The sequence below is a fragment of the Dryocola baronae genome, assembly GCF_051297175.1.
GTDB lineage: Bacteria > Pseudomonadota > Gammaproteobacteria > Enterobacterales > Enterobacteriaceae > Dryocola.
Map to the genome: position 1 here is coordinate 4,738,689 of NZ_JBINNY010000001.1, position 57,362 is coordinate 4,796,050.

A 57,362-nucleotide genomic window follows, 5' to 3' on the forward strand; every position below is an offset into this window, starting at 1 on the left:
ACGCTGATCGCCATACGCCAGGTTGCTCGCCTGGCGGTTTGCCTGCTCCAGCAGTCCGATACGGGCAAGCCAGGTGGCGGCGCGGTCAAGCGCTTCGCTTTGCGCACGGCGGAAGCCAGGCGTTTTCAGCAGGCCGGAAAACACGCCGGTTTTCAGCTGCATATGCTGCGCCACCAGCAGGTTTTCGATCACCGTCATTTCACGGAACAAACGCACGTGCTGGAAGGTACGCACCACGCCCATGCGGGCGATTTGCTGGCCCGGCAGGCCTTCAAGATGCTGGTCGCGCAGCATGATGGTGCCGCCGGTTGGCTTGTAGAAGCCGGTCAGGCAGTTGAACACCGTGGTTTTACCGGCGCCGTTCGGGCCGATTAACGAGACGATTTCCTGTGGATGCAGCTCGAGCGCAACGTTGTTAACGGCGAGCAGGCCGCCGAAACGCATCATCAGGCCGTTTACAGATAACAGTGGCTGACTCATGCCTGCTCTCCTTTCACTTGTTCAACCTGCTCTTTCTTCAGCTTAAGCTGCGGGCGGGTCATCGGCAGCAGGCCCTGCGGACGCCAGATCATCATCAGCACCATCAGACCGCCCAGCACCAGCATGCTGTATTCGTTCAGGTCACGCATCAGCTCGCGGGAAACCACCAGCAGGATGGCGGCGAGGATAACGGCGAACTGCGAGCCCATACCCCCCAGCACGACAATCGCCAGCACGAACGCCGATTCGGCGAAGGTGAAGGATTCCGGGCTGACGAAGCCCTGGCGCGCGGCAAACAGCGTGCCGGCAAAGCCCGCGAACGCGGCGCTGATGGTGAACGCCGTCAGCTTGATGCGCGTCGGATTCAGGCCCAGCGAGCGGCAGGCGATTTCATCTTCGCGCAGCGCTTCCCACGCCCGGCCCAGCGGCATGCGCAGCAGGCGGTTAATCACGAACAGCGACAGCACGACCAGCAGCAGCGCCACCAGGTAAAGGAAGATAATCCTGTCGCCGGGGTTGTAGGCGACGTTGAAGAAGTTGCTAAAGGTGTCCCAGCCCCCTTCACGCGCGGTGCGGCTGAACTCCAGGCCAAACAGCGTCGGTTTTGGGATCTGGCTGATGCCGTTCGGGCCGCCGGTGATTTCGGTGTTGTTCAGCAGCAGAATACGAACGATTTCCCCGAAGCCGAGCGTCACAATCGCCAGGTAGTCCCCGCGCAGGCGCAGCACCGGGAAGCCCAGCAGGAAACCCGCGGCGGCGGATACCAGGCCCGCCAGCGGCAGACACGTCCAGAAGCCCAGTCCGTAATAGTGATTAAGCAGCGCGAAGGTGTACGCGCCGATGGCGTAGAAGCCACCGTAGCCCAGCACCAGCAGGCCGGACAGCCCGACGACCACGTTCAGGCCGAGGCCTAAAATAATGTAGATCATGGTCAGCGTGGCGATATCCACCGTGCCACGTGACACCATAAACGGCCAGGCGACGGCGAGGATCAGCAGCGCGAACAGGAAGATTTTTTGCTTTGGCGTGGAGCCGTCAAGCGCGGGCAGCACGAACTTCGGCCCGGTGACTCTCTTCATGCCCTTCTGGAACAGGGGGCGCAGAAGCTGGAACACAAACACCACGGCGGTGCCGATCCAGACCCATTCCCAGCGCACGGTTTCGGCGCTGTTGACCACCAGTTTGGTGCCGTCCAGGCTCAGCTGAACGCCCATAAAGACGCCCGCCAGCACGAAGAACATAACGGCGGAAAGCGCGGAAAAGACGATGTGCATCGGTTTCATACTTTTTCGACCTCCGGACGGCCCAGGATACCGGTAGGCATCACCAGCAGCACCACGATCAGCAGGGCGAAGGAGACAACATCTTTATATTCGGTGCTCAGATAGGCCGAGGTCAGCGCTTCCGCCACGCCCAGAATCAGGCCGCCGATCATCGCCCCTGGAATGCTGCCGATGCCGCCGAGAACCGCTGCGGTAAAGGCCTTCATGCCCGCCATAAAGCCGATGTACGGGTTGATTACGCCGTAGAATTGGCCGAGCAGTACGCCCGCAACCGCCGCCATCGCCGCGCCGATCACGAACGTCAGCGAGATCACGCGGTCGGTGTTAATACCGAGCAGGCTCGCCATTTTCAGGTCTTCGGCACAGGCGCGGCACGCGCGGCCCATGCGGGAATAGCGGATGAAGAGCGTCAGCGCCAGCATCGCGAGGAACGTCACGACCCAGATAACGAGCTGCATGGTGGTGATGGTGGCGGTGAAGTTTTCGCTCGTGCCCAGCACCCACTGGCCGTTGAACAGGCTTGGCAGCGCGATGTCGCGCGAGCCTTCGGTGAGGCTGACGTAGTTTTGCAGGAAGATGGACATCCCGATGGCGGAGATCAGCGCAATCAGGCGCTTGGAGTTACGCACCGGCTTGTAGGCCACGCGTTCGATGCTCCAGCCGTAGGCGCTGGCGATAATAATCGCACCGATGAAACCCGCCCCGACCAGCATCCAGCCCGCATCAATGCCCATCATCATCAGTGCTGCGATGATCATAAACGAGACGTAGCTGCCAATCATATACACCTCGCCGTGGGCGAAGTTGATCATGCCGATAATGCCGTAGACCATGGTATAGCCGATGGCGATCAGCGCATAGGTGCTGCCCAGCGTGACGCCGTTAAACATCTGCTGAAGGAAATAGAGAAACTGCTCGGACATAACTTAACCTTTCAAATGCCTTCCGGGTTTTGCGCCCGGAAGGTGGGATGACCCATGGTGACTGGTCAATACCCAATGGATTTCAAGTTGCAGGAAGGCGGCTTGTGAACGAATCCCGATGAGCTTAGTAAACTAAGTGATTCGGGTAAGTGAACGCAGCCAACGCGTCTGCAACCTGAAAGACGACGGGTGTTTATTTCGCCACGGAGGACGAACCGTCGGCATGCCATTGGAAGACACCAAATTCGAATCCCTTCAGATCGCCTTTCTCATCCCAGTTCAGCGGCCCAATCACGGTTTTAGCCCCGTTTGCTTTCAGATCTTTTACTAAATCAGCAGGTTCTGCGCTGCCGGTGCGCTCAAGCGCGGTCGCCAGAGACTGGACCGCCGCGTAGGTGATCCAAACGTACGGGCCGCTTGGGTCTTTTTTCTCGGCCTTCAGCGCGTCTACGATAGCTTTGTTTGCCGGGTCCTGGTCATAGCGTTTTGGCATAGTCACCAGCATGCCTTCACCGGCCGGGCCAGCGATATTAGACAGCGACGCGTTGCCCACGCCTTCCGGCCCCATGAACTGGGTTTTCAGGCCAACGGCGCGGGCCTGGCGCAGAATCTGGCCCATTTCCGGGTAGTAGCCGCCGTAGTAAACGAAGTCGATATTTTCTTTTTGCAGACGGGCAACCAGGGTGGAGAAGTCTTTGTCGCCTGCGGTGATGCCGTCAAAGAAGACGATATTCGCACCGGCTTTCTTCAGGCCGTCCTGAACGGAACGCGCCAGACCTTCGCCGTACTGCTGTTTGTCATGAATGATGGCGATGCGCGCGGGCTTCACGTGCTCAAGAATATATTTAGATGCGGTTGGCCCCTGGGAGGAGTCCAGGCCTGCGGTACGCATGATCATCTGGTAGCCACGGCTGGTCAGCTCTGGGTTGGTCGCGCCAGGGGTGATCATCAGGATGCCTTCGTCTTCGTAGATATCAGACGCGGGCTGGGTCGAGGATGAGCAAAGGTGGCCGATAACGTACTTCACGCCGTCGTTAACGATTTTGTTGGCAACGGCAACGGCCTGTTTTGGATCGCAGGCGTCGTCATATTCAACCGCGACGAGTTTGTCCCCTTTGATGCCGCCTTTCGCGTTGATGTCTTTGATCGCCTGGCGTGCACCGTTGAACTCCATGTCACCCCATTGCGCGACCGGGCCGGACATCGCCCCGACAACAGCAACTTTAATATCTGCAGCGGCTGCCGCGTGAGACACCGCCAAAGCAACGATCCCGGCGAGTAATGTCTTCGCGTTCATTTTCATCCGTTCAATCCCCGTTTGTTTCGTGATTTTGTGGTTTTTTGCTGGCTAAAAAGCACGCTGTACTTTTTGTAATCAAAAACGATTTTTACCAGTGCCTTTAATGGCTTAGCGCTAAAATTTACAATTTTTTCGACTAAAAGCTCTATTTTTCAGTCGATTAAGCAGAGATATTATTCTGTATTTGAGCAGAGTGAAACAAAAAAAAGCACCATTTTCAGCATAAAATAGCGGTACAAAGAGCGGAATAATTCACTGGCTTTCAGGGTTTTATACTGAACACTTTTCAATCTGACGCGTTTCGAACTGCCTGAGGTTTGTCACATAATGTATTCGGCTGCCGAGAGGCGAAAAAAAGATAAAGCGTCTGAGGCAAATAAATTGGTTACACTCGGGGTTTTCCCGCTTTTTGGTTAGCTCCCTTATGAAACTCACCATCATTCGTCTGTTTGAGTGTAGTGCGCAGGATGAGATCGATCTCGCTAAGATCTGGCCGGAATATTCCAGCGCTTCGCTTACGCTCAGCGATACCCATCGCATTTATGCTGCAAAATTTAATGACCGCCTGCTGGGCGCGGTTCGCGTTACGCTGACCGGGACGCAGGGCGCGCTGGATTCGCTGCGGGTGCGCGAAGTCACGCGTCGGCGCGGCGTGGGGCAATATCTGCTCGAAGAAGTGTTACGCGATAATCCGCAGGTAAATCAGTGGTGGATGGCGGATGCGGGCGTTGAAGACCGCAACGTGATGGCGGCGTTTATGCAGACGTTAGGATTTAGGGCGCAGACGGGCGGTTGGGAAAAGGTGTAGACGTGAACGTCGGATGGCGCTGCGCTTATCCGACCTACGATCGCGTGAACAAAAGTAGGTCGGGTAAGCGCAGCGCCACCCGACAGGTTTTACTTAGCGTCGGTCGCCGTACCGTTCGCATGCCAGGTGAACACGCCGAACTCAAAGCCCTTCAGATCGCCCTTCTCATCCCAGGACAGCGGCCCCATCACGGTCTCAACCTTCGCGCCTTTCAGGTATTTTGCGATTTCAGCCGGATCTTCCGACTGGTTCAGGCCTGCCGCCAGCGATTGCAGCGCGGCGTAGGTTGTCCAGACGAACGCGCCGCTTGGATCCTGTTTCTTCGCTTTAATCGCGTCTACAACCGGTTTGTTCGCCGGAACCTGATCGTAGTTCTTAGGCTTGGTGACTAACATGCCTTCGGCAGAATCACCGGCGATGTTAGACAGCGACACGTTCGCCACGCCTTCCGGGCCCATGAACTGGGTTTTCAGACCGGCGGCACGGGACTGGCGCAGGATCTGGCCCATTTCCGGGTGATAGCCGCCGTAATAAACGAAATCGATATTTTCTTTCTTCAGACGCGCCACAAGGGTGGAGAAGTCTTTCTCGCCCGCGGTGATACCGTCAAAGAACACCACGTTTGCGCCGCCTTTTTTCAGGTTATCCTGCACGGAGCGCGCAAGGCCTTCACCGTACTGCTGCTTATCGTGAATCACGGCGATGTTCTTCGGCTTCACGTGCTCAAGAATGTATTTCGCCGCCGTCGGGCCCTGGTCAGAATCCAGGCCGGTGGTGCGCAGAATCAGCTTATAGCCGCGCGACGTCAGCTCCGGAGCGGTTGCCGCCGGGGTGATCATCAGTACGCCTTCGTCTTCATAGATATCGGACGCGGGCTGCGTGGAGGAAGAACACAGGTGACCGATGACGTATTTGATACCGTCGTTAATCACTTTGTTGGCTACCGCTACCGCCTGTTTTGGGTCGCAGGCATCGTCATATTTGGTGATAACCAGCTTGTCGCCTTTAATGCCGCCTTTGGCGTTGATATCAGCAACCGCCTGCTCTGCGCCGGTAAATTCCTGGTCGCCGTACTGCGCAACCGGGCCAGACATGGCGCCGACTACCGCAACTTTAATGTCCTTTGCAAATGCCGCATTGCTCATCGCCAGCGCAATACAGCCAGCCAGTAACGCTTTGCCCTTCATTTTCATCCTGAGGATCCCCATTCTTGTTGTGATTGGTGTTTGTTGTGTTGTTTTGGCATGTTTTATTGTTTAGGAAGGGCCGCGTATGCCCTGGCAGCACTCCGTGCTAAAAACATACCCGATTTTGCGGCTTTTGGAATAACAATTTTGTCACATGGGAAAAGGCTGAATAGCGGGCATAAAAAAACCGCCCCGAGAGGCGGTTTTTATCTGACCGGTGAGACTTAGGCTTCGATAGCCATACGCAATTTTTTCATCGCGTTCTTTTCAAGCTGGCGAACGCGCTCTGCGGATACGCCGTAGCGGTCTGCAAGCTCTTGCAGCGTGCTCTTGTTGTCTTCGTCGAGCCAGCGCGCGCGGATGATATCCTGGCTGCGCTCGTCGAGGCCAAGCATGGCGTCGCTGAGTTTATCGGCGGCGTGTGATTCCCAGTTGTCGTCTTCGATGCCGTCGGCAAAGTTAGACGATTTATCCTGCAGGAACAGCACGGGTGCCATTGGCGCGCTTTCAGAGTCGTCGTCATTACCCATATCAAAGGTCATGTCCTGCGCCGCCATGCGGGATTCCATCTCTCGCACGTCTTTGCTGGTGACGCCAAGCTCCTGAGCGACCATTTCCACTTCGTCCTGGTTGAACCAACCCAGACGCTGTTTAGTTTTGCGCAGGTTAAAGAACAGCTTACGCTGTGCTTTGGTGGTTGCCACCTTCACGATACGCCAGTTACGCAGCACGTATTCGTGAATTTCAGCCTTGATCCAGTGCACGGCAAAGGAAACCAGGCGGACACCCACTTCCGGGTTGAAGCGGCGCACCGCTTTCATCAGGCCGATATTACCTTCCTGAATCAGGTCAGCCTGCGGCAGACCATAGCCCGAATAATTACGAGCGATGTGAACAACAAAGCGCAGGTGAGACAGGATCAGCCTTTTCGCTGCTTCCAGATCGCCCTGGTAATGCAGCTTTTCAGCCAGCTCCTTCTCTTCCTCTGCCGTCAACATCGGCCAGGAATTTGCGGCCCGGATATAAGATTCCAGGTTACCGACAGGGGCTAAAGCTAAATTTTGCATTTCTTTGGTCATTCAAACCCTCTCTTAGAGACTAACGTACAGGTTGCCACAACGATTCTTCACAGGGCACAGGCACCGACTTCACGTCAGGGCGCCAAACCGTACCATCCACACTACTCTCAGACAGTGATCTTATCCACAAGTTCAATGTATGGCTGTGTATAGATTACACACAAAATGTGACAGCGCAATGAAGCAGGCAGGAGAAACGGAGCCAAAAGGTGGGACTGTATCCCCTGCTGACGGAAACATCGTAGCAGGGGACAAGTATATCAAAAATTTTTTACTCTGGGGTAAAGCGACGTAAATGTTGCACGGTGGCAATCCAGGCTGCCGCCCAGCCGATCATTCCTGAAACCAGCAGCAGGAGCAGACATTCGTCGAACCCTAAGCCCGAAATATCAAACCTGGTACCGAATACCTGCGCAACATCCGTGACCGCAGACGAAAGCCGCAGCACCAGAATCTCTGACAGGATGAGCGATAAAAACGCCCCGCTAAAGCCAAGCAGCGCGCCGCCGTACAGGAACGGACGCAGGATAAAGCCATCCGTCGCCCCGATCAGCTTCTGTACGTTGATGGTATCGCGGCGGGCGAAAATGCTCAGCCTGACGCTGTTGCCAATCACCAGGAACACGGCGGCAACCATCAGAATGCCGATCATCGCCGCAACGCGCCCCACCAGCCCGGTTAACGCGGCCAGACGAGCGAACCAGCTGTCGTCCATGCGCACTTCGTCCACGCCCTGAATCTTCGCGACGCGATCGCGCAGGGTGTTTAGGTGGTCGGTGCTCTGGAAGTCGAGCTTCGGATTTACCACGGCAACCGCAGGCAGCGGGTTCTCTTCAAGCATATCCAGCGCGCCGCCAAAGCCTGACCAGTTACGGAACTCGCCAAGCGCTTCGTCGCGGGAAAGATAGTTAACTTTATCTACGCCTTCTTCGGCCTGAATCGCGCCGACCACCTGCTGCGCGGCGTTATCGTCCAGCGCCTTGTCCAGGTAAACGGTAATTTGCGGCGAAGGATAATACTGCGTCGCGGCCTGGTTAACGTTTTTGTACACCATGTAGCAGACGCTCGGCAGCGTAAGCGAAATGGCGATAACCATAACCGTCAGGAACGTTGCGAGCGGCTTGCTCTTAAGGTCCTGCAGCGCGCCTTCCCAGGCGTAGCGGAACTGCTCGTTCACGCCGCCCTTTAACGAACGGCTTTTGGACTGCGGCCCTTTGCCGCGTTTTTTCACCGAGCGGCCTAAATCCCCGAGCTTATTCAGCTTGTTGATTTTATCCAGCCTGTTGCTGAAGCGCTTGATGTGATTGATCGCAGTGCGTTTATTCACCTGCCAGGCCTCCATGCAAATGGCCATCGCTTAACGTCAGCATACGGTAGTTGCGACGGGAGATAAGCCCCATATCGTGAGTCGCCATCAGAACCGTTACGCCCACGCGGTTAAACTCTTCGAACAGGCGCAAAATGCCTTCCGAAAGCGCGTCGTCCAGGTTACCGGTTGGTTCATCCGCCAGCAGCACGGCGGGCTTGTTGACCACCGCACGGGCAATGCCCACGCGCTGCTGTTCACCGCCTGAAAGCTGAATGGGGAAGTTCTTCGCTTTGTCCAGCAGCCCGACCTTATCAAGTGCTGCGCTCACGCGGCGGCGAATGTCTTCCCCGCTGGCACCGGCGATAATCAGCGGGATCGCCACGTTGTCATAGACCGTGCGGTCCATCAGCAGGTGGTGATCCTGGAAAATCATGCCGATCTGGCGCCGCAGAAACGGCACCTCACGGCTTTTTAAGCGGCTAATATCGTGGCCGCTAAAAGAGATCTTCCCGGCGCTGGGCCGTTCGATACCGCAGATAAGCTTGAGCAGGGTACTTTTCCCCGCGCCAGAGTGGCCGGTCAGGAAGGCCATCTCGCCGGGCTGCATATGGAATGTCACTCCCTGCAGCGCTTGTCTTCCACCGAGATAGGCTTTACTGACGTGTTCAAAGCGAATCATTGTTAATCCTCTCGGGCAAAAAGTGCCTCTATAAAATCGTCCGCCTTAAACGGACGCAAATCTTCAATTCGTTCGCCAACGCCGATGTAGCGAATTGGAATGCCAAACTGATCGGCAACGGAGAAAATCACGCCGCCTTTGGCAGTGCCGTCCAGTTTAGTCAGCGTAATGCCCGTTAGCCCAACGGCTTCATGGAACAGTTTCGCCTGGCTGACCGCATTCTGACCGGTGCTGGCATCGATGGTGAGCATAACCTCATGCGGGGCATCAACGTCCAGCTTTTTCATCACGCGGACGATTTTCTTCAGCTCTTCCATCAGGTGCGCTTTATTCTGCAAACGCCCTGCGGTATCGGCCAGCAGCACGTCAACGCCGCGCGCCTTCGCCGCCTGAATCGCATCGAAAATCACCGAGGCGGAATCCGCGCCGGTATGCTGAGCGACAACAGGAATATTGTTGCGCTGGCCCCAAACCTGGAGCTGCTCTACGGCTGCGGCACGGAAGGTATCGCCCGCCGCCAGCATCACCGATTTGCCTTCCTGCTGGAACTGACGCGCCAGCTTGCCGATAGTGGTGGTTTTACCTACGCCGTTAACGCCAACCATCAGGATAACGAACGGCGTCTTGCCTTCAACGTTCAGCGGCTCATCGACCTTTGCCAGAATCTCGCCCATTTCGTCTTTCAGCAGGCCGTACAGCGCTTCGGCATCGCGTAAATCTTTACGGCTCGCGCCTTCGGTCAGATTGCTGATGATTTTGCGGGTCGTTTCCACGCCCACGTCGGCAATCAGCAGCTGCTCTTCCAGCTCTTCAAAAAGATCGTCGTCGATTTTCTTGCCGCGGAACAGACTGATAAATCCGGAACCGAGATTCTGCTTGGTTTTCAGCAGGCTGCGCTTCAGGCGGGCGAAGAAACCTTCTTTGGTTGGCTTCTCTTGCTCCTGCTGCGCGTCGTCCTGAGGCGCTTCTTCTTCGACGTCAGCTACGGCTTCTGGCTCTTCAACCGGCGACTCCTGCGCAGGCGCGTAATCCACGTGCGCGGCAATCACTTCTTCGATTTCAGCGACGGTTTCGTCGACGATATGCTCTTGCTCTGCCTGCCACTCTTCGGCTTCAGGCTCGCTGTCGATCACCTCTTCCGGCAGCGGCAGCTCTTCGTGCTCGATAACGGCCTGCGGTTCAGGTTCAGGTTCAACGGCCTGCACCGGTTCAGTAACGATTTCTTCCGCTTCGATAACCGGTTCCGGTTCGATAACAGGTTCCGGTTCGATAATAGGTTCCGGTTCGCTGACCGCAACGGGCGCTTCGCTTTCCGCAAGCTTTTCGCTGACTTCAACGATCTCTTCGGCGAAGGCTTCGGTTTCCTGTTCGGTATGGGCAGCGGACGGCTCAACAACCGTTTCCGGCGGGGTGATTTCCTCTACCGTACGCGCCTGTTCTGGCTCGGTGATTTGCTCAGCGGACTGCTCAATAACATCATCAGCAACCGGTTGTTCCTGCTCTACTTTTTGTTCTGATTCTTGTTCCGGTTCCTGCTCTTTCTGACCAAAGCCCAACCAGGAAAAAAAGCCACGTTTTTTCTCTTTCGCCATTTGCGAATGTACTCCTCGCTGTTGATTCATGGCACAGACCCGACGGTACTGGCTGCGGGCGCTGAAAATAATTATCGATTGAATATGTTAGTCTATCACTTTCCCACAGCCAGCGGCACTCTGGCGGAATAAGGTTTCCCCGCCTCCCGCGCGCCGCTAGAATAGCCGAAAAAAATCGCATCGCAGTGAGTCTCATGAAGAAACCCCAATCCTCAGGCGCGGGCCAGATCCGCATCATCGGCGGCCAATGGCGCGGCCGTAAACTTCCCGTTCCCGACAGCCCGGGCCTGCGCCCAACGACCGATCGCGTCCGCGAAACCTTGTTCAACTGGCTGGCTCCGTCAATGGTCGACGCCACGGTGCTGGACTGCTTCGCGGGCAGCGGCGCGCTAGGATTGGAAGCGCTGTCCCGTTACGCGGCAAACGCCACGCTTCTGGAAATGGATCGCGCCGTATCGCAGCAGCTGCAAAAGAATCTGGTGACGCTGAAAGCCGCAAACGGCCAGGTGGTTAACACCAACACGCTGAATTATCTGGCGCAGCCGGGCAAACCGCATACCATCGTGTTCGTCGACCCACCGTTCCGCAAGGGGCTGTTGGAAGAAACGCTCACCCTGTTGGAAGGAAACGGCTGGCTGGCGGACGATGCGCTGATCTACGTTGAAAGCGAAGTGGAAAACGGCATGCCGCCGGTACCGGCAGGCTGGACGCTGCACCGTGAAAAAGTGGCCGGCCAGGTCGCCTATCGCCTTTATCACCGCGAAACACCCTAAGCACACTGAAGCAACATAAGGAAAAATATCATGCTGATTAATCTGGGAAGGCTGTTAATGCTCTGCGTGTGGGCCTTTTTGCTACTGAATATTTTCCACCCGTTTCCGCGACCGCTGAATATCTTCGTCAACGTGGCGCTGATTTTTATGGCCATCATGCACGCCATGCAGCTGGCGCTGCTGAAATCGACGCAGCCGAAGGACGGCCCGCCGCTCAGCCACGTTCAGCAGCTTAAAATCTTTGTCTTCGGCGTGTTCGAACTGCTTGCCTGGCAGAAAACGCTGCGTAAAGGTAAGTGACCCCGCCGGTCTGCCACTTTTCGCAGTAGCTCCCACGTCAGGGCGTTGTCATCTGGCAGCGTTGACCACTAGACTGAGTTAAGGTGGAGAAACGCTATCCGCCGCATAATGACTTTCTGGCGGGTGGCGCTAACGCTTACCCGCCCTACGTAAACAGGGACTCCGCCATGCTTTGGTCTTTTATCGCCGTATTCTTTTCCGGGTGGCTTTACGTTGATGCATCCTATCGCGGTCCCACCTGGCAGCGCTGGGTGTTTAAGCCGGTCACGCTGCTCTTGCTCCTGCTGCTTGCCTGGCAGGCTCCCATGTTTGAAGCCACCGGCTACCTGATTCTGGCCGGGCTGGTCGCAACGCTTATTGGCGATGCCCTTACCCTGCTGCCGACGCAGCGCATGCTGTACGCCATCGGCGCATTCTTCCTGTCGCATTTACTCTATGCGCTCTATTTCGCAAGCCAGATGACGCTGTCGTTCTTCTGGCCGCTGCCGCTCGTCCTGCTGGTGATTGGCGCGCTGCTGGTCGCCGTTATCTGGACGCGGCTGGAAACCTTCCGCTGGCCGATCATGACGTTTATCGGCATGACGCTGGTGATGGTGTGGCTGGCGGGCGAGCTGTACTTCTTCCGCCCGACCAGCACCAGCTTCTCCGGCTTTGTTGGCGCGACGCTCCTGCTCCTGGGCAACATCGTCTGGCTGGGTAGCCACTATCGCCGCCGCTTCACCGCCGACAGCGCTATCGCCGCCGCCTGCTATTTTGCCGGGCACTTTATGATTGTCCGCGCGCTGTATATTTAATGTTCCGCTGTCGGGTGGCGCTGCGCTTACCCGACCTACCTTTCCTTAGGCTAGATAAGCAAAGCGCCCCAAGCCATCTCTCTTTTCCCGTAGGGTGGATAAGCGCTAGCGCCATCCACCGTGCCATCCACCATAAAACCCTAAAAGCATTTACCTCTTGACTCTGGAGTAAGCTCCAGAGTGTAACATCGGTAATGAGAACTTTATCATTACCCAGGAGGGCACATGCTCAACTCTAAAAAACCCCCGCAGTTTGCGAAGGCGAAACTCAGCCCGCTGCCGGCCGAAGCCCCCTCCTGCTGCACCGATGAGCAGTGTTCGAGCGCGCCCGCAGCAGAAATAATTCCGGATAACGGCGAGCGTTACACCTGGCTGGTCGCGGGCATGGACTGCGCCGCCTGCGCGCGCAAAGTCGAAAACGCGGCGAAGCAGGTTCCCGGCGTCGAGCACGTCCAGGTTCTTTTCGCGACGGAAAAGCTCCTCGTCACCGCGCCGCGCGACGTCCGCATGGAAGTCGAAAAAGCCGTTAAGGCCGCCGGATATACCCTGCGCGACAGCGCCGCCCCGGCCGCCGCCGCGCCTTCAGGCTGGCGCGAAAACCTGCCGCTCATCACCCTGATCGTCATGATGGCGATAAGCTGGGGGCTTGAGCAGGCGAACCATCCGTTTGGCAATATGGCGTTTATCGTCACCACGCTCGTTGGCCTGTGGCCTATCGCGCGCCAGGCCGTGCGCCTGATCCGCAGCGGCAACTGGTTTGCTATCGAAACGCTGATGAGCGTCGCCGCCATCGGCGCGCTGTTTATCGGCGCTACCGCCGAAGCGGCCATGGTGCTGCTGCTGTTCCTGGTTGGCGAACGTCTGGAATCCTACGCCGCCAGCCGCGCGCGGCGCGGGGTTAGCGCACTGATGGCCCTGAAACCGGAAGTGGCAACCCGAATCCGCAACGGCGAACGCGAAAGCGTAGCGCTCGGCGATCTCCGTCCCGGCGACGTGATAGAAGTCTCCGCCGGCGGGCGTCTGCCTGCGGATGGCCGCCTGCTGAGCGAAACCGCCAGCTTCGACGAAAGCGCCTTAACCGGCGAGTCGGTGCCGGTAGAGCGCGAACGCAACGAGAAAGTCCCGGCGGGCAGCACCAGCGTTGACAGGCTAGTGCAGCTCGAGGTGATTTCTGAACCGGGCGACAGCGCCATTGACCGCATCCTGCGCCTCATCGAAGAGGCCGACGAACGCCGCGCGCCCATTGAACGCTTTATTGACCGCTTCAGCCGCATCTACACGCCGATTATTATGGCGATAGCGCTGCTGGCCGCCGTCGTTCCGCCGCTGCTGTTTGGGCAAAGCTGGAGCGAATGGATTTACAAAGGGCTGGCGCTGCTGCTGATTGGCTGCCCGTGTGCGCTGGTGATATCGACTCCGGCCGCCATCACATCCGGCCTTGCCGCCGCCGCCCGTCGTGGTGCGCTGATTAAAGGCGGGGCGGCGCTGGAACGCCTCGGCCAGATCCAGCAAATCGCCTTCGATAAAACCGGCACGCTGACGGCGGGCAAGCCGCAGGTAACGGCCGTTGAAGCACTGGCTGCGGTCGGCGAAAACGAACTGCTGACGCTGGCGGCTGCCGTAGAACAAGGCTCCACCCACCCGCTGGCGCAGGCCATCGTTCGAGAAGCCGAAAGGCGTACGCTCGCCCTGCCGGTAACTCAATCGCACCGCGCCCTGGCGGGGATCGGCGTTGAGGCCGTCATCAACGGCGAAACGCTGCTGCTAAGCTCCCCGACAAAACTTGCCGCGGGCGTGCTGGATGAAGCCTGGCAGCAGCGCATCACCCAGCTTGAAGCCGAAGGCCAGACGGTGATTGCCGCGGTGCGCCAAAACCAGCTTCTGGGGATAATTGCCCTGCGCGACACGCTGCGTAGCGACGCCAAAGAAGCCGTTGCCGCCCTGAAAAACATCGGCGTACACGGCGTAATGCTGACGGGCGACAACCCGCGCGCCGCCGCCGCTATCGCAAACGAGCTGGGCATGGACTACCGCGCCAGCCTGCTACCGGCGGACAAAGTGAGCGCCGTGAACGAGCTTAACGCCCGGCAAAAGCTGGCCATGGTCGGCGACGGCATCAACGATGCCCCGGCGATGAAGGCCGCCACCCTCGGCATTGCAATGGGCAGCGGGACGGACGTCGCCCTGGAAACCGCCGACGCGGCGCTCACGCACAACCGCCTGACTGAGCTTGCGAACATGATTAGCCTGGCCCGCGCCACGCATAACAACATTCGCCAGAACATCAGCATCGCGCTGGGCCTAAAAGCGATATTCCTCGTCACCACGCTGCTGGGCCTCACCGGCCTGTGGCTGGCGGTGCTCGCGGATTCAGGCGCGACCGCGCTGGTGACGGCTAACGCGTTAAGGCTGCTGCGGAAGAAATGAAGAAATAAAGTCGGATGGCGCTGGCGCTCATCCGGCCTATCTTGCCAGTGTTTTCGTAGGGTGGGTAAGCGCACGCGCCATCCACCGGGCGACCCTGAACTGAAGCTCAATTCATTCCCAGGGCGTGCGGCAGCCACAGCGAAACCGCCGGGATGTAGGTGACCATCGCCAGCACCACCAGCAGCATGGCGTAGAACGGCAGCATCGCTTTCACCACCACCTCTATCTTCTGCTTGCTCACCGCGCTTGCCACAAACAGCACCGATCCCACCGGCGGGGTGATCAGGCCAATCCCCAGGTTGACCATCATGATCATCCCGAAGTGCACCGGATCGATGCCCAGCGAGTTGGTCACCGGCAGCAGAACCGGGGTAAGGATCAGGATGATCGGCGCCATGTCCATCAGGGTGCCGATTAGCAGCAGCATGATGTTCAGGTACATCAGGATCACGTACTTGTTATCTGACAGCGAAGTGAAGAACTCGGTAATGCGCGAGGGCAACTGCATGTAAGTCATCACCGCGCCAAACGCCGCCGCAAAGCCAATCAAAATCATCACGATAGAGACGGTTTTGACCGTGCGGAACATTAGCTTCGGCAGCTCGCTCCACTTATAGTCGCGGTAGATAAACATCGTCACAAAGAACGCCCAGACGCAGGCCACCGCCGCCGACTCCGTTGCGGTAAACACGCCGGTGAGAATGCCGCCGAGGATGATAACCACCGTCATCAGTCCCCAGAGCGCGTCGAAGAAGATTTTCAGCGCCTGCCGGAAGGGGATGCGTTCGCCCTTCGGGTAGCCGCGTTTATGGGCGAAGCCAAGGCAGAGGATCATCAGGCAAAATCCCAGCAGCAGCCCCGGCAGGACGCCCGCGATAAACAGCGTGGCGATGGACACCGTGCCGCCCGCCGCCAGCGAATAAATCACCGAGTTGTGGCTCGGCGGGATCAGAATCGCCTGCACCGAACCGCTCGCCGTCACCGCCGCCGCGTATTCGCGCGGGTAGCCCTTCTTCTCCATTTCCGGGATCATCACGCTGCCGATCGAAGCGGTATCTGCCACCGACGACCCTGAAATCGCGCCGAAAAACGTCGAGGCGACGATGTTGACCAGCGACAGACCGCCGCGAATGAAGCCAACGAAGATATAGGCAAAATTCACCAGCCGCCGGGCGATGCCGCCTTCCGCCATGATAGCTCCCGCGAGGATAAAGAACGGGATCGCCAGCAGCGTGAATTTATTCACCCCGCTGGTGATTTGAATCATGATTGCCTCAAGCGGCAGGTCGATCCACAGCGCCCCGGCGATGGCGCTAAGCCCCACCGCAAAGGCCACCGGCATGCCTACCGCCAGCAGCACGCCGAGCGTGGCTAACAAAATAAATGCGTCCATAGTCGTTTCCCCCGCCTCTAACCGTGATTACCAAGCAGCACCACCGGACGGTTCTCCTGGGAACCAAACAGCAATCGCTCGACGACGAACAGAATCAGCAACACCGCGCCGACCGGCAGCGGCAGGTAGGTCTGGCCGGAGGTTAACACCGGGAACTCCGCGACCGGCTGCTCCCATAAATCCGCGCACAGAAAATAGCTGTAGTAAAACATCACCACGGAAATCAGCAGCATCAGCAGGTCCACCAGGCGTGCGCAGAGCGATTGCAGCCCCTGCGGCAGCCGGTCGGTGAGCATATTGACCGCGATGTGGGAACCGGCGCGGTAGCTCACCGCCGCGCCGATAAAGGTAAAAGTCACCATGCAGATGATCGCCACCGGCTCAGGCCAGGACTCCCCGCGGTTGAGCACATAGCGCGAGAAAATGCCGATCGGAATAATCACGGTCATGATAAGCAGCGACAGCCCGGCGACGACCATCGCCGCCAGGTAGGCTTTATCCATCCAGTTCGAATAGTTCTGGGACATACGTCCTCCGGGAAAGCGTGAGCAGCTGGGGTTACTGGACGTCGGCGATGGCCTGCATCAGCTCCTGATGCCTGTCGCCATACTGCTTACGCACCGGCTCGGTCGCCTTCACGAACCACGCCCTGTCGATATCGTGGAACTGCACGCCGCCCGCCTTCATTTTTTCCAGCGCCTGGGCGTTGTAGGCGTTCCACAGCTCGCGCTGCTCCATCTGCGCTTCACGGGCGAGCTTAAGGATTTTCTGCTGATCTTCCGGGCTGAGCTTGTCCCATTTCACCTTCGAGTAGAGCAGCATTTCCGGGGTGATAAAGTGGCCGCTCAGCGTGTAGTTTTTGGCGACCGGCATATAGTTGTGGGCGATAAACGTCGGCGGATTGTTTTCCGCGCCGTCGATAACCCCGGTCTGCATCCCGCTGTACACCTCGCTCACGCCCATCGCCACCGAGTTTGCGCCCATATCTTTGAGCGTAGCGAGCGCGACGGGGCTGCCCTGCACGCGAATTTTCATGCCGTGCAGGTCATCAGGCTTCACCACCGGGCTCTTGGTAATCAGGTTACGCGTGCCGGAATCCATCCAGCCGAGGAACACCAGGCGGGATTTCGAGTTGTCGGTGAGCTTGTCGCCGATCTGCCTGCCGATGTCACCGTCGATCACCTTGTGCATATGATCTTCATCGCGGAACACGTACGGCAGGGTAAAGACTTCAACATCCGGCAGAATCGCCGCCACCGGCGCCATCGACACGCGGATCATGTCGATAGCCCCCATCTGCGCCTGCTCAATCATCTGCTTCTCATCCCCCAGCACGCCGCTGGGGAACACCTTAATCTCCAGCTCCCCGTTAGTTTGTTGCTTGAGCTTTTCCCCCATGTTCTGAACCGCCACCACGTTCGGGTAGCCCTCAGGATGGACGTCGGCGGCTTTGATCACCTGCGCATAGGCGCTTTGCGCAAACAGCAGTGACGCGGCGGACAGGCACAGGCCCGCGAAAGCAGGCATTAAGGTCTTCTTCATCGAGTCGCTCCAGCAGATATTGAGTAAGGTAGGTAAGAAATAAAACAACGTTTTAATTGTCGATTAAAGCTAGTAGACGGGAGAAAAAGCGGAGGTGAAGCAGTTCACAAAAGCAACAATTTATGAAATGGGGGTTCAGGAAGGATGCAAAGAGGGTTCAAAGCCCTGCGCGGGAGCACAGGGCCGAAGGGTTACTGACCTTTACGCAGCAGGTAGCGGTAAGGCAGCGACTCAACTTCTTGAGCGATAAGCTCGTGTTCCATGAAACGGCAAAAACCGGGAATATCACGGGTGGTGGCCGGATCGTCGGCTATCACCAGCAGCGTTTCGCCGGGCTGCATATTGCGCACGGTTTTGCGCACCATCATCACCGGCTCGGGGCAACGCAGGCCTAGAGCATCAAGGGTTTGGTCCGGGTTTGCGAATAGATCGGTCATGGCAGTCTCGAATTTAAAAAAACCGCGCTAGTTTACGCCCGGTAAATTCTTGCGCAAGCGACGTGAACGATTGCGTTAAAATTAACCATTGCAAAGCGAGGCTAAAGCAGTATCATCGCCGTCCTCTCGGGCTTGCTAAGCCGGGAATTACTTACTGGGTTCCCTCACCCCATTCATTAAAAAGGCTAAAAAATGACGCAGTTCAATTCTCATCAGCGCATGAAAGCGCTGTTCTGGCTATCGCTATTCCATTTGCTGGTGATCACCTCCAGTAACTATCTGGTGCAGCTTCCGGTTTCCGTTTTCGGGTTCCACACTACGTGGGGCGCGTTCAGCTTCCCGTTTATCTTCCTGGCAACCGATCTGACGGTACGCATTTTTGGTGCCCCGCTTGCGCGCCGCATTATCTTCGCGGTGATGCTCCCGGCGCTGGTGATTTCCTACGGCATTTCGGCACTGTTTTATATGGGTAGCTGGCAGGGTTTCGAGGCGCTGGCGCACTTCAACCTGTTCGTCGCACGCATCGCCGCCGCAAGCTTTATGGCCTACGCGCTGGGGCAGATTCTTGATGTCCACGTCTTTAACCGCCTGCGCCAAAGCAAGCGCTGGTGGCTCGCGCCGACCGCCTCTACGCTGTTTGGCAACGTCAGCGATACGCTCTCCTTCTTCTTCATCGCCTTCTGGCGCAGTCCGGACGCCTTCATGGCGCAGCATTGGGTAGAGATCGCCATCGTCGATTACTGCTTTAAAGTGTTAATCAGCATCGTCTTCTTCCTGCCGATGTACGGCGTGCTGCTCAATATGCTGATGAAGCGTCTGGCAGACAAATCTGAAATGTCGAGGTTACAGCCCGGTTGACCGTCCTTGAATTATCTTGTGCTAAGATGCTGTGATCGGCCTGAAAGGCTTGTTAACCCAAAGGATGAAGTCATGCGTAACCTGGTTAAATATGTCGGTATCGGCCTGCTGGTGCTTGGTCTTGCCGCCTGCGACAACAACGACACCAAAACCCCAGCCGAAGGGGCCGCAGCGGAAAGCAACGCCAGCGGTCAGCCGGTGAGCCTGCTTGATGGCAAGGTGAGTTTCGCTCTTCCAGCGGATATGACGGACCAGAGCGGCAAGCTCGGCACGCAGGCGAATAACATGCACGTCTATTCCGATGCGACCGGCCAGAAAGCGGTAATTGTGATTGTCGGCGACAACACCACCGAAGACCTGTCCGCGCTGGCTAAGCGCCTGGAAGATCAGCAGCGCGCGCGCGACCCGCAGCTGCAGGTCGTCACCAACAAAACTATCGAGATCAAAGGCCACAGCCTCCAGCAGCTCGACACCATCATCTCCGCTAAGGGCCAAACCGCGTACTCCTCGGTTATCCTGAGCAAAGTCGATGACAAGCTGCTGACCATGCAGATTACTCTGCCTGCGGACAACCAGCAGCAGGCGCAGACCGCCGCTGAGAACATCATCAATACGCTGACGATCAAATAAAAGCGCTTTAACAACACGGCCTCCGGTTGCACAACCGGGGGCTTTTTTTTGCGTTATTGCTTTTCAGACTCGCCTTGCGGGTAACCGGCAAACGAAGCGCTACACTATGAAGATTGCTTATAAAAGGAATTCCCCCATGCGCGCGCTCCCCCCTGAAACCGACAAAGCCGGGCTTCACATCCTGCTGAAACTCTCAGCCCTGGTGATCATTCTTGCCGGTATCCACGCGGCGGGGGACATCATTGTGCAACTGCTGATGGCGCTGTTTTTCGCCATCGTGCTTAACCCGCTCGTCACCTGGTTTATCCGCCGCGGCGTAAGCCGCCCATTGGCGATCAGCATCGTCGTGTTTGCGATGCTGATTATGCTGACGCTGCTGGTTGGCGTGCTTGCGGCGTCGATGAATGACTTCCTGGCGCTGCTGCCGAAGTACAACAAAATGCTGACGCAAAAAGTGCTGGAAATAGAGCGGATGATTCCGTTTATGCACCTGCGCCTCTCGCCGGAACGCATGCTCCAGCGGCTGGATTCCGAGAAGGTGATGTCCTTTGCCACCACGTTAATGACCGGGCTTTCCGGCGCGATGGCGAGCGTCCTGCTGCTGGTGATGACCGTGGTGTTTATGCTGTTTGAAGTGCGCCACGTGCCGTACAAACTGCGTTTCGCCCTCTCCAACCCGCAGATTCATATCGCCGGGATGCACCGCGCGCTCAAGGGCGTGACGCACTACCTGGCGCTGAAAACGCTGATAAGCCTGTGGACCGGGGTGATTATCTGGGCAGGCCTTGCGCTGATGGGGGTGCAGTTCGCGCTGATGTGGGGCGTGCTGGGCTTCCTGCTGAACTACATTCCGAACATCGGCTCGGTGATTTCCGCCATTCCGCCGATGATTCAGGCCTTCCTGTTCAACGGCACCTACGAAATGTTTATGGTCGGCGCGCTGTTCCTCGCCGTACACATGGTGCTGGGTAACATCGTCGAACCGCGCATGATGGGCCGAGGCCTTGGCATGTCGACGTTTGTCGTGTTCCTCTCGTTGCTCTTTTGGGGATGGCTGCTCGGCCCGGTCGGCATGCTGCTCTCCGTGCCGCTGACCAGCGTGTGCAAAATCCTGATGGAAACCACCAAGGGCGGCGCGAAGCTGGCAATCCTACTCGGGCCTGGGCGGCCAAAATCAAGATTGCCAGGCTAAACGCAACGGGGCGGGAGCTAGCGCTTGCGCTCCGGCAGGCACACCAGCAGCAGGCCGATAAAAATCACGCTGACCCCCGCCAGCTTCCCGGCGCTAAAGCGTTCGTTCAGCCACGGCAGCCAAATTGCCGCCGCCCACACCAGCACGTAGCTCAGGCTTAACAGCGGGTAGGCTTTGCTTAAGGCTATATGCCGTAGCGCCAGGAACCAGCAAACCATCGAAAGCGCGTAGGCCAGGATGCCCGCGCACAGCGCCAGCGCGCCGTTGCTCAGGCCCAGCAGCGCGTTGAGCATTTCCTGCGGGTGGCTAACCGGCGGCAGCGTCACCATCGCCCATTTCATGACGAGCTGCGCGCCGCTCACCAGCAGCACGCTCATCAGCCCCCAAACGTAGCCCATCAGACGCTGACTCCCAGAGTGATAATGCCCGCAATAATCAGCGCAACGCCCAGCCAGTGGCGGGGCGAAACCCGCTCATGCCAGATAAAACGCGCCGCAAGCGTAATGAAGATGAAGTTCAGGCTTAGCATCGGATAGGCCACGCTCACCGGCACGTCCTGCAGCACCAGCAGCCAGACCAGCAGGCCGCAGCCGAGCAGGAACACGCCCAGCGCGAGCCAGAACAACACCAGCCGGGCACGAGCGCTCTGCGCCGCCTGTTTCTGGCAAAGCTGGCCGCCGCAGCTCAGCAGGCTGGCAAGCAGGATAGGCAGATAGCTCATCGCCAGGGGCCTGCCGGGAAGTGTCGGGTGGCGGCATCCGCCTTACCCGACCTACAAACCGTAGGGTGGATAAGCGCAAGCGCCATCCACCACAGCTGTCGGGTGGCGGCATTCGCCTTACCCGACCTACAAACCCTAGGGTGGATAAGCGCAAGCGTCATCCACCACAGCTGTCGGGTGGCGGCATTCGCCTTACCCGACCTACAAACCGTAGGGTGGATAAGCGTTAGCGCCATCCACCGCAGCTGTCGGGTGGCGGCATTCGCCATACCCGACCTACAAACCCTAGGGTGGATAAGCGTTAGCGCCACCCACCGCAGCTGTCGGGTGGCGGCATTCGTCATACCCGACCTACAAATCGTAGGGTGGATAAGCGCAAGCGTCATCCACCACAGCTGTCGGGTGGCGGCATTCGCCTTACCCGACCTACAAACCGTAGGGTGGATAAGCGTTAGCGCCATCCACCGCAGCTGGCGGGTCGCGGTACCCGCCATACCCGACCTACAAACCGTAGGATGGATAAGCGCAAGCGCCATCCACCACAGCTGTCGGGTGGCGGCATCCGCCTTACCCGACCTACAAACCGTAGGGTGGATAAGCGTTAGCGCCATCCACCACAGCTGTCGGATGGCGGCATCCGCCATACCCGACCTACAAACCGTAGGGTGGATAAGCGTTAGCGCCATCCACCGGAGCTGTCGGGTCGCGGCATTCGCCATACCCGACCGACAAACCGTAGGGTGGATAAGCGTTAGCGCCATCCACCGCCTGGTGGCGAGATTATCCATCATGGCGATTTTTCATACATAAACATAACGAAGCGCCCCTTGCGGTACACGTAGTCCGCCACCGGCAGGTCTTTGTCCTCCGGCAGGGCATCTTTGGCAAGCAGCAGCACCAGCGACACCGCGCCCTCTTTGCGATGCTCCGCAAGCCAGCCGGGGAAATCCTCGCGGGAGACAAAGTTATCCTTCGCGTCCGCATAGTTCGTCAGGCCGTAGCTCAGCTCGCCGTGGCGCTGGTACATCATGATATCGCTGCGCTTAAGCTCCCAGGCGATGCCCGCGCCGACGCCAACGCTGTCCGCCAGAACGTAGCGGCTGGCGGCCAGATCCGGCTGCACCTCGCGGATAAACGGCTGCGGCAGTTTGGAATAAATCACCTTGTCCGGCAGCACGCTCCCAACCAACAGCGCCAGCCCGAGCGGGCAAAGCGCCGCCCACTGCCAGCGCCGCGCGCTATGGCGAGAGGTATACAGCCCGACCAGCGCCCACGCCAGAAACGCGAGGCCCGCCAGCAGCACCTTCACCACCTCGTGCTTCGCGTAAAGCGGATGTTTTACCAGCCCCCACGGCGCCAGCACCAGCAGCACCGCAAGCAGGCACAGCCCGCCGAACAGGACGTTTATCCAGCCGTTAATTTTCAGCGTGCGCGAGGAAACCAGCTGCGTTGCACGGCGCGCCAGCAGAATCGCCAGCGGCGCAAAACACGGCAGAATATAGGTCGGCAGCTTGCCCTTGGCGATGCTGAAAAACAGCAGCGGCATCACCACCCAGCCCAGCAGGTAGAGCGATCCGCTTTGCGTTTTGCGCTCCTGCCAGCCGCCTTTTAACGCGCCCGGCAGCAGCGCCAGCCACGGCAGACTCCCGGCTATCAGGAACGGAATGTAGTACCAGAACGGAGCCTTGTGCTGCGCGTCGTCCTCAGCGAAGCGCTGAATATGCTCGACCCAGAAGAAGTAGTGCCAGAAATCCGGCTCCGCTTTGGCTATCGCCAGCGCCCAGGGCAGCGTAATCGCGATGGCGCTGACGATCGCCAGCGGGCCGAACAGCAGCACCTCTTTCCAGCGCTTCTGGGCGATAACCCACGGCAGCACGCCAAGCACCGGCACCGCCAGGGCAAGAAAACCTTTGGTCATCACGCCCATGCCGCAGGCGAGGCCAAGAAGAAGATAGCCCCCCGCTTTGCCGGCCGTGGTTTGCGCGTTCGCCCCCAGCCAGAAGCTGCACATGGCGGCAACCAGCCACAGGGTGATCATCGGGTCGAGCACCGCATAGCTGCCCACGCCGTAGACCAGCAGACAGGTCAGGAAAATCACCCCGGACATCACCGCCGTGGTTTTATCGCGCCACAGGCGCAAGGCCAGCCAGCCGACCAGCAGCGCGGTAACGGTAACGGAAAACACCGAGCCGAAGCGCACGGCAAAGTTGTTATGCCCGAAAACGAGCTGGCTAAGATTGTTGATCCAGTAGCCCGCGACGGGCTTTTCGAAATAGCGCACGTCGAGGAAGTGCGGCACTATCCAGTTGCCCGCCGCCAGCATCTCGCGGCTAATTTCCGCGTAACGGGTTTCATCCGGCTGCCACAGCGCGCGGAACTCAATCGGCAGCAGGTAAAGCAGGGCAAACCCCGCGATAAGAAGCAGCGTGTTGGTGGTTAATTTCATCCGTTTATGGCTCGATATATTGTTGGCAACCCAGCCAGCCTTCCCGGCCAGGGATCGTGCCGCGCACCACTTTCCCCAGCGGCAACGTGGTTAAATCTTCCGGCAGCAGCTCGCTTAACGGGCAAAAGGCGATACCCTCGGCGGCGGCCATGGTCAGCAGTTCGCTGAAGTCTTCGCGCATGGCAATCCCTTCGACCTCAGCGTGAATGGTGTACACCGGCGTGCCGGAGTCCTGCCTGATGCGGTCGAGAATAAAGCGGTTGTACCCTTCACGGCTGACGCCATCCCCGATGACTTCATCCCAGGTCGGCAGCGTCACGGGGATTTGCACGGTGCCCGTTGACCCATCCGCCAGCTGCGGGCGGAACGGGCCGCTTCCGCGACAGTCGCTGTTATAGTGAAAACCAAAGGATTCTTTCGCGCGCACTACCCGCTGGTCGGCCCGCCAGCCCGCAACGGCCGAGCAGGTCACCGGCCGCTTGATGATGGCCGCCAGCGCGTCGTGCCCCAGGCGAATTTGCTTTTGCAGCGTCGCCTTATCCCAGACGCCCGCCCAGGTTTGCCACGCGAAGTGATCCCACGCGTGCAGGCCGACCTCGTGACGATCCGCCGTGGCGGCCACGATCTCCGCGTTGCCCGCGCCGATCCTGCGCCCCGGCCACGCCGTTCCCGCCAGCAAAATATCCCAGCCGTACAGCGACGCCGCGTTGGAGCGCAGCATTTTCCACAGGAACTTCGGCTTTATAAGCCGCCACAGGTGACGGCCCATATTGTCCGGGCCGACGCTAAAGAAGAAGCTTGCCTGGATACCGTGCAGGCGCAGGGTTTCAAGCAGCTGCGGCACGCCTTTGCGGGTGCCGCGCCAGGTATCTACGTCAATGCGTAGACCCACTTTTCTCATGATTTCGCATCCGTCAGCTCAACGGTTTTCAGGAAGAAATCCAGCGTTTCGTCGATGGTCTTTTCCATCTCGACCGTTGGCGTCCAGCCCAGAAGACGCTGGGCGTTGCGGATGCTCGGCTTACGGTGCTCCACGTCCTGATAACCTTTGCCGTAGTAGGTGCTGCTTTCCACTTCGCGGAAGCCGGCGAACGGCGGGAAGTGGCCGCGCAGCGGGTGTTTTTCAAAGCTCGCCAGCAGCATCTCGGCCAGTTCTTTAATGCTCGCCTCGTTGTCCGGGTTGCCAATGTTGACGATCTGCCCGTCGCAGTTGTCGTTTTTGTTCTCGATGATGCGGAACAGCGCTTCGATACCGTCGCTGATATCAGTAAAGCAGCGTTTCTGTTTCCCGCCATCAATCAGCTTAATTGGCGAACCTTCTACTAGGTTAAGGATGAGCTGGGTAATGGCGCGCGAGCTGCCGATGCGCGCGGCGTTCAGGTTATCGAGGCGCGGCCCCATCCAGTTGAACGGGCGGAACAGCGTAAAGCGCAGCCCCTCTTTTTCGCCGTAGGCCCAGATAACGCGGTCAAGAAGCTGCTTGGAGACGGAGTAAATCCAGCGCTGCTTGTTGATCGGCCCGACGATCAGGTTCGAGCTGTCCTCGTCGAACACTTTGTCGGTACACATGCCGTACACTTCTGACGTCGACGGGAAGATGATGCGCTTCTGGTACTTCACGCAGTCGCGGATAATCTTGAGGTTTTCCTCGAAATCCAGCTCAAACACGCGCAGCGGGTTGCGGGTGTATTCAATCGGCGTGGCGATCGCCACCAGCGGCAGCACCACGTCGCACTTCTTGATATGGTATTCAATCCACTCGGAGTGAATGCTGATATCGCCTTCCACAAAGTGGAAGCGCGCGTTGCCGAGGAAGCGGCTGATGGCGTCGGAGCCGATGTCCAGCCCGTAAACCTCGAAATTATCGTCCTGTAACAGGCGTTCGGTGAGATGGTTGCCGATGAAGCCGTTTACGCCGAGGATGAGCACACGTTTGCGGCGTTTCACCGCAGATACCGGCTGGCTGCTCAACAGCGCGCCTTCCACCAGACCCAGGGTTTGCACCAGCTGGGAACCCTGCATATACACGCCGTTTTCCGTCTGCCCGGCGAGGATTTCCAGCGCGTCTTCACCGGCGGCCACGATAAGCGGGCTGACCGACAGCACGGTGCCCGCTTTGGCACCCGCGGCGTTCGCCACCACACGCCCTTTCCAGACGATGAATTTGGTGCCGCCCACATAGCTAAACGCGCCCGGCCACGGATCGGTTACCGCGCGAATCAGGTTGTTGATTTCGGTAGCGGAATTTGACCAGTCGATGCGCCCGTCCTGCGGGGTACGGCGGCCAAAATAGCTGCCCTGGCTGATGTCCTGTTCGTGCTGCGGGAAGTCCCCGGTTTTGATGATGGGAAGGATGTCACGCAGCAGCGTGGTCGCCGCCTCGCGCTGTTTGTGATGCAGCGTAAGCGCCGTTTCTTCCGGGGTGATTTCCACGCGCTGCTGGGCGACGATGGCCCCGGCATCCGCGCGGGCAACCATGCGGTGCAGCGTAACGCCGGTTTCCGTTTCGCCGTTCACCAGCACCCAGTTAAGCGGGGCGCGGCCGCGGTATTTCGGCAGCAGCGAGCCGTGCAGGTTAAACGCCCCCACCGTCGCGCTCGACAGAATTTCATCGCACAGCAGATTGCGGTAGTAGAACGAGAAAATCACCTCGGGCGCGCTGGATTTGATGCGGTCAACCCACAGCGGATGGTTGACGTCTTCCGGCGCGTAAACGGGAATGCCGTGTTCCGCCGCCGTGCGCGCGACCGAGCCGAAGAAATGGTTCTCCGACGGCGCGTCCGGATGCGTGTAGATAGCGGTAATTTCATATCCGGCTTCTACCAGCGCGTTAACGCCCGCGCACCCAATATCGTGATAGGCAAAAACAACGGCTTTCATTGACGATTTTCCTCTGAAGTTGAAACTGACTCGCGGCTAACCACGCGCTGAATAAAGTAACGAGGGCGCGCGCGCACATCGTTGTAAATACGGCCTATGTACTCGCCGAGCAGGCCCATGCCGACAAACTGCGCGCCGATAAACATAAACAGCACCGCAAACAGCATGAACACCCCTTCTGCCGCCCACTGCGGGCCAAAAGCGAGGCGCAGCACGACCAGCAGCACCGACAGCGCAAACCCGAGCAGCGCGATCACGCTGCCAAACACGCTGAGCATGCGCAGCGGCGTGGTGGTCAGGCAGGTCACCAGGTCGTACATCAGGTTAATCAGCCGCATAAAGCTGTATTTGGAATCGCCAAACTCGCGCTCGGCGTGGTGCACCGGGATTTCGATGGCCTTACGGGCGAAGGTGTTGGCAAGGATCGGGATAAAGGTGCTGCGTTCGTGGCAGTGCAGCATGGCGTCGACGATATGGCGGCGATAGGCGCGCAGCATGCAGCCGTAATCGCCCATCGCTTTGCCGGTGGTGCTTTGGATCATGCGGTTAATCAGGCGCGAGGCGCGCTTGCGGAACCAGCTGTCCTGGCGGTTCTGACGCACGGTGCCCACCACGTCGTAGCCTTCATCGGCCTTGGCGACCAGGCGCGGGATCTCCTCCGGCGGGTTTTGCAGATCCGCGTCGAGAGTGACGACCAGATCCCCGGTGACGTGGTTAAAGCCCGCCATAATCGCCGAGTGCTGGCCGTAGTTTCTGTTGAGCAGCACCGCGACGATGTGGCTGCCTGGCGCTTCGGCGGCGTCGACCAGCATGGCGGCAGATTCATCGCTGCTGCCGTCGTCCACCAGCAGGATTTCATAGTCGCGGCCCAGCTTTTCGCAGGCGTCGGTGGTGCGGCGAATCAGCTCGGGCAGGCTGTCCTGCTCGTTATAAACCGGAATGACCACCGAAACTTTATTAATGGGTTCTACCTTGGTCATCTTATTTTCCTGCAATTTCACGCAGCGCGTGGATAACGCGCGCGGCATCGTCGTCGCTCATGGTCGGGAATAACGGCAGCGAGCAAATCCGCTCGCTGTTCCATTCGCTGTTGGGTAAAGAAAGGCCCGGGAAACGCTCGCGGTAATATTTCTGCGTATGCGCCGCGCGGAAATGCAGGCCGGTGCCAATCCCCCGGCTTTTTAATGCCTCCATCAGGCCGTTGCGCGATATCCCGCAGCGCGCTTCGTCGACGCGAATAATAAACAGATGCCAGGCGTGTTTATGCGGCCACGCGGGCTGCGCGAGGGGCAAAAATGGTGTGTCGGCTAATTCGGTTAAATAACGCTGCGCGATTTCGGCGCGGCGGGCATTCAGCTGATTGAGCTTGCCCAGCTGCACGAGGGCAATCGCGGCGTTGATATCCGCCAGGTTGTATTTGTACCCCGGCGTAATCACTTCCGCCTGCGGCGCGCGTCCGTGGGTTTGTCTGTCAAAAGCGTCGACGCCGAGGCCGTGAAACTTCAGGCTGCGCATGCGGTTAGCCAGCTTTTCGTCGTCGGTGACGATAAGCCCGCCTTCGGCGCAGGTCATATTTTTGATGGCGTGGAAGGAGAAAATCGCGGTGCCCCGCGCGCCGACGTGCTGGCCTTTGTAATGGGTTCCGGCGGCGTGGGCCGCATCTTCAATCACCGGTATGCCGTGGCGTTCAGCGACGGCGCGGAGAGCGTCGATATCGGCGGGCGCTCCGGCATAGTGCACGGGAACAATGGCGCGGGTGCGCGGCGTAATCGCCGCTTCAACAGCTTGCGGCGTCACCATCAGCGTGTCGCGGTCAACGTCGATCATCACCGGCCGCGCGCCGAGCAGCACAATCATGTTTAGCGTGGAAACCCAGGTCAGCGAAGGCGTGATCACCTCATCCCCCGGCTGTAAATCCAGCGCCATCAACGCCACGTGCATGCCCGCCGTGGCGGAGCTAACCGCAATGGCGTGCCGGTTGCCGGTCAGTTCGGTAAAGGCCTGTTCTAGCGCCTGGTTTTTTGGCCCGGTCGTTATCCAGCCGGACTGTAAAACGTCGTTCACGGCGGCCAGCTCTTCAGCACCAAGCGCCGGACGGGAAAAGGGTAAAAACTCGCTCATTGAAGATTTCCCTAAGTTAAAAAAGCCCGCTGAAGCGATAAACCATGGTTTTCCTTCCCCGGGTGAAGCAAAGCAAATTTAATAGTGCAGCGAACAATTTAAATAAAATGACAACGTCATTAACTCAGCGCGGCGTTATCTAAACGAAGGCTAAATTAAAGACAAGCTAGCAGATGTTTCTTAGAGAAATATTAAGAAAAAATTCTCGCAGGGAAAAAGAATGCGTCTGGAAGGACGGGGAGGCAATGACACCTAATCTTCAAAAAAGGATCACAGCAGGTTCATCTATATTTCGTTAGTAATTAACTTCTGGCTCATCAAGGATATATTAAGGTTAATTTAATATTGCCGATATTCGTCGCAAAAAAAAGAACAGCATACGCTGTTCTTTCAAGTAGATGGATATATTCGTCGCGGCGGTTAGCGCAGATTGTTTGGGAAATCCGCCGGTAATTCGCTGGCCGCACAGGCAATCACGCTTTCGTTGTTTTCGCCGCAGTCACGAATAAAGGTGATGGTGGCAAACTCATCGATGACTTCCGTTGGATAAGCCGGGCCAGCCTCGCGCAGCGCTTCCATTTTGGCGATATGGTCGTTCTGGAAGCAGACGGTTTTTTCCGGATTGTTCATCACCCAGCGCGGGAAGAATATCGTGCCGTGGAACAGTTTGTCGCCCAGGTTCACAATCAGGCTGACGTCCGTCCCGGTCGGCTCGGTCCAGGAAATTTTGTAGATGCTTTCCCCGACGCGGACGATATGGGCGAACTGGTCTTTCACCCAACGGTTGGCGACGAGACCGCTGTGAATACGGTAATCCAGCGTCGTGCCGTTTTTCACGTAAATTTCGTAGTTCCAGCCGTTATCGTAGGTGTAGACCACATGTTTACCGATGAAACCGCTCAAATCATTTTTATCAAAGGTGCTCATTTTTTCTCTCCTTCGTTGCAATGGAGATAGCTTACTCCTTCACTTTTTGCATGAATAACGCTAATTTTACATCAAACTCATTCAAAAATTAGATGATTGATGCACAAAACCACCCTCGAACAATGGGCGCTACTGGAGCAGGTAGTGGAGATGGGCAGCTTTGCCAGGGCGGCGGAGGCGACCCACCGCAGCCAGTCTTCGGTGAGCTACAACCTGGCGCTGCTCCAGGAAAGGCTGGGCGTGGCGCTGCTGCATCCCGAAGGCCGCAAAGCGGTGCTCACTCCCGCAGGCGAACTGCTGCTCGCCCAGGTCAGGCCGCTTCTTAAAGCCTTTCACTACGTCGAGGCGCGGGCGACTTCGCTGCAAAACGGCGTGCGCACGCGGCTGGATCTGGTCGTCGATAGCATCTTCCCGCGCGGCAGGCTGTTCGCCATTTTGCGCAGGTTTCAGCAGCTGCACCCGCTCACCCAGGTGCATTTGACCGAAGTTCTGGAAAACGACGAGCCGGCAATTGCCGATGCGGACGTGATGGTGCTGACCCGCCGCCAGGATATGACCGGGCGCGGCGAGTGGCTGATGAACATTGATTTTGTCGCCGTCGCCCACCGCGATCACCCGCTGCATGAGGCTACGGCTCCGATCGGCGACGACGAGCTGGCGCGCTATCCGCTTATCCGCATCGCCGACCGGGATACGCAGCCGCTGCAGGACGCTCCGGCGGAGTCATGGACGTTTTCCACCATCGAGGCCGCCGTTGAGGCGGTGATGTATCAGGTTGGCTACGGCTGGCTGCCCGAAGAGCGCATCGCCCGCCCGCTGGCCGAAGGGGCGCTGATCGCGCTGCCGCTTAGCCACGGGGCAAGGCGCGCAACGCCGCTGCACCTGATCGTCAAAAAGGATCTGACCCCGCTCGACGAGCAGGTGGAAACGCTGCTGCGGCTGTTTAAGGAAAGGGAGTAAAGGGGATTATTTGCGGAGGCTGTTCATCGCCTCGCCCATCGCCTTGCCCATCGCCACGTCGCCCTGCTTCATCAGCCCGCTTGCCGCGCCGGTAATGTCCTCGCGGCTTTTGTTCTGGCCGAGCTTCATGATGCCGGCAAGCTCCGTCACGACGATTTCAACGCCGACAATCGCCTTCACCATCGCATCGATATAGTCCTGCGGCGCATCGCTCATCTTCCAGGGCTTTTCCTGCCCCGCTTCGTGAATGTGCGTAAGCTTCTCAAGGCCTGCGCGCAGATAGCGCTCGTCGTCGTGAACCACCAGCCGCCCGCGCGCGCGCACCGCCTGATAGTTCCACGTCGGCACCTGGCGATGGTGCTCCTGCTTGCTGGGATACCAGCCCGGCGAAATATAACCGTCCGCGCCCGTGAATATCACCATTACCGTATCGTGCGCGCTCACGCTGCGCCAGACGGGGTTGGCGCGGGCGACATGGGTATGCAAATTCCCCGACTCGTCGAACATAAAGGGCAAATGGTACGCATCCGGGCCGTGGAGGCCGCACAGGGTAAGAACGCCGAGCGGGTGCGCCGCGATAAAAGCGCTTAGCGCCTGCGGATCGGTTTCCTGAAAGGGACGAGGTGGGTACATGGCTTGCTCCGGCACGCTTGTGAGAATGCTTACTTTATCCGCAAAGTGGTTTACCCTATAGAACCAGTATCTTTATTTATCAGCAGGCCAGAATAGATGTCGAGAAAAGCAAAAGTTACGGATATCCCGGCAATCGGCGAACTGGATCGCCAGGCTGGCCTGTTGAGCCTCCAGCTGGCTAAAGCGCTGCGCGGTGCCATTCACAAAGGCGAGCTTAAAACCGGCGACCTTCTTCCCTCCACGCGCAGCCTCGCCGCCGCGCTGGGCCTGTCACGCGGCACGGTGCTGGAAGCCTTCGAACAGCTGGTTGCCGAAGGGTTTTTGGAGTCGAAGCACGGCTCGGGCACGCGCGTCGCGTTCGCCCCGGAAATCCCCGCCAGCAGGAAGATGAAGCCTGCCAGCGAAATTGCCCTCACCGAAAGCGCCCAGGCCTTCGCCCGCGTTACCAATCGCATAAAAACGCTCTCGCCGAGGCCGTTCGCCGTGTCGGTGCCGATAGGCGATACCGCGCCGGACGACATCTGGCGCAAGCTCGGCAACCGCATTCGCGCGCGCGGGCCCGGTGCGCCTTCCGGCTACGGCGACCCGCAGGGAGCCAAACCCCTGCGCGAAGCTATCTGCGAATACGTGCGCAAGTCGCGCTCCGTCCACTGCACGCCCGAACAAATCATCATCACCTCCGGCACCCAGCAGGGGCTGTACCTCGCCGCGCAGGTGCTGCTGGACAGTGGCGACACCGCCTGGGTTGAAGACCCCGGCTATCCTGGCACCACGGACATTTTCGAAACCGCCCTGCGCGACAGGAAAATGGCCCGCGTGCCGGTCGATGCCGAAGGGCTGGACGTCGAGGCCGGGAAGCTCATCGCACCGCAGGCGAAAGCCGCTTTTGTGACGCCGTCGCACCAGTATCCGCTCGGCATGCCGCTCAGCATGTCGCGCCGGGCCGCGCTGCTGGAGTGGGCAAAGGCGAATCGCGCGTGGATCGTCGAGGACGACTACGACAGCGAAATGCGCTACTCCGGGCATCCGTTCCCGTCGCTCCAGGGGCTGGGGCCGGATAACGTGATTTACCTCGGCACCTTCAGCAAGATTCTCTTCCCCTCGCTGCGGCTGGGCTACGTTATTGCGCCCGAACCGCTGGTCAGCGCGTTTTGCGGCGCGCGGATCCTGATGGACAGACACCCGCCCGGTGCCGATCAGTACGTGCTGGCAAGCTTTATGGCGGAAGGCCACCTCGACCGGCATTTGCGCAAAATTCGCGGCGTTTATGCCGAGAAGCGCCGCGTCCTGATGGAAGCGGTAACGACCTGGATCGACCCGCGCCTCGCCACGCTCCAGCCGTGCGACCAGGGCATGCACATGGTGCTGTGGCTCAACGAGGGGCTAGACGACGCGCTGGTGGTGCGTAAAGGCGTCGAGGCGGGGATTTCCCTGCGCTCGGTGTCGCACATGTACAGCGCGGGCAGCGGCCGGTCGGGCGTGCTGCTCGGGCTGGGCGGATTTACCGAAGAGGAAATTTGCGCCGCGGTGCGCAGGCTCAACCTCGTTATTCTGGCGTCCGTGCCGCAGGCTAAGCGAAGCGCTTAGCGCCGAAAACGCAGGCCAGCACGCCGCACATCACCGCTATCATCGACGGCTCGACGGTTTCGTGCAGCGCAAAGGCGGCGAGCAGCAGCCCAAAAAACGGCTGCAAAAGCTGGAGCTGGCCCACGGCGGCAATCCCGCCCTGCGCCAGCCCGCGATACCAGAAGATAAAGCCAACCCACATGCTGAACAGCGAGACATAGCCCAGCGAAAACCACGCGCCGAAGCTGACTATTGGGAAGCTTTTCGGCGCGGTGAAAAAAGCCGCCGCCGCGGTTAACGGCAGGGCCAGCGCCAGCGCCCACGAGATAACCTGCCAGCCGCCCAGCCGACGCGTCAGCACCGCCCCTTCCGCATAGCCAAGCCCGCAGAGCAGCACCGCCGCCACCATCAGCATGTCGCCGCGCCATGCGCCGCCCGAGCCGTGGCTCAGGGCAAACGCCGCGACCAGCGCGCTGCCGCTTACGGAAAATATCCAGAAGGCGGGCCGGGGCCGCTCGCCGCCCCTGATGACCCCGAAGCAGGCGGTCGCCAGCGGCAGCAGGCCGATATATACCAGCGAATGGGCGGAGGTAGTGTGCTGAAGGGCCAACGCCGTCAGCAGCGGGAAACCGATAACCACCCCGACGGCGACGAAAAGCAGCGGCAGGATATCCGCTCCGGCAGGCAGTTTTTGACGCGTGAGGCGCAAAACGAGAATGGCGAGCAGGGCCGCAATCACGCCCCGAATAGCGGTGAGAAAAATGGGATCGAATTCGAGCACGGCCACCCGCGTGGCGGGCAGCGATCCGCTGAAAATCAGCATCCCCAGAAAGCCGTTCAGCCAGCCCTGGGCGGTCTCGCTTAGCCCCGCCTTCTCATTAATATGTTCCATCGTTTCCACTTTGCCCGGCGTTAAGGTTAAACCGCCATTCTGCGCATTAAGTGGTTTGGACGTAGATCCACATATTATGAGTTTTGCCAGGCCACCTGGTTCCTCTACCTAAGCTTGCGCTACTGCTCGGCCAGCGCCTGCGCACAGGCCCAGGCGGAGCTCCATGCCCACTGGAAGTTATAGCCGCCGAGCCAGCCGGTGACGTCCATCACTTCGCCAATAAAGTAGAGGCCGGGGACTTTTTTGGCCTCCATGGTGCGCGAGCTTAGCTCGTTGGTGTCCACGCCGCCCAGGGTGACTTCCGCCGTGCGGTAGCCTTCGGTGCCGTTGGGCTGCACTCGCCAGGCCTGAAGCGTTTCCAGAAGCTCGCCTTGCTGACGCGCGTTAAGCTGCCTGAGCGTGACGTCCGGGATTTGCTCAAGCTGCTGCAGGCATTCCACCAGGCGTTTTGGCAGCAGCATGGCGAGCGTGTTTTTCAGGCTTTGATTAGGATGGGCGGTGCGCTGTTCGTTCAGGAAGCCGTCCAGATCGGTATCGGGAAGTAAGTTAACGCTCACATACTCACCGGGCTGCCAGTAGCTGGAGAGCTGTAAAACCGCCGGGCCGGAAAGCCCACGGTGGGTGAACAACAGGCTTTCGCGGAAGCTGACGCCGTTTTCCGCCGTGATAACCGACGGCACGGAAACGCCGGACAGCACCTGGAGCTGTTCGAGAAGCGGTTTGTGCAGGGTAAAGGGCACGAGGCCCGCACGGGTTGGCAACACCTTCAGACCAAACTGCTCGGCGACCCTGTAGCCGAACGGGGTCGCGCCCAGGCCCGGCATAGAAAGCCCGCCGGATGCGATAACCAACCTGCCCGTCTGCACGTCGTCGCCGTTGAGCTTGAGGGTAAAGCCCTCTTCGCCGCGTTCGATGCCGAGCACCTCGCTGCGCAGCCGGGTCGTGACCTGGCCTTTTTCGCACTCGGCCACCAGCATCTCAACAATCTGCTGCGCGGAGTCGTCACAAAACAGCTGGCCGAGCGTTTTTTCATGCCAGGCGATGCCGTGTTTACCGACCATATCGATGAAATCCCACTGGGTATAACGCGCCAGGGCAGATTTGCAGAAATGCGGGTTTTGGCTCAGATACGCCGCGGGTTCGGTATAAAGGTTAGTAAAGTTGCAGCGGCCCCCGCCAGACATGAGGATTTTGCGGCCCGGCTTTTTACCATTATCAATAAGTAACACGCGACGGCCCGCCTGCCCGGCCATTGCCGCACAGAACATTCCTGCGGCCCCCGCACCAATAATAACGGCATCAAACTTTTCCACGACCGACTCCCGACTATGCTTAAGGGGGGGAATTGTAAAGATTGAACGCTGGTCACACCAGCCTTAAGAGGCTTTACGTTTGCAGGTAGTTGAAAAACAAAATGTAAATTCTTTTCTTGTTGCGAGCCAACACGATAAACATCAAGAAAAGTCTATATTTCACTTGGCGCATCAAGCCGTTGTCTTACATAATGCGCCGCGTTCATGTCCTCATAAATGGCGTAACGTCTATGCTACATTTGTTTGCCGGCCTCGATATGCATACGGGGCTTTTGTTATTACTTGCTCTGGCATTTGTTCTCTTCTACGAAGCGATCAACGGCTTCCATGACACTGCAAACGCAGTGGCAACGGTCATCTACACCCGCGCAATGCGATCGCAACTGGCGGTGGCAATGGCTGCGTTATTCAACTTCCTCGGCGTTCTGCTCGGCGGGCTGAGCGTGGCGTATGCGATTGTGCATATGCTGCCAACTGATCTGCTGTTGAACGTAGGGTCCGCACATGGCCTCGCCATGGTGTTCTCTATGTTACTGGCCGCTATTATCTGGAACCTCGGCACCTGGTACTTCGGTCTGCCGGCCTCCAGCTCCCATACGCTTATCGGTGCCATCATTGGTATCGGTTTGACCAACGCATTGATGACCGGAACGTCCGTAGTCGATGCGCTTAATATTCCGAAAGTTATCGGGATATTTATGTCGTTAATCCTCTCCCCGATCGTGGGTCTGGTGATTGCGGGCGGACTTATCTTTTTGCTGCGTCGCTACTGGAGCGGCACCAAGAAAAAGCGTCGAATTCACCTCACGCCTGCTGAACGTGAAAAGCAAGACGGCAAGAAAAAACCTCCATTCTGGACGCGTATCGCCCTGATTCTTTCCGCCATCGGCGTGAGTTTCTCCCACGGCGCAAACGACGGTCAGAAAGGTATCGGTCTGATCATGCTGGTATTGATCGGCGTGGCGCCTGCGGGCTTTGTGGTCAATATGAATGCCTCCGGCTACGATATTGCCCGCACCCGTGATGCCATCACGCACCTTGAGCAATACTACGCACAGCATGGCGATGCGATTAAGCACGTTGTCGATCTCAACCCGGCTATCCCTACCCCAGAAGAAGTTCAGGGCCAGGACAAACCGGCAGAGTTCCACTGCGATGCCAGCCGCGCCATGATTGCCGTACAGCGTGCGAAAGAGCTGCTGGGCAATATCGACAGCTACGACAAGCTCAGCGTTGAGCAGCGCAGCCATATGCGTCGCCTGCTGCTGTGTATCTCTGATACCGCTGACAAAGCCGCTAATCTGCCGGAAACCAAACCGGACGATAAACGCTTCTTAAAAGAGCTGAAAACCGACCTGCTGTACACCATCGAGTACGCGCCTATCTGGATTATCATGGCGGTCGCTCTGGCGCTCGGCATCGGTACGATGATCGGCTGGCGTCGCGTGGCGACCACTATCGGTGAGAAGATTGGCAAGAAAGGCATGACCTATGCGCAGGGTATGTCCGCGCAAATGACGGCCGCAGTCTCCATCGGTATTGCCAGCTACACCGGGATGCCGGTTTCCACCACTCACGTACTCTCTTCCTCCGTTGCGGGGACGATGGTGGTTGACGGTGGCGGCCTGCAGCGTAAGACGGTTACCAATATCCTGATGGCGTGGGTGTTTACCCTGCCGGTCTCGATTTTGCTGTCGGGCGTGCTGTACTGGATTTCTCTGCACTTTATCTAATTTGGTGATGGCTGAATGTCGGGTGGCGGCTAACGCCTTACCCGACCTACGAACATAGGTTTGTTGTCGGGTGGCGGCTAACGCCTTACCCAACCTACGAATAAGGGTTTGATGTCGGGTGGCGCTAACGCTTACCCGACCTACAAAATCATTAATATCGTAGGGTGGATAAGCGAAAGCGCCATCCACCGCAAAACCTCTACCATAGATAAAACAAAAGCGGGTCAGTTAACTGGCCCGCTTTTTTATTGCTGCTCTCAAACCCTAGTGCCAAATCATCAACCCAACGAGGCTAATAACCACTAACCCGCACAGCGCGCTGGTTAGCACGAACTGGCGGCGAAGCCGTTCGCATCGGCGGATAAACTCATCGTCGTGATGATCCAGATAGCGTTGGGCATAGATGTAGCGCACCAGACGGATCTGCTTACTGGGTTGACCATGTGATGTGAAAAATCCCCCACCGTCCACGTACTGATAAAGCAGCGGGTCACAGCCACGAAGCACCACTAACAAGGCGCGCAATGAAGAGTAGTACCGCGCCATATTCACCACACAAACTACACATAGCGCCCAAAATAGCGCGACGGTGCTGATCATGTTCCCCTCCCGGCGTAGCCACAGAGCATCGCTCCGGGACAACCGCTCACCCCGAAAACGTCGACAGACAGTTCAGCATTCTCAAAAAAAGCCGCCGGGTCACAGATATTTTCCGGAACGGCTTATTTAATAGTGTAGGAGATCCGTTAATTTTTTCGCCACTACGTTATTCATTATCAATACGGCTGGAGCCATTTTTGGCTTGAATGTTTAAAACAGTGGCGCATTGACGGTTTTTATCATTCGGGATAGGGTAGAAATATCATCTACAATATGAAGTCGTTACGCCGGATTCCGACTACGCGCGGAAACATCTTATGGAAGGAGTGCAATTATGGCTTATAAACACATTCTTATCGCGGTAGACCTCTCACCTGAGAGCAAAGTACTGGTGGAAAAAGCAGTTTCAATGGCTCGCCCTTACAACGCGAAGGTTTCCCTGATTCATGTCGATGTTAATTACTCCGATCTCTACACCGGCCTTATCGACGTGAATCTTGGCGACATGCAAAAGCGCATCTCCGAAGAAACTCACCACGCGCTGAGCGAACTCTCCACCGGCGCGGGCTATCCGATCACCGAAACCCTGAGCGGCAGCGGTGACCTGGGCCAGGTGCTGGTCGATGCCATCAAGAAATACGATATGGACCTGGTCGTCTGCGGCCACCATCAGGACTTCTGGAGCAAGCTGATGTCCTCAGCCCGCCAGCTCATCAACACCGTGCACATCGACATGCTGATCGTGCCGCTGCGTGATGAAGAGGAAGAATAAGGTTCGCCATCAGTTTGAAGCCCCGCAATGCGGGGCTTTTTCTTTTCGTCAGTAGCCATTTATCAAGAAATCAACGGCGTCCCGAAGCTTATGCCCGTCAGAGCTTAAATCCTGAACGGGGTAACCTATCTCTTTGCAAGGTATGCCTGCCATCATATGGGTTAGCGCCACACAGTTCTGTCCTGCAATGTTGACTACCGGGCAAACCTTCTTCGGCACCACCACGCCATTTATCAGCCCCGTAACGGGGATCACTAAGGAGTGGTTTAGCTCGTTTGCTATGGGATGCTGCATGTTGATCAGATAGGGGTAAGTTCTTCTGTCACCCCCTTTGTTTTCATAGGCAACAAACTGCTCCATCAGAACGTCCTATGAAAATCGCTAAACGACCCGTTTTCCTCAGCAAATTTGTTGAGCGCTTCGATGGCTTCTCGATTTTCTTCATACCAGACAGAAACCGGGTTCGCCTGAGGCTTTTCGTGCAAAACCTCAGGTAATCGCGAAGAGGGGTTAACGGCTATTTCTCTTTTCCCAGGCATGTTGTCCTCCATGAATATGCGGTGTGTTTTACCGCTGCGGGATGAGATTGCGCTTTTCTGAAAAGAACCAAAAGGGTGTGATCTGGATTTTTCGGGGACTCTCGTAAAAAAGTTATGCATCAGACAGCAACATGAGATTTTTTTGCGAGATCCCTCCAAAGAAAAGAATAGTTACTCCGCCGTCCCGGAATAAATATCAAAACGGTGCCCCTTGGTGACCACGGCGTTCGGGGTTTCTACGCCGCCGAGCGGTGGAGCATAGTCCGGGCGCTTTACGACCACGCGTTTGGTTGCCAGCAGCCGGGCGGGGGCCAGCAGGCCGTCGGCGTCTTCATCCGGGCCGACCAGCGACTGAAACACGCGCATCTCTTTTTTCACCAGCGCGCTTTTCTGCTTGTGCGGGAACATCGGGTCGAGATAGACGACTTCTGGGCGCGGGGTGATATCGCTTAGCGCCGTCAGGCTCGAGGCGTGAATAAGCTGTAGCCGCTCCCGTAGCCAGCCGCCGATTTCCGCATCCTGATAGCCGCGGCGCAGGCCGTCGTCCAGCAGCGCGGCAACCACCGGGTTGCGCTCCAGCATCCTCACGCGGCAGCCAACGGAGGCCAGCACGAAGGCGTCCCGCCCTAATCCCGCCGTTGCGTCCACCACGTTTGGCAGATAGCCGCTTTTGATGCCCACGGCCTTGGCGACCGCTTCGCCCCTTCCGCCGCCGAACTTACGGCGATGCGCCATCGCGCCGGAGACAAAATCGACAAAGATGCCGCCGAGCTTCGGCTCGTCGCGCTTGCGCAGTTCGAGGCGTTCCGGGGTGAGCACCAGCGCCATCAGCGCCTCTTCGTCGTGCTCAAGGTGCCAGTGCTCGCTCAAAAGAGATAAGGCGCCGGAGTCGGCGCCTGATTCAGTTAATAAACAGATTTTCACGAAGCGGATCAGCCCTTGATGCCGTAATGGGCCAGCATCGCGTCAAGCTGCGGCTCGCGGCCACGGAAGCGTTTGAACAGCTCCATCGGCTCTTCGGAACCCCCGCGCGTCAGGATGTTATCGAGGAACGACTGGCCGGTTTCGCGGTTGAAGATGCCCTCTTCTTCGAAGCGGGAGAACGCGTCCGCCGCCAGCACGTCGGCCCACAGGTAGCTGTAGTAGCCCGCCGCGTAGCCGCCAGCAAAGATATGGCTGAAGGCGTGCGGGAAGCGGCCCCACTTCGGCGTTGGCACCACGGCAACCAGCTTCTTAATCTCGGCCAGCGTTTCCAGCACCTTAGCGCCCTGCTGCGGGTTAAACTCGGCATGCAGGCGGAAGTCGAACAGGCCGAACTCCAGCTGACGGAGGATAAACAGCGCAGCCTGGTAGTTTTTCGCCGCCAGCATTTTATCCAGCAGCGCTTTTGGCAGCGGCTCGCCGGTTTCATAGTGGCCGGAGATAAACGCCAGCGCGTCCGGCTCCCAGCACCAGTTTTCCATAAACTGGCTCGGCAGCTCGACGGCATCCCACGGCACGCCGTTGATCCCGGAAACGCCCGCCGTTTCGACTTTGGTCAGCATGTGGTGCAGGCCGTGGCCGAACTCGTGGAACAGGGTGATCACTTCGTCATGGGTGAACAGCGCGGGCTTGCCGTTAACCGGGCGGTTAAAGTTACAGGTCAGGTAGGCGACCGGCTTTTGCAGCGTGCCGTCGGCTTTGCGCATCTGGCCGACGCAGTCGTCCATCCATGCCCCGCCGCGCTTGTTTTCGCGGGCGTACAGGTCGAGATAGAAGCTGCCGCGCAGGTCGCCCTGCTCGTCGTACAGCTCGAAGAAGCGCACGTCCTGGTGCCAGACGTCGACGTCTTTGCGCTCTTTGGCGGTAATGCCGTAGATGCGCTTAACGACTTCGAACAGGCCCGCTACCGCGCGCTCTTCAGGGAAGTACGGGCGCAGCTGCTCGTCGCTGATGCTGTACAGGTGCTGTTTCTGCTTTTCGCTGTAGTAGGTGATGTCCCACGGCTCCAGCTCGTCAACGTTGAACTCTTTTTTCGCGAAGGCGCGCAGCTGGGCCAGCTCGGCCTCACCCTGCGGACGGGCGCGTTTTGCGAGGTCGGTCAGGAATTCCAGCACCTGCTGCGGGTTTTCCGCCATTTTGGTGGCCAGCGATTTTTCAGCGTAGTTGCCAAAGCCCAGCAGCTCCGCCAGCTCGTGGCGCAGGGCAAGAATCTCTTCCATCACCGGCGTGTTGTCCCACTTGCCCGCGTTTGGCCCCTGATCGGAGGCGCGGGTACCGTAGGCGCGATACATTTCTTCACGCAGCTCGCGGTTGTCGCAGTAAGTAAGCACTGGCAAATAGCTTGGGATATCCAGCGTCAGCAGCCAGCCTTCCTGCTCTTTGGCTTCGGCCTGGGCGCGCGCCGCCGCCAGCGCGCTTTCCGGCATCCCGGAGAGCTGGGCTTCGTCGGTAATCAGTTTCGTCCAGCCCATGGTCGCATCCAGCACGTTGTTGCTGTAGGTGGAGCCAAGCTCGGACAGGCGCGCGGCGATTTCACCGTAGCGCTTTTGTTTCTCTTTCGGCAGGCCGATACCGGACAGTTCGAAGTCGCGCAGCGCGTTATCGACGGCTTTTTTCTCGGCCACGCTCAGGTCGGCGTAGTTCGCGCCGTCGCGTAAATCACGGTACGCCTGATACAGGCCTTCGTGCTGGCCTACCCAGGTGCTGTATTCGGACAGCAGCGGCAGCGTCTGCTCGTAGGCTTCGCGCAGTTCCGGGCTGTTCTGTACGGAGTTTAAATGGCTTACCGGCGAGAACACGCGGCCCAGACGATCGTCCACTTCCGCCAGCGGCTGGCAGAGGTTTTCCCAGCTATAGGGCGCGCCCTGCGCTACCACGCTTTCGACTTTGGCGCGGCAGTCGTCCAGCGCTTTTTGCACGGCTGGGACAACATGTTCAGGCTTGAGGGAAGAAAACGGAGGCAGATCGAAAGGGGTCAATAATGGATTGGTCATAAGCGCGATTCCTGGTATCCGATAAGTGGAGCGCGCAACGCGCGCTGCAAAGGCAATCTAACTAACATGAGGCTTAGTGTAGTTAATTTCAATGCCCGGAGGGAGGAGTAAAGGGCGCCAGAGGGTAGCGCCCTTGTCTTTCACGCAACGTCGCGGAGGATTAACGCTCGGTCAGCGCGAAGCGGGCCTCCTGATAAAGCGCCGGGGGATCGAAGCGGCTGCCGCGCATGCGCAGGGCGTAGTTCACCAGCGCGTTGTTGAGCATATACAGCCTGCCGTCGTTTTCGTCTTTCACCGGCGCGCAGTTATCGACCACCCATTGCAGGGCCGATTTCCCTTCGTACAGCGCCGTGGGCTGGAAGACCTTTTCGGCGCAGCCGATTTCCCCCAGCATGGTCAGCGAATAGCTCAGCGGATACGGGCGGTTAACCTCATCCGCCGCCGTCTGGTTCATGTGGAAGAAGGCATCCGCCGCGCGTTCGGTGATGGTGCTGTCTATCAGGTCACGGCGGCCGGTCAGCATGGCGGTTTCCATGATGTAGGCGTAGGAAATGCCGTGCAGGAAGTAGTTCTCGCTCGGGGTGATGGTCGCCGTTTGCTGCACCAGCTCGTCAATAAGCTCCACGATCGCAATGTAGTTATCCTGGGCCAGGCCAAGGTTATACAGCGCGATGATGTAATACAGCCCCATGTGGGTGCGCTCGACGGGGGTGATCTCGCGCAGTAGCTGTTTCACCTCTTTGATCCTGTCTTTGCCCCAGAACAGATAGTCTTTGTTGCCGGTCAGCGCAATGGCGTTGAGCATGGTCAGCAGCGGGTAAATCTTGACGAACGCCTGCGACATCGGCTGCGGGAAGGCAGGATGAAGGTTCAGCTCGTCGGCACGATCCATATAGCTGAGCGTTTCGCGCAGATAGTCCCTGCCGGTGGACGAAATATAGTCCTGGTAGCCCAGCAGCGAAATCACGGAAAAGAGCATCGCGCCGCCCCGCCCGCGGAAAAACGGCGAGGGAATATTTTCCAGCGTGTTCAGGGCGTCGAGAATAAAGTTACGTTTATCGCTAACCAGCTGCTCGTGGCGATGCAGAAGGCCAACCGATAAAAGCACCGAAGTATATGCCGATAATTTTTCGTAGTCGCCGTGACGCCCGGCGTTTTCATCCCTGATCTGATTGGGCTTAATTTTATCGAGCGACTGGAACATCAGCGCCACAATATCTACCTGGCGCAGAAGCTGCTGCTCAATATGCAGCTTGGCCGCCACGTCCACCAGAATGCCCATCTGCATAATTCGCCGATAGGGATTTGGCTCATCCTGAATGACAAACAGAATGTTTTTAATATAGGTCATGATATAGCCGTCCGAGAGCGTCGATTTCGGTGCGGCGAGTAATAAAATTAAGTCGCAGAGCAGCGAAGAGGCGTTAACGTAGCCGTTAGAGAAATTCGTTTTCTCTTTCAGATAATCAAAGGCCTCCTGAATCCATAATGAAACGTTTTCGTCGTAATCACAGGTGTGCTGCCCAAGCCCGAGGCCGCGGACAATACGGCTCCAGGGCGTAGCAATCACGCGCGTTTCATTACTTAATAATTTCAGTGAGGTTAACAGTTCATTTCGCTGCTGGGATTGATTAACGTTTTGCATAATTAAATCGCCTCGGCTGCCATATATTTAAGTGCAGGAACCTGAATGCCTAAAAATTCGCTACGCGTGCCTTCGAGCATTTCCAGCGCCCAGTTCAGCCACTTGATGCCTTCGCAATAAATGGCGACCGGGCGGCGCTGCGTGTGGTAATTGTCGATTAACGTGCCGTCCATTTCCGATACGAAATGGAACGGCGGCATGGCGGTAAAATGCGTGCCCATCATAAAGACGAAGCGAATAAGCCAGTACGGATCTTCTTTCACATAGCGTGAATCGGGATTATCCAGGTCATAGACGGTGGACATCACCTGCGAGAAATAGGCCTCCATGCCGTTAGCGGAATGAATCTCGCGCTGGCTAAGCCTGCGCGCCGCCGCATCCACCACGTTGTAGGCTTTCTGGAACGGGTTGCCTTCCGCAAAGTTAACGCGCACGCTCGGTGTTGCCCCTTCCAGCGTCAGGCTGAGGTCGAAAAGCTCGTTGTGCAGTTCGTCATAGTGGCCGATGGCGTTGTGCCACGGCTTGTTGTCGTACATCGCGTCGTCGCGGCAGGTTGCCCCGTCGCTGTTGTAGCCGATAGCGCGCGGATCGAGGAAACGAATTTCCATCGAGGCGGCGGTGATATTGCGCAAAGCCTTCTCGATTTCCTCTTCGCTGCTGTTCGCGCTAATGGCGTGATGGGCGGCGAGCAGCGGCGCAATATTGCCGATTTTAATGTTCTCGGTGTTGGTATCGCCCATCACCAGCGAGTGGTATTTCGGCTCCAGCACCTTGCAGAATTCCGGACGCGAGCGGAACGCGGCGAGCAGCCCCTTCACGTTCAGATAGTTCACGCCGTTAATGACGATTTTATCCGCGTTGAGCAAAGCCGAATTAAACGTCTGCGGCGCGGTTTTTTTACACAGCGTCAGACGATCCTCAATCTTTTTAAAATACGAAGATTCAAGGGTATTTCCCGGCGCTATTACCTTGTTCACCGAATGAATATTGTCGCGCAGGAAAATCATGATCTGCTCGTAGATTTTCGCCACCACGCGGGCGCAGGGCTGGTACTTCATCACGAACTGCCCGACCTCTTCCCCCGGCACGTAGCTCATCTCATAGATGACTTCTTTGCAGGTCGATTTGCCGACGCGCTGCTGGTTTGGCGGCGTGGGAATATCGCGCTCGACAACGTCATAAACGCGCGGGAAATACGGCTGCACCGAGGCGGGCAGCGCGCGTAAATAATCCACCTGCTTGGCGGCCTTCGCGAACGGCGGCAGCATCACGCCCTTGCCGGTGGCGCTCCATTTCGCGGCGGTTAGCGCCTCGCTGAGTATTTTGCGCACCACGATCTCTTTGCTGTCGTCGCGCAGAATAAACATGGTCATCGATTCGCTGCCGCCGTTGCAGAACTGCAGGATCTCCTCGCCCTGGTTGACGTAGGAGTTAATCGTGCTGCACAGAAGACGTCTTCTCAGCGCGTAGTTGAGCACCTTTTCGTTGTCGTCGGTGATGTTGGAGGTGGAAAACAGCTCGAGGTTATCCAGCGCCGGGTTGCTGCCCTTTTGCCAGACGTCGGCAAGCGTTACCACCGAGGTAATTTCGGCGTGGTAGCCCTCGTTAATCACGCTATCTTCGGCAAGCTCTTCGCCCATCGACAGAATATTGAGGTTACAGTTGAGATTAATTCTGACTTTGCCGGTGCTCTGCTCGTCGAGAATAATTTTATAGGTCACGTCAGCCAGATCTTTGCGCGCCTGAATCGGCGTGCCGGAAAGGGAGATCACCGGCACTTCGGCTCTTTTCAACGTGCCGACAAACTCCGTCACCAGCTGCCACGAAGAGGGCTGCGAGGCGCCAGGCGTGTAGTATTGCAGCGCGAAGTCCAGCACGTTGCCAAGCGTCGCCGCCCCCGAAGCCACGAGGGAAACCAGCCAGCCCAGCACGTCTGACGCGCAAAGATAGTAGTTATCGTTATGCAGAATCGACGGGCGCAGCGTTTTCATCGACTCGATCATAATGACCTGATGCAGAATGCGGCTGAGCGCCATAATGCCGGTGGTCGGCTTTTTCTGACGGTCATAGAGGAAGCTGTCGAGCAGCTGCTGAATAGACAGGCGCTCGCGGATTTTTTCTTTAATGCTGAGCGGCAGCTCGGCGGTTTCAAAATCATACAGGCTTGAGAACACGTCATGATTGCTCATGCTGTCCAGCCCGGAGAAATAGACCACGGTATTTTCCGGGTGGCGAATATTCTCGGTCGTTTTGTAATACACGCCGCCTTCGCGGGAGAGCACCTTCAGTTCGGCATACACCATCGCACCGTTATCCCCTTTGCGGGAATAATCGCGCTTAAGCCTTGCCGAGAGCACCAGCTCGCCGTTATCCAGATCGATAAAATCTTTATAGCGGTAGGTATTTTTAAATACCCGCTCCATATTCGAATAATAGAGATCGTTTTTGATCGCCGGGTTGTCGATCTTCGCCTTAATGATCTGAATAATTTTGTTGTACATCATGTCATTGGCGAAGACTTTACTTTGTGCGAGGCGGAAAATTTCCCGCAGAGCGTTAAACAGCAGCTCGTTATTATTTTGGTTTGCGATAGCCCCGGACACCACGCAGGCATCCAGAATTTCCGCGGTTTCCCTTTGCGTGCCCGAATAGGCAAAGAAAGGCGTGCGCATATCGTTATCCGCCATAAGTTTGATGGATTTCTCGCCGGGGCCAAATTCGATAACGTAGTCGGCCTTCATTTTGTCGGCAATCTGGCAGGTGCATTGGGAGCTCATCACTTCATCGATAATGGCCAGCACGCCGTGTTTAATTTCGGCGGCGGTGGTCAAGGTGCCCGTGCCGTTATTTGAAATCACCGCCGTGTGCGGCGTGTGGAAAACAATGTGGTTTTGCGCCAAAAACTGCTCAAAGACGCTGCACAGCACGCTGAGATGGCGGGAGTGCGTCAGGAAGCGAGTCGGCGGCTTAAGCTGAACAAGTTTGATCTGTGGATAGTTCTTAAGAAAAAGTTCAAGAATAGGTTTAATGCTCGCACGGATATAAATATTCACCTGCGTCTGGCTATAGTATTTATGAATGCAGACGTCCGTGCAGTCAAAATGGTTGCCGATGGCATCCAGCGTTTCGTTTAATTCTGAATATTTGCCCGAAATCGCAGAAACGTAATATGGCTCGTCGATGAGCACGCGGCTTTTTAATTCGGCCGGGAAGTAGCTCAATACCGACTGGCTGAACGCGTCGTAGTGCTCTTTTTCTGAGGCCAGCAGGATGAGCGGCGTGAAGAACTGCGCGATTTTGGCTCCGTCAGCGTAGCTCAGCGAACCGCTGGCCACGGCCGCGGTAATAATGCCGAAGCTTTCGCCGGTATAGGCCTGCACCTGCATGGCAATATTGCGTTCACTGGCGCGCGAGCGCAGATTTGCCTCCAGCGCCAGGCTGTGTACCAGAATTGCCGCGCCGATAAATCCCTGCTGCTCCATGCGCAGCTGCGGGAAATTTTCGTCGTTTAAAATAAGTTTTTCCGGCGCATCCGGGAAGCCCAATGCCGCCGCTGCATCTGAATAAATCTTTTTAACTAAGCGTGAACCGTTCCTTAATAAATTGTCGTCGATATTTTTATATGCCTGACGACTACCTAAACCTGGGAAAAAGCCAATAATATTATTGCTGTGCATTGCTTCATTTTCAATGCATCCCATTGATATGTTATTTACCATTTGTGAAAGCCCTTCTTTATTTATTATCCGAGCTATGGATGTTAAATGCGGCGCGAGCGAGGGGAAATACGGTCAGAATTACCTGACCGTACTGCCATTTGGCTAACGCTAGCTAATATCAAAACATGCAGAAAAGATGAGTCAGCGTCAGGAATTAACCCTGTGCTTTAGCTTTATTAGTATTGGCTGACGCAAAAGTTCTGACGCTTCCTGAGAAGAGAACGATAAAGGCGAACAGGGACAGACCCGCGCCAACCCACAGAGGAGAAACAAAACCGTAGCCGCTTTGCAGCGCCATGCCGCCAAGCCATGCGCCCACCGCGTTACCGATATTAAAGGCGGCGATGTTGGCACCGGACGCCACGTTCGGCGCGTCGCTGGCGTGGCTCATAATACGCAGTTGCAGACCAGGCGCGGTCGCCAGACCCACGGTTCCCATCAGCAGCAGGCAAATCACGGTCATAATCTGGCTTTGTGCGGTCAGGGCGAAGACGGCCAGCACGGCGGTCAGCAGCAGCAGGATAATCCCCAATGATTTATTCAGCGATTTATCCGCAGCTTTGCCGCCGTAAATATTGCCGATAAACGTCCCGACGCCGAACAGCACTAATAACCACGGTACGGTGGACGTCGCGAATTTAGACACTTCGGTTAAGGTGAAGGCGATATAGGTAAAGCCGCCAATCACGCCGCCGAAGGCAAGCACGCTCACCAGCGCGGAAATCCACACCTGTGGGCGGCGGAATACGCCGAATTCGCGACCAAGATTGGTTGTCAGGTCGGCTTTAATTACCGGCACCAGGCCACGCACGCCGACCATGGTAATAACGCCGATCACCGCCAGCGCCCAGAACGTTGAACGCCAGCCCATTTCCAGCCCGAGGAACGTTCCCAGCGGCACGCCGACGATATTCGAAACGGTAAGCCCGGCGAACATTAATGAAATCGCACCCGCTTTTTTATTGGCGGCCACCATATCCGAGGCCACAACCGCGCCGACGCTAAAGAATGCGCCGTGGCACAGCGCCGCCACGATACGGCCCGCCAGCAGCGTGTCGTAGCTGGTTGAAAGCGCCGACATCAGGTTGCCGATAATAAATAAACCTAACAGCAGCAGCAGCGTCAGGCGGCGTTCCATACGAATCATCAGCGCCGTCAGGCCGACCGCGCCAATGGCAACGCTTAATGCATAACCGGAAACCAGATAACCTGCGACCTGCTCGGTCACGTTAAATTCAGCAGCGATTTGTGGAAGCAGGCCGACAATACCGAATTCAGTCAGACCGATCCCAAATGCTCCCAGCGCTAAGGCTAAAAGTCCAATTGGCATTTACTACTCCTGTTCATTTAGAGGGAATTTAATTAATCGATGCTATTATTCAGACGATAAAAAGCCGTTTATTTCTTCAGGGAAGAAATAATTATCTTTAACGTCTTAAAAAATTAAACATCGGAGGTGCTTGAAGAATATATTCTTTTAAGCCTTTTTTAAGCCATAATGCTCCAGTGAGACGATGATTTTACTCGGCCTCGTTTAATTGGATGTTACGAAGGTGTAATGTATAGTTGAAATGATTTTGCGCTATACCAGGTATTACTATGACTAATCTCAGGAAGCTTGACCTCAATCTTTTGCTGACGCTGGATGCACTTCTAAAAGAGCCGAATGTCACCCATGCTGCCAAAACATTGAACCTGTCTCAGCCATCGGTGAGCGTTCATCTTGCGAAGCTGCGTGAAAAACTAGACGACCCGCTCTTTCTGCCGGGTCCGCGAGGCATGCGCCCAACCGCGCGCGCCGAAATGCTTAAAGAGCCGTTAAGTCAGGCACTTGAAATGCTCAGCCAGGTCATTGCCTCCCCCGGTCCCTTTGAACCGGCAGGCTCAAAACGGACCTGGAGAATCATCGCGGCCGACTACTGCCAGGCGGCGGTGATCGTCCCTTTGCTGCGCAATTTGCGCATAGAAGCGCCCGATACAAAGCTGGCAATATTGGGAACCACCCCTTCAAATATAGCTAGCGCCACCGAACATAATAAAGTCGATTTGGTATTTCATATTCGCGAAGAGGCCCCTCTGGGATTACGCAGCCGCACGCTATTTTCTGAGAAATATTTATTAGTTTGTCGCGTTGGTCACCCGACGCTTACGAAAAATCCAGGTCTGAAACAATTTCTTGAGCTGGATTATGTGATGGTTTCGCCGGACGGCGGAGGCTTCGTCGGAAATACCGATCATGTGCTCACATCGATGGGGCTTGCGCGTAAAGTCGTGCTTTCCGTTCCCCATTTTATGTTTGCCGTTTCCGTTATTTCACAAACGAATCTGGTCGCCATGCTGCCCTCTCGCCTGGTGAAAGATAATCCGCTGCTGCAATCGTTCGAGGCGCCTATCGATATTCCAGGCTTTGAAATGAATATGATGTGGCACGAAAAGCTGCACCGCGAGCCGTCACACAAATGGCTGCGCGAGCTGATTATGCAATCCATCCCCTGAGCGCCCGCCGCTGATTAAACGACACGCATCCCCGATGCCGTCCACTTTCCGGTATACTGTGCACAATACGTAGTCCTTCTTAGTCTTTTGGAAACCCTGCAAGCATGCTCAGTTACCGCCACAGCTTCCACGCCGGCAACCACGCCGACGTACTGAAACACACCGTTCAAAGCCTGATCATTGAATCCCTGAAAGAGAAAGAGAAGCCGTTTCTCTACCTCGACACCCATGCAGGCGCGGGCCGCTACAAGCTGAGCGGCGAGCACGCCGAGCGCACCGGTGAATACCTGGAAGGGATCGCCCGCATCTGGCAGCAGGACGACCTGCCCGCCGAGCTTGAGCCGTATATCAGCTCGGTTAAAGCCTTCAACCAAAGCGGCCAGCTGCGCTACTACCCAGGCTCCCCGCTGATTGCGCGCCACCTGCTGCGCGAACAGGACAGCCTGCAGCTTACCGAACTGCACCCGTCGGACTTCCCGCTGCTGCGCTCCGAATTCCAGAAAGACAATCGCGCCCGCGTCGAGCGCGCCGACGGCTACACCCAGCTGAAGTCAAAGCTGCCGCCGGTTTCCCGTCGCGGCCTGATCCTTATCGACCCGCCGTACGAAATTAAAACCGACTACCAGGACGTGGTGAAAGGCATCAGCGAAGGCTACAAACGCTTCGCCACCGGCACCTACGCGCTGTGGTATCCGGTTGTGCTGCGCCAGCAGATCAAACGCATGCTCCGCGATCTGGAAGAAACCGGCATCCGCCGCATTCTGCAAATCGAACTGGCGGTGCGCCCTGACAGCGACCAGCGCGGCATGACGGCTTCCGGCATGATCGTCATCAACCCGCCGTGGAAGCTCGAACAGCAGATGGCAAACGTGCTGCCGTGGCTGCACAAAACGCTGGTGCCTACCGGCAACGGTTCGACCACGCTGAGCTGGGTTGTGCCGGAGTAGCCCACCACTCAATAATTCACGTTGCAGATAGGCGGTGAGGGAGTGCAGCCAACGCCCCTGCAGGGTGAAGTATGACGTGGCTATCGCAGCCATCGGTGGAACCTTTAACTCGTCGCGTTACAATCGCGGATATTTTTTCGACTCAATAGGGAAACATCATGACCAAACATTATGACTACCTCGCCATTGGCGGCGGCAGCGGCGGTATTGCCTCCATTAACCGTGCGGCGATGTATGGGAAGAAATGCGCACTCGTTGAGGCGAAAGATTTAGGCGGCACCTGCGTAAACGTGGGCTGCGTCCCGAAAAAGGTGATGTGGCACGCGGCGCAAATCGCCGAGGCTATCCACAACTACGGCCCGGACTACGGTTTTGACACCACGGTGAACAACTTCGACTGGGACAAACTGATCGCCAGCCGCACCGCCTACATCGACCGTATCCACACCTCCTACGACAACGTGCTGGGCAAAAACAACGTTGACGTGATTCGCGGCTTCGCCAAATTTGTCGATGCGCATACCGTGGAAGTTAACGGTGAAACTATCACCGCCGACCATATCCTGATCGCCACCGGCGGCCGCCCAAGCCACCCGAACATTCCGGGCGTGGAATACGGTATTGATTCCGACGGCTTCTTCGCCCTGCCCGCGCTGCCAAAACGCGTTGCGGTAGTGGGCGCGGGCTATATCGCCGTGGAAATCGCTGGCGTGGTTAACGCGCTGGGTTCGCAAACGCATCTGTTCGTGCGCCAGCACGCGCCGCTGCGCAGCTTCGATCCGCTGATCGTTGAAACCCTGCTGGAAGTGATCAACACCGAAGGCCCAACGCTTCACACCCAGGCGGTGCCAAAAGCGGTAGAGAAAAACGCCGACGGCAGCCTGACGCTGCACCTGGAAGACGGCCGCTCCGAAACCGTGGACTGCCTGATCTGGGCCATTGGCCGCGAACCGGCCACCGACAACTTCAACCTGGCGGTTACCGGCGTAAAAACCAACGCCCGTGGCTACATTGAAGTCGATAAATTCCAGAACACCAGCGTGCCGGGCATCTACGCGGTAGGCGATAACACGGGCGCGGTTGAGCTGACCCCTGTTGCCGTCGCGGCCGGTCGTCGCCTCTCCGAACGCCTGTTTAACAACAAGCCGGACGAGCATCTGGACTACAGCAACGTGCCAACCGTGGTGTTCAGCCACCCGCCAATCGGCACCGTGGGCCTGACCGAACCGCAGGCGCGCGAGCAGTACGGCGACGACAACGTGAAGGTCTATAAATCCTCCTTCACCGCCATGTACACCGCCGTTACCTCTCATCGCCAGCCGTGCCGCATGAAGCTGGTCTGCGCGGGCGCGGACGAAAAAATCGTCGGCATCCACGGCATCGGCTACGGCATGGACGAAATGCTGCAGGGCTTTGCGGTAGCGCTGAAAATGGGTGCCACCAAGAAAGATTTCGATAACACCGTGGCGATTCACCCGACCGGTGCGGAAGAGTTTGTGACCATGCGTTAATGATGTCGATGTTGTGTCGGGTGGCGCTAGCGCCACCCGATATTGATGCAAATATTTAGAACGTATATTTCAAACCGGCGTTAATCATATAGTTACTGTGTTCTATCCCGCTGGCGCTGGCGGAAGACTCGGATACGCCTTCACCATAGTCATACGACGACATATTACCTTTTTTATTCATCATGCGGTTCCACGTCCCTTCGACGAATACTTTCGCATTGTCCGTGACGTAATATCCTGCCGAACCGGTCAGGGAATAATAATCCTGATTTCTTACCTTATCTTTAAAGGTGGTCGTTCTGGAATAGTGTTCGTCATTATCAGAGGCATGCACCCAGCCGCTGTATTTTAATGACCCGGCCAGCTCGAACTTCTCGTAGCGATATAGCCCCGTCAGGCCGATATAGGGAATTTTAAATTTCTGGCTGTAGTCAATAGCCCGCTCGCCGTCAGCAACATTTCCGATATCCGTGCCTTCATCATAATTATAGCTTCCGCCCCTGCTGCTCCAGCTGTAGGAGGTTTGCTTATAGCCCGCAACCAGGCCAAGACGGTACTGCTCTTCTTTTAATACCCAGCCCGTCATGCTGATATCGAATTCATTACCGTAATTTAATGTCGTGTCGGGGTGCGTTGAACGATCCGTCCAGCCGTTTTTATCCGCCTTCATCCAGTCGAAGTCATCCATATGACCCCCTTTACCGGCAAGCGTTGTCCAGCCGCTAAAACCCAGCGTGGCGCGCGGAGCTACGTCCCAGTTAAGCCCTCCTTTAATAATCGCGGCATTGCTGTATTTCCAGTTGAGCTGGCTAACCTTGCGTCCCCCTTCAGACGGGGCGTAAACGCGCTCTTTGGCCTCGCCGCTGAGCATCCCCAGAGACAGGTCGGCACTCACCTTGCCGTCCGTAAACAGGCTGTTGAAACTGTCGTTTGCAAAACCTGCCAGCGGTGCGGCTAATAAAACGGTTAATACACTTATTCTAATCATTATTCTTCCTTAAATAATTATGCGTAGGTCGAGCGGGAGATAAATCTTATCTTTTATTTCTGCAATGCGCGTTCATTTTCAGCATTACTTATTTACGCGACAAAGGGAATATAAGTTTTATAAACGAAAGCGCAACGAGATGATAATCAACCCTCGTTATGATTCAGTTGTTATATGAATTATTGAGAGATATTCACCATAAAAATAAGACCCGCATAAACGGGCCTTATTTTTCGCTAATCGATTAAATCAAAACGCCACGGAAGCCTGCACAAACCAGGTTCTTGGCTCACCCACGTATTTACCGGAGTTATTATCCGTAGAACGGGTGTAATAGCGCTGGTCGAAGAGGTTTTTAATCCCCGCGCCCACCTTCAGATTTGACCAGCTCGGGCCAAAGTCATATTCGGCGCGGCCGTTCCAGACCATGTACCCCGCGATATCGCCATACTGTCCGTCGGCGCTTTCCTGGGTGATATAGCCCATGCCGGAATCCGCAGAGCCGGGCGAACGCTGGCCGGACTGGGCAAAGCTGTCCAGGTTCCACACCCAGCTACCGGTGGCGTAGCGGGTGCCGACGGTGAACACCTGGCGCGAATAGAACGGCAGATCTTTTCCGGAGAACGCGCCGCTGGAGCTGGTCGCCTTGGTGTAGGTATAGGTGGTGTAAACGCTCGCCCCGTCCAGCACCGGCGCGACTTCGCCCAGATCGTAGCTTAACGCCAGCTCGATGCCCTTATGCTCGGTCGCGCCGAGCGTGGTCCAGCCGATGGTGTTGTTGATGTACTGCAGCTGGTTGTCGAAGTCGATGTAGAACGCCGTCAGCTCGGCCTTCAGCGCCGTGTCGTCGTAGCGCGTGCCCACCTCATAGGTGTGCGCTTTTTCCGGCTGCAGGCCGGGCGCAGGCTGCCCGTGGTTGCCGCCGCGCGTGAGCTGGAAATATTGCAGGCTGCCAAACGAGGTGTTGGCGTTGGCGAACAGCTTCCATTCACTCGATAAATGGTACATCACGTTAAGGGACGGCAGCGGCTCGCTGTACTGCTTCTCGCGCGAAATATCCGCAAAGGCGTCATCGACGTGGGTGCGGATGCTTTCATAGCGCAGGCCCGGCGTGATCGTCCAGTCGCCGACGTTGACCGCATCGTCGATGTAGGCCGCGTGCGCTTCGGTGCCGCCGGAGGTGTGCTGGTAGTAGTTCGCGCGGGAATCCGGCGCGGAGGTTTGCGTCGTCGGGTCGTACCAGCCGGAGCGATAGCCCTTCTCGTCCGCCGTTTCGTTCAGGTAGCGATAGCCCACCGTCACCTCGTGCGCGGTGTCCCAAAGGTGGAAAAGCTGCGAATACGTCGGTTCGATGGCGTAGGTGGTGTAGTGACGCGGCGCGGCGGCAAAGCGGCGTTTGCCTTCGTTGGCCCCTTCGCCGTCGGATTCAATGTCGCTGCTGCGGAAGCTCTTGGTGAAGTAGGTCAGCAGCTCGAACTGGCTGGTCTCTTCCTGGTGGCGATACTTGAAGGACATATCCTGACGGCGGCCTTCAAACTGGTCCCACGGGCGCACGGACTGGAACGGGTTGTCGGCGTATTCGGCCTTCGTCAGGCCGCCCGGCATGCCCGCCTGCGCGGTGTAGTAATGGAAGTTCGCCAGCAGCTGGTCTTTCGCGGTGAAGTCATACTTCGTTTTCAGCATGAAATCGTCGATGTCGGTGTTGTCGTTATTTTCGCGATAGCCCTGGCCGTGCAGGCCGGAATAAAGCAGCTCCGCGCCGAAGCCGTTATCGGACGTGCCGCCCACCGAGGCGCTGGTCAGGGTTTTCAGCCCGCCGTGCGCCGCCCCTTCCGTCTGGGTGCTCACCGCGCCGCCAAAATCTTGCGGGATATCTTTGGTGACGAAGTTGATCACGCCGCCGACGTTTTGCGGCCCGTAGCGCACCGCCGCGCCGCCGCGAACCACGTCGATAGACTGAATGTTGCCCATCGACAGCGGGGCCATCGAAAGCTGCGGCTGGCCGTAAGGCGCAACGGCAAGCGGCACGCCGTCCTGCATAATCGTTGAGCGCGGCGACAGGCGGGAGGTAAGGCCGCGCACGCCGACGTTAAGGGAAATATCGCTCCCGCCGGTACCGTTGTTTTCCTGCGCCTGCACGCCCGGAATGCCGCGCAGCGCTTCGGCGACGGTTTCCGCCCCGCGCTCTTTCACCTGCTCAGAGGTGACGATGGTGCGCGCGCCGGGGTGATCCAAAAGAATCGTGTCGTTATCGGTGGTATCAAGCCAGTTGCCGACCACGGTAACGGTTTCAGGACGATCTTCTGAGGGGGTTTTCGTGTCGGTTCCGGCGGCGTAGCACGGGAGGGCCATCGCAACCGCGGTCGCCACGACGGAAAAACGGTAATACCTTGCCATAAAACGATTTTCCATTTTAAAAGAGGGGATTTTCCACAATTGTGGAGATATTAATGATAATTGTAATGAGAATTGTTTTTATTATAATGATTGCGCAGCGAAACCGTAAATACCTATTTCTATAGGCCTTTTGTATAAATTGCGTTCAATCGCCAACGCCTCATCCGCAACGTCAGGAAAATCACCATGGCTGTAAAAGCGTTATCGACCGTCTTACTGGCGTGGACTGCCAGCGTGCTGTTTTCTTTCGCGCAGGCCGCGCCCGTCACGCTGACCGATATTGCGGGCAGGCAGGTGGTACTCGAAAAGCCCGCAGAACGCATTATTCTGGCCGACGCCCGCGCGTTGCAGGCATTCGAAATCGTCCACCCTAAAGAGCCGTTTAAAGGGGTTATCGCCTGGGACGACACGCTGAAAACCAAAGCGCCGGACCTGTTTGCCGTCTATAAAAAACGCTTCCCGGAACTGAGCGAGCTGCCGATGCTGGAAAACGCCTATCTGAGCGACTTCAGCGTCGAGCGGGCCGTGCAGCTTAAACCGGATCTGATCGTTTTTGATTTTGGCGTGCTGGGCAAGCTGAAGGAGAGCAGCGTGCTCGCGCAGCTTGAGAAGGTCGGCATCCCGGTGATGTTTATCGATTTCCGACTGCGCCCGCTGGCGAACACCGTGCCGAGCCTCCGCATTCTTGGCAAGGCGCTCGGCGGCGAAGCGCAGGCCGAGGCCTATATCCGCTTCTATCAGCAGCGCCTCGACACCATTATGCAGCGCGTTGCCACCCTAAAACCCGAGCAAAAACCAGCCGTCTTTATTGAGCGCCACGCCGGGATGACCGGCGAAGAGTGCTGCTTCACCTACGGCAAAGGCAGCTTCGGCGAGTTTATTGAGGCGGCGGGCGGCAAGAACGTCGGCAGCGCCCTGTTTGCGGGCAAAAGCGGTACCATCAACCTGGAGCAGCTGATCGCCAGCAACCCGCAGGCGTACCTGATGACGGGAGCCGACTGGAGCAGCAACTTTAAGCAGAGCATTGGCGTGCCGCTGGGCTACGGCGCGGATAAGGCGCTGGCGGAAAAACGCCTCGCGGCGCTGATGGCGCGCAACGGCGTGAACGTGCTGGAAGCGATAAAAAACCGCCGCGTGATGGTCGTGTACCACCAGTATTACGACAGCCCGCTGAACATCTTCGCCGTCGAGTCCATCGCCAAATTCCTGCACCCGGCGCTGTTCAACGATTTGGACCCGCAGGCGGATATCGAACAGGCGCACCGGCAGTTCCTTTCCCAGCCGTATACCGGGCTGTTTTGGCTGGCGGCGAAGTAATTTATCCCCTCACCCTCTCCCCAGGAGAGGGGACTGTACGGTTTTCTCCCTCTCCTGGGGGAGAGGGCCGGGGTGAGGGCGTTCTAACCCGACACAACTTCAACGCATCGCGTTATAAATTTCCCGGTGAATCTCCACCTCGGTTTTATCGACCGGCTCCCCCGCCCGGCCCTGCGCCTTCGCCTCGTCGAAGCGTTTTTGCGCCGCCGCCTGGCGCAGCATCGCCCTTTCCAACTCTTCCTGCTGGCGCTTCACGGTGGTCGGCGAGCTGCAAAACG

The 57,362-nt window shown here is 57.4% G+C and carries 51 protein-coding genes (2 of these 51 cut by a window edge); 16 read left to right on the forward strand and 35 right to left on the reverse strand.

Going from position 1 to position 57,362, the window contains the following annotated elements:
• From livG to livK, 4 genes are all read right to left on the reverse strand, one after another.
• Positions 1-480, reverse strand: partial view of a high-affinity branched-chain amino acid ABC transporter ATP-binding protein LivG gene (gene livG, locus ACSPHG_RS22445; protein WP_435955680.1) — the 5' portion only. The gene continues 288 nt to the left of window position 1, outside the view; the window shows 480 of its 768 coding nt (coding positions 1-480); it begins with the start codon at positions 478-480; its stop codon lies beyond the left edge, outside the window.
• A complete protein-coding gene (locus ACSPHG_RS22450) occupies positions 477-1,763 on the reverse strand; it encodes a high-affinity branched-chain amino acid ABC transporter permease LivM (RefSeq protein ID WP_435955681.1) in 1,287 nt (428 codons plus the stop codon). The genes livG and ACSPHG_RS22450 overlap by 4 nt, the downstream gene beginning before the upstream one ends.
• Positions 1,760-2,686, reverse strand: a complete 927-nt coding sequence (livH, locus tag ACSPHG_RS22455; RefSeq protein ID WP_435955682.1) for a high-affinity branched-chain amino acid ABC transporter permease LivH — start codon at positions 2,684-2,686, stop codon at positions 1,760-1,762. Before livH ends, ACSPHG_RS22450 begins: the two co-directional genes overlap by 4 nt.
• A gap of 193 nt (positions 2,687-2,879) precedes the next feature.
• Positions 2,880-3,989, reverse strand: coding sequence for a high-affinity branched-chain amino acid ABC transporter substrate-binding protein LivK (gene livK / locus ACSPHG_RS22460; RefSeq protein WP_435955683.1), 1,110 nt, complete (start codon positions 3,987-3,989; stop codon positions 2,880-2,882).
• Between the two features lie 421 nt (positions 3,990-4,410).
• Here livK and panM point away from each other — a divergent pair, with 421 nt between their 5' ends.
• On the forward strand, positions 4,411-4,794 hold the full coding sequence (gene panM / locus ACSPHG_RS22465) for an aspartate 1-decarboxylase autocleavage activator PanM (protein ID WP_435955684.1): 384 nt from the start codon (positions 4,411-4,413) through the stop codon (positions 4,792-4,794).
• Between the two features lie 89 nt (positions 4,795-4,883).
• Here the strand turns inward: panM and ACSPHG_RS22470 are convergent, their stop codons facing one another.
• The 5 genes from ACSPHG_RS22470 to ftsY form a co-directional block, all read right to left on the reverse strand.
• Positions 4,884-5,987 carry a branched-chain amino acid ABC transporter substrate-binding protein gene (locus ACSPHG_RS22470; RefSeq protein WP_435955685.1) on the reverse strand — a complete coding sequence of 368 codons (1,104 nt, stop codon included), beginning with the start codon at positions 5,985-5,987 and terminating at the stop codon, positions 4,884-4,886.
• 218 nt (positions 5,988-6,205) lie between these two features.
• Positions 6,206-7,060 (reverse strand): RNA polymerase sigma factor RpoH, encoded by an 855-nt coding sequence (rpoH, locus tag ACSPHG_RS22475; RefSeq protein ID WP_435955686.1) that lies wholly within the window; start codon positions 7,058-7,060, stop codon positions 6,206-6,208.
• Positions 7,061-7,331: 271 nt separating this feature from the next.
• Positions 7,332-8,402 (reverse strand): permease-like cell division protein FtsX, encoded by a 1,071-nt coding sequence (ftsX, locus tag ACSPHG_RS22480; RefSeq protein ID WP_435955687.1) that lies wholly within the window; start codon positions 8,400-8,402, stop codon positions 7,332-7,334.
• Positions 8,380-9,048, reverse strand: a complete 669-nt coding sequence (gene ftsE / locus ACSPHG_RS22485) for a cell division ATP-binding protein FtsE (RefSeq protein WP_216375999.1) — start codon at positions 9,046-9,048, stop codon at positions 8,380-8,382. The genes ftsX and ftsE overlap by 23 nt, the downstream gene beginning before the upstream one ends.
• Before the next feature lie 2 nt (positions 9,049-9,050).
• On the reverse strand, positions 9,051-10,640 hold the full coding sequence (gene ftsY, locus ACSPHG_RS22490; protein WP_435955688.1) for a signal recognition particle-docking protein FtsY: 1,590 nt from the start codon (positions 10,638-10,640) through the stop codon (positions 9,051-9,053).
• Positions 10,641-10,834: 194 nt separating this feature from the next.
• Here ftsY and rsmD point away from each other — a divergent pair, with 194 nt between their 5' ends.
• From rsmD to zntA, 4 genes are all read left to right on the forward strand, one after another.
• Entirely contained in the window at positions 10,835-11,413 is a 579-nt protein-coding gene (gene rsmD, locus ACSPHG_RS22495) for a 16S rRNA (guanine(966)-N(2))-methyltransferase (protein ID WP_435955689.1), read from the forward strand.
• 30 nt (positions 11,414-11,443) lie between these two features.
• On the forward strand, positions 11,444-11,713 hold the full coding sequence (locus tag ACSPHG_RS22500; protein WP_435955690.1) for a DUF1145 family protein: 270 nt from the start codon (positions 11,444-11,446) through the stop codon (positions 11,711-11,713).
• Positions 11,714-11,880: 167 nt separating this feature from the next.
• A complete protein-coding gene (locus ACSPHG_RS22505; protein WP_435955691.1) occupies positions 11,881-12,507 on the forward strand; it encodes a lysoplasmalogenase in 627 nt (208 codons plus the stop codon).
• 225 nt (positions 12,508-12,732) lie between these two features.
• Positions 12,733-14,934: a Zn(II)/Cd(II)/Pb(II) translocating P-type ATPase ZntA gene (gene zntA, locus ACSPHG_RS22510; protein ID WP_435955692.1), complete on the forward strand. Its 2,202-nt coding sequence runs from the start codon at positions 12,733-12,735 to the stop codon at positions 14,932-14,934.
• A gap of 106 nt (positions 14,935-15,040) precedes the next feature.
• On the opposite strand, the gene ACSPHG_RS22515 is transcribed toward zntA, so the two are convergent.
• The 4 genes from ACSPHG_RS22515 to tusA all read right to left on the reverse strand — a co-directional run bounded on the left by ACSPHG_RS22515 (position 15,041) and on the right by tusA (position 18,306).
• Entirely contained in the window at positions 15,041-16,327 is a 1,287-nt protein-coding gene (locus ACSPHG_RS22515) for a TRAP transporter large permease (RefSeq protein ID WP_435955693.1), read from the reverse strand.
• Between the two features lie 17 nt (positions 16,328-16,344).
• Positions 16,345-16,854, reverse strand: coding sequence for a TRAP transporter small permease (locus ACSPHG_RS22520; RefSeq protein WP_435955694.1), 510 nt, complete (start codon positions 16,852-16,854; stop codon positions 16,345-16,347).
• 31 nt (positions 16,855-16,885) lie between these two features.
• The gene (locus ACSPHG_RS22525; protein ID WP_435955695.1) at positions 16,886-17,869 is read right to left on the reverse strand and encodes a TRAP transporter substrate-binding protein; all 984 of its coding nucleotides are present in this window, start codon (positions 17,867-17,869) and stop codon (positions 16,886-16,888) included.
• Positions 17,870-18,060: 191 nt separating this feature from the next.
• Positions 18,061-18,306 (reverse strand): sulfurtransferase TusA, encoded by a 246-nt coding sequence (tusA, locus tag ACSPHG_RS22530; protein ID WP_435955696.1) that lies wholly within the window; start codon positions 18,304-18,306, stop codon positions 18,061-18,063.
• A gap of 192 nt (positions 18,307-18,498) precedes the next feature.
• On the opposite strand from tusA, the gene ACSPHG_RS22535 reads away from it, so the two are divergent.
• The 3 genes from ACSPHG_RS22535 to ACSPHG_RS22545 all read left to right on the forward strand — a co-directional run bounded on the left by ACSPHG_RS22535 (position 18,499) and on the right by ACSPHG_RS22545 (position 20,986).
• On the forward strand, positions 18,499-19,164 hold the full coding sequence (locus ACSPHG_RS22535; protein ID WP_435955697.1) for a 7-cyano-7-deazaguanine/7-aminomethyl-7-deazaguanine transporter: 666 nt from the start codon (positions 18,499-18,501) through the stop codon (positions 19,162-19,164).
• A gap of 72 nt (positions 19,165-19,236) precedes the next feature.
• Complete coding sequence (locus ACSPHG_RS22540) at positions 19,237-19,794, forward strand: DcrB family lipoprotein (protein WP_435955698.1); 558 nt, start codon at positions 19,237-19,239, stop codon at positions 19,792-19,794.
• Positions 19,795-19,930: 136 nt separating this feature from the next.
• On the forward strand, positions 19,931-20,986 hold the full coding sequence (locus ACSPHG_RS22545; RefSeq protein ID WP_435955699.1) for an AI-2E family transporter: 1,056 nt from the start codon (positions 19,931-19,933) through the stop codon (positions 20,984-20,986).
• A gap of 17 nt (positions 20,987-21,003) precedes the next feature.
• Here ACSPHG_RS22545 and arnF read toward each other — a convergent pair whose 3' ends face one another.
• From arnF to ACSPHG_RS22585, 8 genes are all read right to left on the reverse strand, one after another.
• Positions 21,004-21,384 carry a 4-amino-4-deoxy-L-arabinose-phosphoundecaprenol flippase subunit ArnF gene (gene arnF, locus ACSPHG_RS22550; protein WP_435955700.1) on the reverse strand — a complete coding sequence of 127 codons (381 nt, stop codon included), beginning with the start codon at positions 21,382-21,384 and terminating at the stop codon, positions 21,004-21,006.
• The gene (gene arnE / locus ACSPHG_RS22555) at positions 21,384-21,707 is read right to left on the reverse strand and encodes a 4-amino-4-deoxy-L-arabinose-phosphoundecaprenol flippase subunit ArnE (protein ID WP_435955701.1); all 324 of its coding nucleotides are present in this window, start codon (positions 21,705-21,707) and stop codon (positions 21,384-21,386) included. The genes arnF and arnE overlap by 1 nt, the downstream gene beginning before the upstream one ends.
• A gap of 787 nt (positions 21,708-22,494) precedes the next feature.
• Positions 22,495-24,153: a lipid IV(A) 4-amino-4-deoxy-L-arabinosyltransferase gene (arnT, locus tag ACSPHG_RS22560; RefSeq protein ID WP_435955702.1), complete on the reverse strand. Its 1,659-nt coding sequence runs from the start codon at positions 24,151-24,153 to the stop codon at positions 22,495-22,497.
• Between the two features lie 4 nt (positions 24,154-24,157).
• Entirely contained in the window at positions 24,158-25,054 is an 897-nt protein-coding gene (arnD, locus tag ACSPHG_RS22565; protein WP_435955703.1) for a 4-deoxy-4-formamido-L-arabinose-phosphoundecaprenol deformylase, read from the reverse strand.
• Positions 25,051-27,033, reverse strand: coding sequence for a bifunctional UDP-4-amino-4-deoxy-L-arabinose formyltransferase/UDP-glucuronic acid oxidase ArnA (arnA, locus tag ACSPHG_RS22570; protein WP_435955704.1), 1,983 nt, complete (start codon positions 27,031-27,033; stop codon positions 25,051-25,053). The genes arnD and arnA overlap by 4 nt, the downstream gene beginning before the upstream one ends.
• The gene (gene arnC / locus ACSPHG_RS22575; RefSeq protein WP_435955705.1) at positions 27,030-28,013 is read right to left on the reverse strand and encodes an undecaprenyl-phosphate 4-deoxy-4-formamido-L-arabinose transferase; all 984 of its coding nucleotides are present in this window, start codon (positions 28,011-28,013) and stop codon (positions 27,030-27,032) included. The genes arnA and arnC overlap by 4 nt, the downstream gene beginning before the upstream one ends.
• Position 28,014: 1 nt before the next feature.
• Positions 28,015-29,154, reverse strand: coding sequence for a UDP-4-amino-4-deoxy-L-arabinose aminotransferase (gene arnB / locus ACSPHG_RS22580; RefSeq protein ID WP_435955706.1), 1,140 nt, complete (start codon positions 29,152-29,154; stop codon positions 28,015-28,017).
• Positions 29,155-29,574: 420 nt separating this feature from the next.
• Positions 29,575-30,081, reverse strand: coding sequence for a phenolic acid decarboxylase (locus ACSPHG_RS22585; protein ID WP_435955707.1), 507 nt, complete (start codon positions 30,079-30,081; stop codon positions 29,575-29,577).
• Between the two features lie 99 nt (positions 30,082-30,180).
• On the opposite strand from ACSPHG_RS22585, the gene ACSPHG_RS22590 reads away from it, so the two are divergent.
• Positions 30,181-31,041 (forward strand): LysR family transcriptional regulator, encoded by an 861-nt coding sequence (locus ACSPHG_RS22590; protein ID WP_435955708.1) that lies wholly within the window; start codon positions 30,181-30,183, stop codon positions 31,039-31,041.
• A 6-nt stretch (positions 31,042-31,047) separates the two neighbouring features.
• Here ACSPHG_RS22590 and ACSPHG_RS22595 read toward each other — a convergent pair whose 3' ends face one another.
• A complete protein-coding gene (locus ACSPHG_RS22595; protein WP_435955709.1) occupies positions 31,048-31,674 on the reverse strand; it encodes an FMN-binding negative transcriptional regulator in 627 nt (208 codons plus the stop codon).
• Positions 31,675-31,770: 96 nt separating this feature from the next.
• Between ACSPHG_RS22595 and pdxR the strand changes: the two genes are divergently transcribed.
• The gene (gene pdxR / locus ACSPHG_RS22600) at positions 31,771-33,261 is read left to right on the forward strand and encodes a MocR-like pyridoxine biosynthesis transcription factor PdxR (RefSeq protein WP_435955710.1); all 1,491 of its coding nucleotides are present in this window, start codon (positions 31,771-31,773) and stop codon (positions 33,259-33,261) included.
• On the opposite strand, the gene ACSPHG_RS22605 is transcribed toward pdxR, so the two are convergent.
• Positions 33,245-34,132 carry a DMT family transporter gene (locus ACSPHG_RS22605; protein ID WP_435955711.1) on the reverse strand — a complete coding sequence of 296 codons (888 nt, stop codon included), beginning with the start codon at positions 34,130-34,132 and terminating at the stop codon, positions 33,245-33,247. The two genes, pdxR and ACSPHG_RS22605, sit on opposite strands and share 17 nt — an antisense overlap.
• Before the next feature lie 119 nt (positions 34,133-34,251).
• The gene (locus tag ACSPHG_RS22610) at positions 34,252-35,445 is read right to left on the reverse strand and encodes a BaiN/RdsA family NAD(P)/FAD-dependent oxidoreductase (RefSeq protein WP_435955712.1); all 1,194 of its coding nucleotides are present in this window, start codon (positions 35,443-35,445) and stop codon (positions 34,252-34,254) included.
• Between the two features lie 230 nt (positions 35,446-35,675).
• Between ACSPHG_RS22610 and pitA the strand changes: the two genes are divergently transcribed.
• Complete coding sequence (gene pitA / locus ACSPHG_RS22615; protein WP_435955713.1) at positions 35,676-37,178, forward strand: inorganic phosphate transporter PitA; 1,503 nt, start codon at positions 35,676-35,678, stop codon at positions 37,176-37,178.
• 264 nt (positions 37,179-37,442) lie between these two features.
• Here pitA and uspB read toward each other — a convergent pair whose 3' ends face one another.
• A complete protein-coding gene (gene uspB / locus ACSPHG_RS22620) occupies positions 37,443-37,778 on the reverse strand; it encodes a universal stress protein UspB (protein WP_435955714.1) in 336 nt (111 codons plus the stop codon).
• Between the two features lie 334 nt (positions 37,779-38,112).
• Between uspB and uspA the strand changes: the two genes are divergently transcribed.
• The gene (gene uspA, locus ACSPHG_RS22625; protein ID WP_435955715.1) at positions 38,113-38,550 is read left to right on the forward strand and encodes a universal stress protein UspA; all 438 of its coding nucleotides are present in this window, start codon (positions 38,113-38,115) and stop codon (positions 38,548-38,550) included.
• A gap of 48 nt (positions 38,551-38,598) precedes the next feature.
• On the opposite strand, the gene ACSPHG_RS22630 is transcribed toward uspA, so the two are convergent.
• From ACSPHG_RS22630 to ACSPHG_RS22660, 7 genes are all read right to left on the reverse strand, one after another.
• Complete coding sequence (locus ACSPHG_RS22630) at positions 38,599-38,910, reverse strand: CcdB family protein (protein ID WP_435955716.1); 312 nt, start codon at positions 38,908-38,910, stop codon at positions 38,599-38,601.
• Positions 38,910-39,209 (reverse strand): type II toxin-antitoxin system CcdA family antitoxin, encoded by a 300-nt coding sequence (locus tag ACSPHG_RS22635; protein ID WP_435955717.1) that lies wholly within the window; start codon positions 39,207-39,209, stop codon positions 38,910-38,912. The genes ACSPHG_RS22630 and ACSPHG_RS22635 overlap by 1 nt, the downstream gene beginning before the upstream one ends.
• Before the next feature lie 51 nt (positions 39,210-39,260).
• Complete coding sequence (rsmJ, locus tag ACSPHG_RS22640) at positions 39,261-40,013, reverse strand: 16S rRNA (guanine(1516)-N(2))-methyltransferase RsmJ (protein ID WP_435955718.1); 753 nt, start codon at positions 40,011-40,013, stop codon at positions 39,261-39,263.
• Positions 40,014-40,021: 8 nt separating this feature from the next.
• Complete coding sequence (prlC, locus tag ACSPHG_RS22645) at positions 40,022-42,064, reverse strand: oligopeptidase A (protein WP_435955719.1); 2,043 nt, start codon at positions 42,062-42,064, stop codon at positions 40,022-40,024.
• Between the two features lie 160 nt (positions 42,065-42,224).
• The gene (locus ACSPHG_RS22650) at positions 42,225-43,709 is read right to left on the reverse strand and encodes a hypothetical protein (RefSeq protein WP_435955720.1); all 1,485 of its coding nucleotides are present in this window, start codon (positions 43,707-43,709) and stop codon (positions 42,225-42,227) included.
• Between the two features lie 2 nt (positions 43,710-43,711).
• Complete coding sequence (locus ACSPHG_RS22655; RefSeq protein ID WP_435955721.1) at positions 43,712-47,386, reverse strand: hypothetical protein; 3,675 nt, start codon at positions 47,384-47,386, stop codon at positions 43,712-43,714.
• A gap of 196 nt (positions 47,387-47,582) precedes the next feature.
• The gene (locus ACSPHG_RS22660; protein ID WP_435955722.1) at positions 47,583-48,758 is read right to left on the reverse strand and encodes an MFS transporter; all 1,176 of its coding nucleotides are present in this window, start codon (positions 48,756-48,758) and stop codon (positions 47,583-47,585) included.
• Between the two features lie 269 nt (positions 48,759-49,027).
• On the opposite strand from ACSPHG_RS22660, the gene ACSPHG_RS22665 reads away from it, so the two are divergent.
• The 3 genes from ACSPHG_RS22665 (at position 49,028) to gorA (ending at position 52,382) form a co-directional block, all read left to right on the forward strand.
• Positions 49,028-49,924, forward strand: coding sequence for a LysR family transcriptional regulator (locus ACSPHG_RS22665; RefSeq protein ID WP_435955723.1), 897 nt, complete (start codon positions 49,028-49,030; stop codon positions 49,922-49,924).
• A gap of 104 nt (positions 49,925-50,028) precedes the next feature.
• Positions 50,029-50,871 (forward strand): 23S rRNA (adenine(2030)-N(6))-methyltransferase RlmJ, encoded by an 843-nt coding sequence (locus ACSPHG_RS22670; protein ID WP_435955724.1) that lies wholly within the window; start codon positions 50,029-50,031, stop codon positions 50,869-50,871.
• A 158-nt stretch (positions 50,872-51,029) separates the two neighbouring features.
• The gene (gorA, locus tag ACSPHG_RS22675) at positions 51,030-52,382 is read left to right on the forward strand and encodes a glutathione-disulfide reductase (RefSeq protein WP_435955725.1); all 1,353 of its coding nucleotides are present in this window, start codon (positions 51,030-51,032) and stop codon (positions 52,380-52,382) included.
• Between the two features lie 55 nt (positions 52,383-52,437).
• Here gorA and ACSPHG_RS22680 read toward each other — a convergent pair whose 3' ends face one another.
• Positions 52,438-53,367, reverse strand: coding sequence for an omptin family outer membrane protease (locus tag ACSPHG_RS22680; RefSeq protein WP_435956077.1), 930 nt, complete (start codon positions 53,365-53,367; stop codon positions 52,438-52,440).
• A 252-nt stretch (positions 53,368-53,619) separates the two neighbouring features.
• Entirely contained in the window at positions 53,620-55,767 is a 2,148-nt protein-coding gene (locus ACSPHG_RS22685) for a TonB-dependent receptor family protein (protein WP_435955726.1), read from the reverse strand.
• Between the two features lie 186 nt (positions 55,768-55,953).
• Here ACSPHG_RS22685 and ACSPHG_RS22690 point away from each other — a divergent pair, with 186 nt between their 5' ends.
• Positions 55,954-57,084, forward strand: a complete 1,131-nt coding sequence (locus tag ACSPHG_RS22690) for an ABC transporter substrate-binding protein (protein ID WP_435955727.1) — start codon at positions 55,954-55,956, stop codon at positions 57,082-57,084.
• A gap of 99 nt (positions 57,085-57,183) precedes the next feature.
• Here ACSPHG_RS22690 and ACSPHG_RS22695 read toward each other — a convergent pair whose 3' ends face one another.
• On the reverse strand, positions 57,184-57,362 hold the 3' portion of the coding sequence (locus ACSPHG_RS22695) for an STY4199 family HEPN domain-containing protein (RefSeq protein ID WP_435955728.1). 1,459 nt of this gene lie beyond the right edge of the window; the window shows 179 of its 1,638 coding nt (coding positions 1,460-1,638); its start codon lies off the right edge, out of view; its stop codon occupies positions 57,184-57,186.

Coding starts and splice junctions, on each gene's coding strand:
- ACSPHG_RS22470 (WP_435955685.1), bottom strand. CDS start 5,987: ATGAAAATGAAGGGCAAAGCGTTACTGGCTGGCTGTATTGCGCTGGCG.
- ACSPHG_RS22590 (WP_435955708.1), top strand. CDS start 30,181: ATGCACAAAACCACCCTCGAACAATGGGCGCTACTGGAGCAGGTAGTG.
- ftsE (WP_216375999.1), bottom strand. CDS start 9,048: ATGATTCGCTTTGAACACGTCAGTAAAGCCTATCTCGGTGGAAGACAA.
- ACSPHG_RS22670 (WP_435955724.1), top strand. CDS start 50,029: ATGCTCAGTTACCGCCACAGCTTCCACGCCGGCAACCACGCCGACGTA.
- livK (WP_435955683.1), bottom strand. CDS start 3,989: ATGAAAATGAACGCGAAGACATTACTCGCCGGGATCGTTGCTTTGGCG.
- ACSPHG_RS22540 (WP_435955698.1), top strand. CDS start 19,237: ATGCGTAACCTGGTTAAATATGTCGGTATCGGCCTGCTGGTGCTTGGT.
- ACSPHG_RS22660 (WP_435955722.1), bottom strand. CDS start 48,758: ATGCCAATTGGACTTTTAGCCTTAGCGCTGGGAGCATTTGGGATCGGT.
- ACSPHG_RS22605 (WP_435955711.1), bottom strand. CDS start 34,132: ATGGAACATATTAATGAGAAGGCGGGGCTAAGCGAGACCGCCCAGGGC.
- ACSPHG_RS22595 (WP_435955709.1), bottom strand. CDS start 31,674: ATGTACCCACCTCGTCCCTTTCAGGAAACCGATCCGCAGGCGCTAAGC.
- ACSPHG_RS22650 (WP_435955720.1), bottom strand. CDS start 43,709: ATGCAAAACGTTAATCAATCCCAGCAGCGAAATGAACTGTTAACCTCA.
- ACSPHG_RS22655 (WP_435955721.1), bottom strand. CDS start 47,386: ATGCACAGCAATAATATTATTGGCTTTTTCCCAGGTTTAGGTAGTCGT.
- ACSPHG_RS22520 (WP_435955694.1), bottom strand. CDS start 16,854: ATGTCCCAGAACTATTCGAACTGGATGGATAAAGCCTACCTGGCGGCG.
- arnB (WP_435955706.1), bottom strand. CDS start 29,154: ATGAGCGAGTTTTTACCCTTTTCCCGTCCGGCGCTTGGTGCTGAAGAG.
- pitA (WP_435955713.1), top strand. CDS start 35,676: ATGCTACATTTGTTTGCCGGCCTCGATATGCATACGGGGCTTTTGTTA.
- uspA (WP_435955715.1), top strand. CDS start 38,113: ATGGCTTATAAACACATTCTTATCGCGGTAGACCTCTCACCTGAGAGC.
- zntA (WP_435955692.1), top strand. CDS start 12,733: ATGCTCAACTCTAAAAAACCCCCGCAGTTTGCGAAGGCGAAACTCAGC.
- rpoH (WP_435955686.1), bottom strand. CDS start 7,060: ATGACCAAAGAAATGCAAAATTTAGCTTTAGCCCCTGTCGGTAACCTG.
- uspB (WP_435955714.1), bottom strand. CDS start 37,778: ATGATCAGCACCGTCGCGCTATTTTGGGCGCTATGTGTAGTTTGTGTG.
- ACSPHG_RS22545 (WP_435955699.1), top strand. CDS start 19,931: ATGCGCGCGCTCCCCCCTGAAACCGACAAAGCCGGGCTTCACATCCTG.
- gorA (WP_435955725.1), top strand. CDS start 51,030: ATGACCAAACATTATGACTACCTCGCCATTGGCGGCGGCAGCGGCGGT.
- ACSPHG_RS22630 (WP_435955716.1), bottom strand. CDS start 38,910: ATGGAGCAGTTTGTTGCCTATGAAAACAAAGGGGGTGACAGAAGAACT.
- pdxR (WP_435955710.1), top strand. CDS start 31,771: ATGTCGAGAAAAGCAAAAGTTACGGATATCCCGGCAATCGGCGAACTG.
- ACSPHG_RS22450 (WP_435955681.1), bottom strand. CDS start 1,763: ATGAAACCGATGCACATCGTCTTTTCCGCGCTTTCCGCCGTTATGTTC.
- rsmD (WP_435955689.1), top strand. CDS start 10,835: ATGAAGAAACCCCAATCCTCAGGCGCGGGCCAGATCCGCATCATCGGC.
- arnF (WP_435955700.1), bottom strand. CDS start 21,384: ATGGGCTACGTTTGGGGGCTGATGAGCGTGCTGCTGGTGAGCGGCGCG.
- ACSPHG_RS22525 (WP_435955695.1), bottom strand. CDS start 17,869: ATGAAGAAGACCTTAATGCCTGCTTTCGCGGGCCTGTGCCTGTCCGCC.
- ACSPHG_RS22690 (WP_435955727.1), top strand. CDS start 55,954: ATGGCTGTAAAAGCGTTATCGACCGTCTTACTGGCGTGGACTGCCAGC.
- ftsX (WP_435955687.1), bottom strand. CDS start 8,402: ATGGAGGCCTGGCAGGTGAATAAACGCACTGCGATCAATCACATCAAG.
- ACSPHG_RS22635 (WP_435955717.1), bottom strand. CDS start 39,209: ATGCATAACTTTTTTACGAGAGTCCCCGAAAAATCCAGATCACACCCT.
- arnC (WP_435955705.1), bottom strand. CDS start 28,013: ATGACCAAGGTAGAACCCATTAATAAAGTTTCGGTGGTCATTCCGGTT.
- livH (WP_435955682.1), bottom strand. CDS start 2,686: ATGTCCGAGCAGTTTCTCTATTTCCTTCAGCAGATGTTTAACGGCGTC.
- ACSPHG_RS22515 (WP_435955693.1), bottom strand. CDS start 16,327: ATGGACGCATTTATTTTGTTAGCCACGCTCGGCGTGCTGCTGGCGGTA.
- ACSPHG_RS22500 (WP_435955690.1), top strand. CDS start 11,444: ATGCTGATTAATCTGGGAAGGCTGTTAATGCTCTGCGTGTGGGCCTTT.
- tusA (WP_435955696.1), bottom strand. CDS start 18,306: ATGACCGATCTATTCGCAAACCCGGACCAAACCCTTGATGCTCTAGGC.
- ACSPHG_RS22585 (WP_435955707.1), bottom strand. CDS start 30,081: ATGAGCACCTTTGATAAAAATGATTTGAGCGGTTTCATCGGTAAACAT.
- panM (WP_435955684.1), top strand. CDS start 4,411: ATGAAACTCACCATCATTCGTCTGTTTGAGTGTAGTGCGCAGGATGAG.
- arnD (WP_435955703.1), bottom strand. CDS start 25,054: ATGAGAAAAGTGGGTCTACGCATTGACGTAGATACCTGGCGCGGCACC.
- arnE (WP_435955701.1), bottom strand. CDS start 21,707: ATGAGCTATCTGCCTATCCTGCTTGCCAGCCTGCTGAGCTGCGGCGGC.
- prlC (WP_435955719.1), bottom strand. CDS start 42,064: ATGACCAATCCATTATTGACCCCTTTCGATCTGCCTCCGTTTTCTTCC.
- ACSPHG_RS22685 (WP_435955726.1), bottom strand. CDS start 55,767: ATGGCAAGGTATTACCGTTTTTCCGTCGTGGCGACCGCGGTTGCGATG.
- ftsY (WP_435955688.1), bottom strand. CDS start 10,640: ATGGCGAAAGAGAAAAAACGTGGCTTTTTTTCCTGGTTGGGCTTTGGT.
- ACSPHG_RS22505 (WP_435955691.1), top strand. CDS start 11,881: ATGCTTTGGTCTTTTATCGCCGTATTCTTTTCCGGGTGGCTTTACGTT.
- ACSPHG_RS22665 (WP_435955723.1), top strand. CDS start 49,028: ATGACTAATCTCAGGAAGCTTGACCTCAATCTTTTGCTGACGCTGGAT.
- arnT (WP_435955702.1), bottom strand. CDS start 24,153: ATGAAATTAACCACCAACACGCTGCTTCTTATCGCGGGGTTTGCCCTG.
- arnA (WP_435955704.1), bottom strand. CDS start 27,033: ATGAAAGCCGTTGTTTTTGCCTATCACGATATTGGGTGCGCGGGCGTT.
- ACSPHG_RS22535 (WP_435955697.1), top strand. CDS start 18,499: ATGACGCAGTTCAATTCTCATCAGCGCATGAAAGCGCTGTTCTGGCTA.